Origin of the sequence: Ruminococcus sp. D54t1_190329_F1 (genome assembly GCF_015551645.1) — a bacterium.
In the GTDB taxonomy this organism is placed as follows: Bacteria; Bacillota; Clostridia; order Lachnospirales; family Lachnospiraceae; genus Blautia_A; species Blautia_A faecis.
Genome location: NZ_JADNDC010000012.1, coordinates 1 through 57671 on the forward strand (window position 1 = coordinate 1; position 57671 = coordinate 57671).

The 57671-nt window shown below is 43.9% G+C and carries 56 protein-coding genes, 5 tRNA genes and 2 pseudogenes (1 of these 63 running past the window's edge); 43 read left to right on the forward strand and 20 right to left on the reverse strand.

The genetic code is table 11. The features are described 5' to 3' along the window. Window positions 1-376 precede the first annotated feature (376 nt). Complete coding sequence (gene nadA, locus I2D69_RS07070; protein WP_195379690.1) at window positions 377-1294, reverse strand: quinolinate synthase NadA; 918 nt, start codon at window positions 1292-1294, stop codon at window positions 377-379. Window positions 1295-1651: 357 nt separating this feature from the next. On the opposite strand from nadA, the gene I2D69_RS07075 reads away from it, so the two are divergent. The 3 genes from I2D69_RS07075 (at window position 1652) to I2D69_RS07085 (ending at window position 4539) form a co-directional block, all read left to right on the forward strand. Then, window positions 1652-2989 (forward strand): L-aspartate oxidase, encoded by a 1338-nt coding sequence (locus I2D69_RS07075; protein WP_195379660.1) that lies wholly within the window; start codon window positions 1652-1654, stop codon window positions 2987-2989. Next, on the forward strand, window positions 2982-3839 hold the full coding sequence (gene nadC / locus I2D69_RS07080) for a carboxylating nicotinate-nucleotide diphosphorylase (protein WP_195379661.1): 858 nt from the start codon (window positions 2982-2984) through the stop codon (window positions 3837-3839). Before I2D69_RS07075 ends, nadC begins: the two co-directional genes overlap by 8 nt. A 151-nt stretch (window positions 3840-3990) precedes the next feature. Beyond that, the gene (locus I2D69_RS07085) at window positions 3991-4539 is read left to right on the forward strand and encodes a transcription repressor NadR (RefSeq protein WP_173717472.1); all 549 of its coding nucleotides are present in this window, start codon (window positions 3991-3993) and stop codon (window positions 4537-4539) included. Between the two features lie 125 nt (window positions 4540-4664). Here the strand turns inward: I2D69_RS07085 and I2D69_RS07090 are convergent, their stop codons facing one another. After that, the gene (locus I2D69_RS07090; RefSeq protein WP_195379662.1) at window positions 4665-6089 is read right to left on the reverse strand and encodes a GGDEF domain-containing protein; all 1425 of its coding nucleotides are present in this window, start codon (window positions 6087-6089) and stop codon (window positions 4665-4667) included. A 422-nt stretch (window positions 6090-6511) separates the two neighbouring features. Between I2D69_RS07090 and spoVT the strand changes: the two genes are divergently transcribed. Continuing rightward, window positions 6512-7060: a stage V sporulation protein T gene (gene spoVT / locus I2D69_RS07095; protein ID WP_195379663.1), complete on the forward strand. Its 549-nt coding sequence runs from the start codon at window positions 6512-6514 to the stop codon at window positions 7058-7060. Window positions 7061-7213: 153 nt separating this feature from the next. On the opposite strand, the gene I2D69_RS07100 is transcribed toward spoVT, so the two are convergent. Continuing rightward, window positions 7214-7618 (reverse strand): hypothetical protein, encoded by a 405-nt coding sequence (locus I2D69_RS07100; protein ID WP_148463438.1) that lies wholly within the window; start codon window positions 7616-7618, stop codon window positions 7214-7216. Between the two features lie 296 nt (window positions 7619-7914). On the opposite strand from I2D69_RS07100, the gene I2D69_RS07105 reads away from it, so the two are divergent. Next, window positions 7915-8772 carry a M23 family metallopeptidase gene (locus tag I2D69_RS07105; RefSeq protein ID WP_195379664.1) on the forward strand — a complete coding sequence of 286 codons (858 nt, stop codon included), beginning with the start codon at window positions 7915-7917 and terminating at the stop codon, window positions 8770-8772. A 455-nt stretch (window positions 8773-9227) separates the two neighbouring features. Then, the gene (locus I2D69_RS07110; protein WP_148463437.1) at window positions 9228-9470 is read left to right on the forward strand and encodes a GIY-YIG nuclease family protein; all 243 of its coding nucleotides are present in this window, start codon (window positions 9228-9230) and stop codon (window positions 9468-9470) included. Window positions 9471-9573: 103 nt separating this feature from the next. Here the strand turns inward: I2D69_RS07110 and I2D69_RS07115 are convergent, their stop codons facing one another. From I2D69_RS07115 to I2D69_RS20875, 3 genes are all read right to left on the reverse strand, one after another. Then, entirely contained in the window at window positions 9574-10236 is a 663-nt protein-coding gene (locus tag I2D69_RS07115) for a hemolysin III family protein (RefSeq protein WP_118583187.1), read from the reverse strand. A 207-nt stretch (window positions 10237-10443) separates the two neighbouring features. Further along, window positions 10444-11409: a SpoIID/LytB domain-containing protein gene (locus tag I2D69_RS07120; RefSeq protein WP_195379665.1), complete on the reverse strand. Its 966-nt coding sequence runs from the start codon at window positions 11407-11409 to the stop codon at window positions 10444-10446. A 380-nt stretch (window positions 11410-11789) separates the two neighbouring features. Continuing rightward, a complete protein-coding gene (locus tag I2D69_RS20875) occupies window positions 11790-12053 on the reverse strand; it encodes a hypothetical protein (protein WP_313720459.1) in 264 nt (87 codons plus the stop codon). Between I2D69_RS20875 and I2D69_RS07125 the strand changes: the two genes are divergently transcribed. Further along, a complete protein-coding gene (locus tag I2D69_RS07125; RefSeq protein WP_330604916.1) occupies window positions 12054-12839 on the forward strand; it encodes a metallophosphoesterase in 786 nt (261 codons plus the stop codon). 82 nt (window positions 12840-12921) lie between these two features. Here the strand turns inward: I2D69_RS07125 and I2D69_RS07130 are convergent, their stop codons facing one another. Next, the gene (locus I2D69_RS07130; RefSeq protein ID WP_173736484.1) at window positions 12922-13347 is read right to left on the reverse strand and encodes a hypothetical protein; all 426 of its coding nucleotides are present in this window, start codon (window positions 13345-13347) and stop codon (window positions 12922-12924) included. A gap of 45 nt (window positions 13348-13392) precedes the next feature. Beyond that, the gene (locus tag I2D69_RS20880; protein WP_308768452.1) at window positions 13393-13662 is read right to left on the reverse strand and encodes a DUF6783 domain-containing protein; all 270 of its coding nucleotides are present in this window, start codon (window positions 13660-13662) and stop codon (window positions 13393-13395) included. Between I2D69_RS20880 and I2D69_RS20885 the strand changes: the two genes are divergently transcribed. The 4 genes from I2D69_RS20885 (at window position 13594) to yedF (ending at window position 16909) form a co-directional block, all read left to right on the forward strand. Continuing rightward, a complete protein-coding gene (locus I2D69_RS20885) occupies window positions 13594-13746 on the forward strand; it encodes a DUF6783 domain-containing protein (RefSeq protein ID WP_347708386.1) in 153 nt (50 codons plus the stop codon). The genes I2D69_RS20880 and I2D69_RS20885 overlap by 69 nt on opposite strands. A gap of 113 nt (window positions 13747-13859) precedes the next feature. Beyond that, the gene (locus I2D69_RS07135; protein ID WP_148463432.1) at window positions 13860-15803 is read left to right on the forward strand and encodes a serine hydrolase; all 1944 of its coding nucleotides are present in this window, start codon (window positions 13860-13862) and stop codon (window positions 15801-15803) included. A gap of 73 nt (window positions 15804-15876) precedes the next feature. Continuing rightward, window positions 15877-16113 carry a DUF3343 domain-containing protein gene (locus I2D69_RS07140; RefSeq protein WP_118583176.1) on the forward strand — a complete coding sequence of 79 codons (237 nt, stop codon included), beginning with the start codon at window positions 15877-15879 and terminating at the stop codon, window positions 16111-16113. Window positions 16114-16282: 169 nt separating this feature from the next. Next, a complete protein-coding gene (yedF, locus tag I2D69_RS07145) occupies window positions 16283-16909 on the forward strand; it encodes a sulfurtransferase-like selenium metabolism protein YedF (RefSeq protein WP_148463431.1) in 627 nt (208 codons plus the stop codon). 342 nt (window positions 16910-17251) lie between these two features. On the opposite strand, the gene I2D69_RS07150 is transcribed toward yedF, so the two are convergent. The 6 genes and pseudogenes from I2D69_RS07150 to I2D69_RS20890 all read right to left on the reverse strand — a co-directional run. Beyond that, window positions 17252-17324 (reverse strand) — tRNA-Lys (locus I2D69_RS07150). Window positions 17325-17395: 71 nt separating this feature from the next. Then, window positions 17396-17468 (reverse strand) — tRNA-Phe (locus I2D69_RS07155). 5 nt (window positions 17469-17473) lie between these two features. After that, a tRNA-Met gene (locus I2D69_RS07160) sits at window positions 17474-17547 on the reverse strand. 21 nt (window positions 17548-17568) lie between these two features. Further along, window positions 17569-17641 (reverse strand) — tRNA-Thr (locus tag I2D69_RS07165). A 41-nt stretch (window positions 17642-17682) separates the two neighbouring features. Next, window positions 17683-17764 (reverse strand) — tRNA-Tyr (locus I2D69_RS07170). Window positions 17765-17777: 13 nt separating this feature from the next. Further along, window positions 17778-17933 (reverse strand): annotated as a pseudogene (locus I2D69_RS20890) (DUF6783 domain-containing protein); the annotation flags it as partial. Between I2D69_RS20890 and I2D69_RS20895 the strand changes: the two are divergent. From I2D69_RS20895 to I2D69_RS07210, 9 genes and pseudogenes are all read left to right on the forward strand, one after another. Continuing rightward, window positions 17910-18008, forward strand: a pseudogene (locus I2D69_RS20895) (DUF6783 domain-containing protein); the annotation flags it as partial. The pseudogenes I2D69_RS20890 and I2D69_RS20895 sit on opposite strands and share 24 nt — an antisense overlap. 120 nt (window positions 18009-18128) lie before the next feature. Next, window positions 18129-18998 (forward strand): class II fructose-1,6-bisphosphate aldolase, encoded by an 870-nt coding sequence (fba, locus tag I2D69_RS07175; RefSeq protein ID WP_118581582.1) that lies wholly within the window; start codon window positions 18129-18131, stop codon window positions 18996-18998. A gap of 312 nt (window positions 18999-19310) precedes the next feature. Next, entirely contained in the window at window positions 19311-20588 is a 1278-nt protein-coding gene (locus I2D69_RS07180; protein ID WP_118581585.1) for an ABC transporter substrate-binding protein, read from the forward strand. 194 nt (window positions 20589-20782) lie between these two features. Further along, window positions 20783-21637 (forward strand): sugar ABC transporter permease, encoded by an 855-nt coding sequence (locus I2D69_RS07185; protein WP_118581588.1) that lies wholly within the window; start codon window positions 20783-20785, stop codon window positions 21635-21637. Continuing rightward, the gene (locus tag I2D69_RS07190; RefSeq protein WP_118581591.1) at window positions 21637-22473 is read left to right on the forward strand and encodes a carbohydrate ABC transporter permease; all 837 of its coding nucleotides are present in this window, start codon (window positions 21637-21639) and stop codon (window positions 22471-22473) included. Before I2D69_RS07185 ends, I2D69_RS07190 begins: the two co-directional genes overlap by 1 nt. A gap of 271 nt (window positions 22474-22744) precedes the next feature. Beyond that, the gene (locus tag I2D69_RS07195; protein ID WP_118581742.1) at window positions 22745-24289 is read left to right on the forward strand and encodes a response regulator; all 1545 of its coding nucleotides are present in this window, start codon (window positions 22745-22747) and stop codon (window positions 24287-24289) included. After that, window positions 24180-26081: a sensor histidine kinase gene (locus tag I2D69_RS07200; RefSeq protein ID WP_243243777.1), complete on the forward strand. Its 1902-nt coding sequence runs from the start codon at window positions 24180-24182 to the stop codon at window positions 26079-26081. Before I2D69_RS07195 ends, I2D69_RS07200 begins: the two co-directional genes overlap by 110 nt. After that, entirely contained in the window at window positions 26065-27912 is a 1848-nt protein-coding gene (locus I2D69_RS07205) for a sugar ABC transporter substrate-binding protein (RefSeq protein ID WP_195379666.1), read from the forward strand. The genes I2D69_RS07200 and I2D69_RS07205 overlap by 17 nt, the downstream gene beginning before the upstream one ends. 3 nt (window positions 27913-27915) lie before the next feature. Then, complete coding sequence (locus tag I2D69_RS07210) at window positions 27916-28818, forward strand: radical SAM protein (protein WP_173770002.1); 903 nt, start codon at window positions 27916-27918, stop codon at window positions 28816-28818. Between the two features lie 222 nt (window positions 28819-29040). On the opposite strand, the gene I2D69_RS07215 is transcribed toward I2D69_RS07210, so the two are convergent. The 4 genes from I2D69_RS07215 to I2D69_RS07230 form a co-directional block, all read right to left on the reverse strand. Beyond that, complete coding sequence (locus I2D69_RS07215) at window positions 29041-29673, reverse strand: manganese catalase family protein (RefSeq protein WP_195379667.1); 633 nt, start codon at window positions 29671-29673, stop codon at window positions 29041-29043. 6 nt (window positions 29674-29679) lie between these two features. Further along, the gene (locus I2D69_RS07220) at window positions 29680-29955 is read right to left on the reverse strand and encodes a spore coat protein CotJB (protein WP_148462539.1); all 276 of its coding nucleotides are present in this window, start codon (window positions 29953-29955) and stop codon (window positions 29680-29682) included. After that, window positions 29952-30365: a spore coat associated protein CotJA gene (locus I2D69_RS20900; RefSeq protein ID WP_330604902.1), complete on the reverse strand. Its 414-nt coding sequence runs from the start codon at window positions 30363-30365 to the stop codon at window positions 29952-29954. The genes I2D69_RS07220 and I2D69_RS20900 overlap by 4 nt, the downstream gene beginning before the upstream one ends. A gap of 136 nt (window positions 30366-30501) precedes the next feature. After that, window positions 30502-31155 carry a restriction endonuclease gene (locus I2D69_RS07230; RefSeq protein ID WP_148462538.1) on the reverse strand — a complete coding sequence of 218 codons (654 nt, stop codon included), beginning with the start codon at window positions 31153-31155 and terminating at the stop codon, window positions 30502-30504. A gap of 603 nt (window positions 31156-31758) precedes the next feature. On the opposite strand from I2D69_RS07230, the gene trkA reads away from it, so the two are divergent. Further along, window positions 31759-33117 carry a Trk system potassium transporter TrkA gene (gene trkA / locus I2D69_RS07235; RefSeq protein WP_195379668.1) on the forward strand — a complete coding sequence of 453 codons (1359 nt, stop codon included), beginning with the start codon at window positions 31759-31761 and terminating at the stop codon, window positions 33115-33117. Window positions 33118-33129: 12 nt separating this feature from the next. After that, window positions 33130-34569 (forward strand): TrkH family potassium uptake protein, encoded by a 1440-nt coding sequence (locus tag I2D69_RS07240; RefSeq protein ID WP_195379669.1) that lies wholly within the window; start codon window positions 33130-33132, stop codon window positions 34567-34569. A gap of 100 nt (window positions 34570-34669) precedes the next feature. On the opposite strand, the gene I2D69_RS07245 is transcribed toward I2D69_RS07240, so the two are convergent. Then, window positions 34670-35443 carry a DUF6062 family protein gene (locus I2D69_RS07245; RefSeq protein WP_187565764.1) on the reverse strand — a complete coding sequence of 258 codons (774 nt, stop codon included), beginning with the start codon at window positions 35441-35443 and terminating at the stop codon, window positions 34670-34672. 35 nt (window positions 35444-35478) lie between these two features. Continuing rightward, entirely contained in the window at window positions 35479-36099 is a 621-nt protein-coding gene (locus I2D69_RS07250; RefSeq protein WP_195379670.1) for a TetR/AcrR family transcriptional regulator, read from the reverse strand. A gap of 348 nt (window positions 36100-36447) precedes the next feature. Between I2D69_RS07250 and I2D69_RS07255 the strand changes: the two genes are divergently transcribed. The 21 genes from I2D69_RS07255 to dxs form a co-directional block, all read left to right on the forward strand. Beyond that, on the forward strand, window positions 36448-40029 hold the full coding sequence (locus tag I2D69_RS07255; RefSeq protein WP_195379671.1) for a hypothetical protein: 3582 nt from the start codon (window positions 36448-36450) through the stop codon (window positions 40027-40029). A 389-nt stretch (window positions 40030-40418) separates the two neighbouring features. Next, complete coding sequence (locus I2D69_RS07260; protein ID WP_330589330.1) at window positions 40419-41639, forward strand: putative peptidoglycan glycosyltransferase FtsW; 1221 nt, start codon at window positions 40419-40421, stop codon at window positions 41637-41639. 102 nt (window positions 41640-41741) lie between these two features. After that, window positions 41742-41975 (forward strand): acyl carrier protein, encoded by a 234-nt coding sequence (gene acpP, locus I2D69_RS07265; RefSeq protein ID WP_021924300.1) that lies wholly within the window; start codon window positions 41742-41744, stop codon window positions 41973-41975. Window positions 41976-42306: 331 nt separating this feature from the next. Beyond that, a complete protein-coding gene (gene gltX / locus I2D69_RS07270) occupies window positions 42307-43761 on the forward strand; it encodes a glutamate--tRNA ligase (protein ID WP_148462532.1) in 1455 nt (484 codons plus the stop codon). Window positions 43762-43780: 19 nt separating this feature from the next. After that, window positions 43781-45610, forward strand: coding sequence for an ATP-dependent helicase (locus I2D69_RS07275; RefSeq protein ID WP_148462531.1), 1830 nt, complete (start codon window positions 43781-43783; stop codon window positions 45608-45610). Between the two features lie 263 nt (window positions 45611-45873). Continuing rightward, complete coding sequence (locus I2D69_RS07280; protein WP_148462530.1) at window positions 45874-47022, forward strand: hypothetical protein; 1149 nt, start codon at window positions 45874-45876, stop codon at window positions 47020-47022. Window positions 47023-47124: 102 nt separating this feature from the next. Beyond that, window positions 47125-48033 carry a stage III sporulation protein AA gene (spoIIIAA, locus tag I2D69_RS07285; RefSeq protein ID WP_330642340.1) on the forward strand — a complete coding sequence of 303 codons (909 nt, stop codon included), beginning with the start codon at window positions 47125-47127 and terminating at the stop codon, window positions 48031-48033. Further along, window positions 48030-48545, forward strand: a complete 516-nt coding sequence (locus tag I2D69_RS07290) for a stage III sporulation protein AB (RefSeq protein WP_243243778.1) — start codon at window positions 48030-48032, stop codon at window positions 48543-48545. The genes spoIIIAA and I2D69_RS07290 overlap by 4 nt, the downstream gene beginning before the upstream one ends. A 75-nt stretch (window positions 48546-48620) precedes the next feature. After that, on the forward strand, window positions 48621-48815 hold the full coding sequence (spoIIIAC, locus tag I2D69_RS07295; protein WP_021924294.1) for a stage III sporulation protein AC: 195 nt from the start codon (window positions 48621-48623) through the stop codon (window positions 48813-48815). Between the two features lie 44 nt (window positions 48816-48859). Then, window positions 48860-49246, forward strand: a complete 387-nt coding sequence (locus I2D69_RS07300) for a SpoIIIAC/SpoIIIAD family protein (RefSeq protein WP_118581049.1) — start codon at window positions 48860-48862, stop codon at window positions 49244-49246. Then, window positions 49243-50523, forward strand: coding sequence for a stage III sporulation protein AE (locus I2D69_RS07305; protein WP_195379672.1), 1281 nt, complete (start codon window positions 49243-49245; stop codon window positions 50521-50523). Before I2D69_RS07300 ends, I2D69_RS07305 begins: the two co-directional genes overlap by 4 nt. 87 nt (window positions 50524-50610) lie before the next feature. Then, window positions 50611-51177: a stage III sporulation protein AF gene (locus tag I2D69_RS07310; RefSeq protein ID WP_195379673.1), complete on the forward strand. Its 567-nt coding sequence runs from the start codon at window positions 50611-50613 to the stop codon at window positions 51175-51177. Next, complete coding sequence (locus I2D69_RS07315; protein WP_195379674.1) at window positions 51101-51505, forward strand: hypothetical protein; 405 nt, start codon at window positions 51101-51103, stop codon at window positions 51503-51505. The genes I2D69_RS07310 and I2D69_RS07315 overlap by 77 nt, the downstream gene beginning before the upstream one ends. A gap of 11 nt (window positions 51506-51516) precedes the next feature. Beyond that, window positions 51517-52212, forward strand: coding sequence for a SpoIIIAH-like family protein (locus I2D69_RS07320; protein ID WP_118581034.1), 696 nt, complete (start codon window positions 51517-51519; stop codon window positions 52210-52212). Between the two features lie 136 nt (window positions 52213-52348). Beyond that, window positions 52349-53938 (forward strand): peptide chain release factor 3, encoded by a 1590-nt coding sequence (locus I2D69_RS07325; RefSeq protein ID WP_118581031.1) that lies wholly within the window; start codon window positions 52349-52351, stop codon window positions 53936-53938. Window positions 53939-54121: 183 nt separating this feature from the next. Further along, window positions 54122-54508, forward strand: a complete 387-nt coding sequence (locus I2D69_RS07330) for an Asp23/Gls24 family envelope stress response protein (protein WP_118581028.1) — start codon at window positions 54122-54124, stop codon at window positions 54506-54508. A gap of 104 nt (window positions 54509-54612) precedes the next feature. After that, entirely contained in the window at window positions 54613-55170 is a 558-nt protein-coding gene (gene nusB / locus I2D69_RS07335) for a transcription antitermination factor NusB (protein WP_118581025.1), read from the forward strand. After that, window positions 55163-56392 (forward strand): exodeoxyribonuclease VII large subunit, encoded by a 1230-nt coding sequence (gene xseA, locus I2D69_RS07340; RefSeq protein WP_195379675.1) that lies wholly within the window; start codon window positions 55163-55165, stop codon window positions 56390-56392. Before nusB ends, xseA begins: the two co-directional genes overlap by 8 nt. Window positions 56393-56473: 81 nt before the next feature. Next, on the forward strand, window positions 56474-56698 hold the full coding sequence (gene xseB, locus I2D69_RS07345; RefSeq protein ID WP_118581019.1) for an exodeoxyribonuclease VII small subunit: 225 nt from the start codon (window positions 56474-56476) through the stop codon (window positions 56696-56698). Next, the gene (locus tag I2D69_RS07350; protein WP_195379692.1) at window positions 56682-57578 is read left to right on the forward strand and encodes a polyprenyl synthetase family protein; all 897 of its coding nucleotides are present in this window, start codon (window positions 56682-56684) and stop codon (window positions 57576-57578) included. The genes xseB and I2D69_RS07350 overlap by 17 nt, the downstream gene beginning before the upstream one ends. Window positions 57579-57591: 13 nt before the next feature. Further along, window positions 57592-57671 carry the 5' end (the start) of a 1-deoxy-D-xylulose-5-phosphate synthase gene (gene dxs, locus I2D69_RS07355; RefSeq protein ID WP_173715645.1) on the forward strand. It continues 1804 nt past the right edge of the window, so only the first 80 of its 1884 coding nucleotides appear in the window; it begins with the start codon at window positions 57592-57594; the stop codon falls past the right edge of the window.

Genomic DNA, 57671 nt, shown 5'->3' on the forward strand with positions numbered 1-57671 from the left:
TTGATTTTGGCATGAAAAATACCTCCAAAGTAACAGATTTTTATATTTAATCTGTCTACTTTAGAGGTATCATATCACGGACCGGGGCGGCTATTTTTGTGGCTTATTAGTATCCTTGCCGAATGTGTATCCGGCACAAAAGCAAGTAATGCCAAAACTCATTACTGCAATAAAGTCCAAAATACTCATTGGCTTAGCCCTCCTTTCCGTTTGATTCCCTTCCGGTTTTCTATGTAATCAGAGGGTCACAGTCCCTCTGCCGAAGGACTAACCGCCTACCGTTATGGTAGCGCCCAAATACAATTATATCAGTTGTATTCTTTTTTTACAATTAGTAATCGTCTCTAATTTCTGCTTATCTCAAAAGATAAATTTTCTATTCCCCCAGCGTCAACATAGTATCAATACAAGCCTTCGCCTTCACTCTCACATTCTCATCCAGCTTGATCTCTTCTCCGCCCTGACCGCAGACGCAATTATAGACATCCATCAAGGTTGTCAGTTTCATATTGTGGCATACGCAGTCCTTTGACAGCGGATAAAATTTCTTGTCCGGGCACTCGTACTGAAGATGCTGAACAATGCTGTTCTCTGTTCCGATAATAAATTCTTTGGCATCGCTTTCCTTGGCATATTTCATAATTCCAGTTGTACTTCCGATATAATCTGCCATTGCAGAAACCTCTGGCAGACACTCCGGATGAACCAGTAACTTCGCTTCCTGGTGAGCGCCTCTGGCTTTTTTCACATCTCTTACAGACATTCTAAGATGGGTTGGACATCCCCCGTGAACGAACTTGAACGTTTTTTGCGGAACCTGCTTCTCCACCCATGCGCCAAGGTTGCAGTCCGGGATAAACAGGATCTTGTCATTGTCGATATTGTTCACAATCTTCAACGCAGAAGAAGAAGTTACGCACACATCACAGATTGTTTTCAGTTCGGAAGTGGTATTAATATAAGCCACAACTGTGTAGTCCGGATTGGACTCTTTCAGTGCGGAAAGCATCTCCACATCCAGCTGCTCTGCCATTGGACATCCTGCACCACTGTTGGAAAGGTAAACTGTTTTCTCTGGGGAAAGAATCTTCACAGTCTCGGCCATAAAGCGCACGCCGCACATCAGCACATTTTTCTGCGGAGCCTTAGCCGCCTGCTGGCTCAATCCATAAGAATCACCTGTGTAATCTGCTACCTCCAGAATCTCATGGCTCTGGTATGCATGCGCCAGAATGCAGATATCTTTTTCCTTCTTTAAACGCAGAATTTCATCCTGCAGCTGTCTTGTTGTCATCATAATCGTTTTTCACTCCTGTGTTTTCATTTATTCCGGAACTTTAATTTTCCATGTATGCCCGAATGTGTTCTTAAATATCTTCTTACCCTCATTGGCTGCTAATAGCTCCACTCTTTTCGGACATTTTCTTAGGATTATATTACCTGCCGTCCTCACTGTCAACAAAAAAGTTTACAGCTATCTTGTCAATTGTAAAGTTTAGTGATATACTACAGGGCATGTCGTTCGGAAAATTTGAATCCGCGCGCACAAATGTAATCTTTCACAGAGAAATTTCATAAGCCTGCGCTTCAGATTACTTTTGCAAAATTTCTCTGTACACCAAATTTATCCACGAAAAAAGGACCACCAACTATGAAAACAGACATCCTCATCGCAGGAAGCGGCTGCTCCGGTCTCTACTGTGCCCTCCAGCTTCCCCGCGACAAAAAAATCACCGTCATCACCAAGTCCGACCTTACCAGTAACGATTCCTTTCTCGCCCAGGGCGGCATGTGCATGCTGAAAGAACAGTCCGACTATGACAGCTTTTTTGAAGACACCATGAAAGCCGGACACTACGAAAATGACAAAAAATCCGTAGAGATCATGATTAAAACCTCCCCGGAGGTTGTCAGGGATCTTGTCTCTTACGGTGCCCAGTTCGAGCGAAACGAAGACGGCAGCCTTGCCTACACCAAAGAAGGCGCCCATTCCACCAACCGTATTATTTTCCACGAGGATGTAACCGGAAAAGAGATCACCAGCACCCTGCTCCGCGAAGTCCAGAAGCTTTCCAATGTAGAACTTCTGGAATACACAACCCTGGTTGATATTCTGGAAAAAGACAACCACTGCTACGGCGCTGTGATCCGCCGTCCAGATGGTTCCCTTGACACCGTTACTGCAACCTATACCATTCTGGCCAGCGGAGGAGTAGGTGGACTTTACAGACATTCCACTAACTTCCGCCATCTTACCGGCGACGCACTTGCTATTGCAGGTAAGCATAATATTGAACTGCAGAACCCGGATTACGTGCAGATCCACCCTACCACCTTCTACACCAAACATCCGGAAGACCGCAGCTTTCTGATTTCCGAATCTGTCCGTGGCGAAGGTGCCAGACTTTACGACAAAAACATGAACCGTTTCGTAAACGAGCTGCTGCCCCGTGATCTTCTTTCCCAGAAAATTCACGAACAGATGGCAAAAGACGGCACCGACTTTGTCTGGGAAGACCTGCGCACCATCCCGGCAGAAACTCTTCGCCACCATTTTCCAAACATTGTTGAACACTGCAGGGAAATGGGCTATGATGTTTTCAAGGAATGTATCCCGGTTGTTCCGGCACAGCATTATTTCATGGGCGGCGTAAAAGTGGATTATCAAAGCCGTTCTTCCATGGAAAATCTCTATGTAGTAGGAGAAGCTGCCTGCAACGGTGTCCATGGCAAAAACCGCCTGGCAAGCAACTCCCTGCTGGAAAGCCTTGTTTTCGCAAGACGTGCGGCGCAGGATATGGCAGAGCATGATCTTAAGAATGCTTCACCCCAGAATGCTAGCGAAATTGCTGATTACCTTGCTTCCCACGTAGACTTCACCCCATACCAGGACATTCAGACCCTGGCCGAAACTTATCATCACCTTGCCACACAGGCCATCACCCTTGGCCAGAATCCAGAAGGCAGAAAGGAATTTTTATATGTATGATCAGGTAACTCTCGGATTAAATGTTGATCCGTTCATTTTAAGCGCATTAAAAGAAGATATCACAAGCGAAGACGTATCTACCAACAGCGTTATGCCCAATCCCACTCCAGGCGTTGTAGATCTTATCTGCAAAGAAGATGGAATCATCTGCGGGCTCCAGGTTTTTGAGCGTGTTTTCACACTTCTGGATCCATCCACCAGAGCTGAATTCTATGTAAAAGACGGAGACCACGTAGAAAATAAACAGCTTGTGGGAAAAATTTACGGAGATATCCGTGTGCTCCTTTGCGGAGAAAGAACCGCTCTTAACTATCTCCAGAGAATGAGCGGAATCGCCACCTACACAAGCCAGGTTGCAGCTCTTCTTGAGGGAACCGGGATCAAGCTTCTGGACACCAGAAAAACCACTCCGAATAACCGTATTTTCGAGAAATATTCCGTTCGCGTAGGCGGCGGCAATAACCACCGCTATAATCTTTCCGACGGCGTTCTTCTCAAGGACAATCACATCGGTGCCGCAGGCGGCGTAAAACAGGCCATCTCCATGGCAAAAGCCTACGCTCCTTTTGTCCGCAAAATTGAAATAGAGGTCGAAAACCTGGATATGATAAAAGAGGCAGTAGAAGCTGGTGCGGACATTATCATGCTGGATAATATGACCACTGAACAGCTGAAAGAATCCATCGACTACATTGCCGGACGTGCCGAAATTGAAGTTTCCGGAAATGTAACAAAAGAAAATATTGCCAGACTCACTGGTTTGGGTGTAAATTATGTATCAAGCGGAGCACTTACACATTCCGCTCCTATTATGGATTTATCAATGAAAAATTTACATCCGGTGGAGTAAGCCCTATTCGGCTGAACTCCCCCACCGACAGCAATTATCAGAATGGAAGTCATCTGTTTCCCGCCATCAACACGTCCCAAAACATGTTTGACAAAGGCTCTACACGGTAACAGATAACTTTCATCACAAACCAGCAGACAGGAGATAAAAAATGAAAGGTGAAGAAAGACGAAAACAACTTCTGAATATCCTATCTTCCAGCAATAATCCCGTTTCCGGCGGTACCTTAGCTAAGGAATTAAATGTAAGCCGCCAGATTATTGTCCAGGATATTTCTCTCCTGCGTGCCAACGGAGCCACCATTTTTTCCACCAACAAAGGCTATCTGCTCCAGGAGGACAGGAAATATTCCAGAGTTTTTAAGGTTTATCACACAGATGATCAGGTTGAAGAGGAATTAAGCACCATCGTAGACGCCGGCGGCCAGATTCGCGACGTATTCGTCTACCACAAGGTCTACGGCGTGCTGAAAGCTGACATGGGAATCAAATCCCGCCGCGACATCCGCGCCTACATGGAGGAAATCAGCACCGGCAAATCCAGCCTTCTGAAAAATGTAACCTCCGGCTACCACTACCACACCATCGACGCCGAAAGCGAAGAAATCCTGGATGCCATTCAGGAAGAACTTCAGCAGAAGGGGTTCCTTGCGAAATTACAGGACTACGAGCCCGTGGATTTCTGGGGCGGTCAGGAATAAAAAGCGAAAAAAATTTAAGAACCAGGCTGAGCACAAGTCTCATCCTGGTTCTTGTTATTCCAAAAGAATTTCAATCAACTCTGTTGTATTTAGAATATTTGAAAATATAAGGAAAACGCAATCTGTTACCTTCGTCTGACTATGTTTCTTTCCTGGTAATAGCGTTCCTTGTTCTTATACATTCTTGCATCTGCTTCTTTGGCGATATCATAGATGTTATCCCATTCTTTCTCAGAACTGAAAACATATCCCCATGAGATTGTCATAGAATCCACCAGTTTCCCATGCCATTGTGCAACACTCCGGTCAAAGCTTTCTATTATGCTTTGAAATTCCTTTGTATTTCCGGTGATGATCACAACAAACTCATCTCCTCCGATTCTGTAGACATTTCCATAATTTCCAAAACTTTCCCTCATACAGTCGGCCGCTGCACATATAAGTTCATCGCCTGCAGCATGTCCAAGAGAATCATTTATATGTTTCAGGTTATTAAGATCCATGGAAATATATATCCATTCCTCGCGGAGATCAAGGTTGTTTATCCTTTCTTCGTATGCATGTCGGTTAAAGCATCTTGTAAGTTCATCTGTGTTTGATATGTACAGCAGTTTTTCTTTTTCATATTTTTCTTTCATAACTCTTGAAAGCATGTAGAACATACAGCAGGAAGCCAATACAAGATACACGCCAACTATGAGAACCGCAAAAATATTCCCTTGCCGATAAAAGGAACTGTCTATAGTTACAGCTACAATATAGTCATCATACTGACTGAGTAAACATTTGCAGCGTTTTCCACCTATCCTTATGAGTCGGACATCTGTCTCGCCGCTTTTTTTATCAGATGATACAACAAGCCCTTCCAGTTTCACGCCTATCTGTCTGGAATCCGTAGCACCTTTTACAATTTTGGTCTGGGAGTCTGCCACGAAAATTTCGATTCCCTTATAAACAGGCATATCACTTACTACAGCGGAGATTTCATTTTGCTTTAGTTCTTTAAGCAGACGCTTTGGTTCGATGCCGATCTGGATCATTCTGGTACCGGCTTCGTTCCATGTAATGGCATACATCAGGTTCTTTCCTTCAGCGGTATTCGGAGTAACATCCTGACACATGGTAAGCTTTTTATCTGTAAGCATAGGCTTAAAATATTCCATCTGTTCTCCGGAGTCAAAACTGAAGCCATAGTATTTGGGCAAAGTACCACTGTAGATATATCCGTTTTTATCAAACAGATGAATTTCGTCTACTAATATCAAATCTGCTATTTTCTGCAATTCTTCTACATCATATTCCACCTGTGGTTTTGCATCTATAATATAGGATACAGCCTTTGCTCTTACTATATAATCGTCCTTTAGCGATTTGATGAGTTCATTTTCACTATCATCATTTTTATTGAGCACGGTGATAACACGATCCAGCAGTACTTTTGACATCCTGTATGTATTACTGTCATTGACATACTTTAAAATTCCGGCTTCAAGCAATAATGCAATCGCAATGGTCGCAAACGCTAAAAAAACAAGCTTTTTTTTCTTCATGGATATATTTTATCATAATTTCCATATGTAAACCATACTAATTTACATGAATTTGCGCCCAAAGTAACCCGTTGTTACCGCTCACTAGTGACACATAACAAAAGGCACTTATTATGTAAACCAACTTTTTCACCTAACTTCATTTCAAAAAGGTTGAATATGATAAATTCTTATTGCCACGATCAAAAAATTTGCCTCATCTCGCGCGCATAATTCCCCCATATTTTCACATACTATCCATACACTGCAAAATATGGAAACCCACAAAACAAGCTCTATAGTGTGTTTGAAAAATCATTCCCGCAATCTGCAAGCTCCACTTTGCAGGAGACTTTGCAGAAAGCCTTTTTCAGACGCGCTCTAGAAAAAAAAGGTCAATTGTTTCCCACAATTGCATCATAAAGTACAGGAGGAACAGATAAATGAAAGCCACAGGAATCGTAAGAAGAATAGATGATCTGGGCCGGGTGGTCATCCCAAAAGAAATCCGCCGGACCCTGCGAATCAAAGAAGGTACCCCGCTTGAAATTTTCACCGACCGTGAAGGCGAAATCATTCTGAAAAAATACTCTCCAATCGGAGAGCTTAGCCTTTTTGCAAAAGAATACGCCGAGTCCCTCTCCCAGGCCACCGGCATGCTTTCCTGCATCACCGACCACGACCAGGTAGTAGCTGCTGCCGGTCCGGGAAGTAAGGAATTCATTGGAAAATTGATCAGCAGCCAGCTGGAAGCTGTTATCAATGACAGAGAAGCCAAATGTCTTAGTGCCAGAGACCGTGGCAAAGTCCCTGTAGTAGATGAACAGCCAGCTCCATCCACATCTCAGGTCATCCAGCCCATCATAGCCGCCGGAGATGCTATCGGCAGTGTCATCCTCATGGGAAGAACCGACAAAGACATTCCAAGCACCAGCGAAAAGCTTCTGACTCAGACTGCTGCCGGGTTTCTTGGACGACAGATGGAACAATAATTTTGTTATCGCTGCAGTCAACGTCTCGATAGAGCCTGTTTGAAAAATCATTCCCGCAATCTGCCAGTGAACAGAAACTAAAAAACTGCTGTATCCATTTAAGCCCTCTTCAAAGTCCATTAAATGGTACAGCAGTTTTCGTATTTATATACCTCAACAATCCTGTTCTGTTTTCTCTTCAGATACAGTGCTTCCCTGCGTGCCCTGATCCCGCATCTTCTGCCTCTGCCTGGTAATATCAAAATACTCCGGCGAAATAATCCCACGGGCAACCAGTGCATCAAAAACCTCCTTCTGCGACTGCGTCATCGCCATACCCACAGTTGAATTATAATCTGTAAGCACACATCCTGTCTTCTCGATCATCCAGAACAGTGCCGAATCATTCTCCGGGATCATCTTCCAAATCTCCTTCTCCGGATATGGCAAAAGCGCCATCATGGTCTGAAGATGGCCCTTCTCCTCAATCAATCTGTAATCCCCATCCGGCATAATAACTCCATCTGAGAAATTCGGAATCTGATCAGCTTTCTGCAAAAGCTCCTCTGTAATCTTCACTATAAGTTACCCCCTGTAAATTATTTCTAAACGGACATGCCGCCTGTCGGCGACATCACCATATATGAAAGTCAGCTGTTCCGCGCCTATGGCGCTCCCACAACTGCCGACCTCATTTATTTTTCACAGCACCGCACATGTTTTCCCCTATTATACCATGCCGCTTATATAAGTGCCACCAATTTAAATTTTCTCATTTTCATGAATTAATGAATAACCTCCAATTTTCTGGACACCCTATAAATACAGACAGGTACAACAGCTGTGAACAGAATGTATGTAGAGGTGAAAAGAATATGAGGAAAAACAGAACAGCAAAATTTATTTTCAACGGCGCTCTCCTTGCAGTTATGGCAGTTCTCGGAGTGACCGCTTACCAGGTTGCAAACAAACCAGAACATATTCAGGAAGTGCTTCCATTGGAAAGCACCAAGGAAAGTGACACTGCCAAAACAGATGGAGACAGTTCCACGGATGATTCTTCCCTTGCAGAAGCAGGTACTAACATGGTAGAAGCAGATCTGGACGGAATTTCCGATACCGGAATCCTCGACAGTGAGTCTTTGATAAACGAATCAGATAATTCATCCGCAACAGACATGGCAAGCCTTGACAATACCGTGGACTTAACCAACTCTGCTGACATTAACGATACTGCTGATATTTCCAGCTCCGCTGACATTGGAGAAAGCACCAGCGTAAACGCTCAGGTCTCCCTGCACAAAGGACCGGAAATCAACTTCTCGGAAGATACATTAATGGAGTGGCCGGTAAACGGACATGTTCTCATTGATTACAGCATGGATCAGAGCGTTTACTTTCCAACTCTGGATCAGTATAAACTGAGCCCTGCGATTTCCGTACAGGCAGTGGAAGGTGCACCTGTAGTTTCCGCAGTAAACGGAACCGTATATTCTATTGAAAATAATGCCCAGACTGGCACTACCGTCACCATGGAGCTTGGAAACGGCTACCAGGCAATCTATGGTCAGCTTACTGATCTGGACGTTGCTGAAGGCGATACCGTCACTAAAGGTTCCATCATAGGCTATGTCGCAGCTCCTACCATTTATTACAGCGAAGAAGGCAGTAACCTGTACTTCGCCATGAAAAAAGACGGTGAACCAATCGACCCGATCACGTATCTGCCGTAAAAAAATTCACTCCATGAAATATCAACATTCACAAAAGTAAAAAAACAACGTATAATAAAGCAGGTGGGAAAATCCGCAGTCGGTACCTAAATCCTACCTGCTTTTTTCCAGTCCTTCCAGGCAGCTAAGAGCCCGGGACCCGCCATAGCAACCATTCTGACACGCTCTAGAGCATGTTTGAAAAAGGTTCTAGTATTCTTTAGGACTGCAAATAATATACCAGCTTACCGATTGCTTTTTATAAAAATAAGGAGCATTGTCAGCCAGTTAACAGCATGACGATACTCCTTTACATAAATATTTATTTAATTCCTAAACGGACATGTCGCCTGTCGGCGATATCACCATATATGAAAGTCAGCTGTTCCGCGCCTATAGCGCTCCCACAGCTGCCGTCCGGGACTTTCATAGTAAAACATTAAGAAATTTCACCTTACAGCCAAAAAAGGAGCCCCATGAATTACACCTACATCGTCCAGTGCGCCGACGGTACTCTTTACACCGGATGGACAAACTGTCTGGAAAAGCGCCTGAAAGCCCACAACAGCGGCAAAAACGGAGCCAAATACACAAAAACCAAACGTCCGGTAACCCTTGTCTACTACGAAGGCTACGCCACCAAAGAAGAAGCCATGAGCCGGGAATATGCAATCAAACAATTAACCCGGGCAAAAAAATTAGCTCTGATGGAATTTTAGAGGAGATCACAGTTCCTTCTAAATATTAAAAATTATTAAAAAACTTCGTCTAAAATATTTGTTACAGGTAACTTCATTACTAATATTTTACCTTACCATATCATCAAATCGGCATATTCGCCACAAAACAATACATCACAATAAAATGACACGCGCTTCCCAGCATAATAAATACGTGGAAAATCTCATGTGACCCAAAATTCTTATGTTTCGCATTAAAGATGGGAAGCTTCAATGCATAGATCACACCGCCAATCGTATAAATAATCCCCCCCGCCAGCAGCCAGCCAAATCCAGCCTTAGGCAATGCATGAATAATTGGCATGAACGCAAGCACACACAACCAGCCCATTCCAATATACAGCACAGAAGAAATCCATTTCGGACAAGTCACCCAGAATGCCTTAAATACAATTCCCAGAATTGCTGTCGCCCACACAAGTGCGCAAAGTATATATCCAATCTTGTTATGAAGAACAATCAGGCACACCGGCGTATAGCTTCCCGCGATCATTACAAAGATCATCATATGATCCAGCTTCTTCAGTCTGCGGTTCACCTTCGCCGTAGAATCAACGGAATGATAAAGAGTACTTGCCGCATAAAGCAGCATCATCGTAAGAATAAACACTCCCAGTGCCACAATATGAATATGATCGCTCCACTCTGACGAGCGAATCAATAAAGGCGCTGCTCCCACTGCTGCCAGAAGAAAAGCAATCCCATGTGTAATCGCACTTCCCGGATCTTTTAATTTAAATTTCATGATAGCACCTCCTAAAACTTTTCCAAAGTAACTTTTCCAGAAATCAGTCTGGTTCCTAGGTTTATAATGTTTCGCAAACTTTATCATGTAGTTTTAATTACTACATCATAAAGTATGTGTTATACTATAACACTTTTTTTGAAAAATGCAAGGGGTTTTACAAAACTTTTATAATAAAAGTAATTTTTTGACTTTCAGCAACATTTTTCACCTTCCCATCTCCATCACCACCTCAACCTCCATCTCCGGAAAATATGTCTCCAATATCTCCTCCCAGCTACTCCCTTTCTTCGCCATCTCATTCCCCCCATACTGGGAAAATCCAAGCCCATGTCCTTTTCCTTTACATAAAAAGCGTACCATTTTTCCTACTTTCTGCACGGAAAAATCTGCGGAAGCCAGATGCATGCCCTGGCGAAAAGTCTCACCCTCAAGCCAGTTTCCATCAGCTGTCAGCGCAGTCACATAACCGGCACTATCTCGCTTTTTGACCATCAGCTTCGCAGGAAGCTGACTGGCAGGCACATATGCACTGTTTACATAGCCTGGAGCCTCCCTGTCCTGACTGCTTTCCACTGATTTCAGATAGCCATATTCTGCACTGTGAAAAACTTCTGTCCCATCCCTGGTTTTACCGCTGCTGATCTCATGATACGGAACTAATTTCAGCTTTCCATTATATGTAAGAACCTGCCCGGCCGTTGCCTCTGCCGCTGCTCCATACTGCTGCAGCTTATCCACCGCACTCAGTAATTTCCAAACGCCTCCATATCCAACAACAAAACTCCTGCCACTATTTAATTCTGCTATTCGGAAGGATAACACCTCTTCATCTTCTGTCGCAGCTGTCATTTGCTCAACTCTTCTTTCCCTGTTTTTCCCTGCGATACTTTCACTTACTTCATCCAGAATTTCTCCTTCACTTTCCCCCTCCTCCAGCCGCCTGTACACCTCCGACCTTGCAATCACCGCCTGAGCTTTCACCGCTTCCTCCGCATAATCCCCTTTCATCTGTACCATCAACATCAGCGGAACCATATCCTCCACCCCCGGAGAATGCAGTAAAAGTGCTTTATCCGCCCCATTCAAGGCGATTGTACACATATACGGCAATAATAAAATGAATGGAATAAACAGCCCTGAAGAATAAAAGCTCCGAAACCATTTTCTCATATATTTCCTGCACTTTGCCATTGCTTAAAAATAATCGGCATACCTGATGTTCCCGGTTTCAGGAATCTTTCTCGCTTTGCCGCATAAGCAACAGCTCTCCTGACTCTCTCATTTCTCCCTATTATATGCACAATTGCAAAAACTTATTAACCGTAGTATACTGTACCCATTGTTGCGCAGACACGGTAACAAAGCGTGTAACTGCTAATTTTCAAAGTAAATATAACGGAGGTTTTTCTATGGCCGCACTCTTTCTCGCACCCCTATACATCTTGATCAATGCATACGTTGTCCGTTGGATGATACGATGGATGGGCGCCTGTCACAGACTTTTTCAGACAATGGCATTTCGCGCTTCCTTTATAGGAGTTTACATAATATTAGCAACAGCCCTGCTCACCGGCTTTCTCATCAAAAAGCCGGCCAACCTGCACCGTATTCTCAAGCATACAGGTAACTATTTTCTCGGAACTTTCATCTATATTCTGCTGGTAATCGCTGTCGTTGATTTTGGCCGTCTGATACTGAAATACATATTCCATGCCCCGTTTATCGGGCACCGCAGCACTTTCGTCATCACAGGCCTGATCTGCACCATACTGATCATCAGCCTCAGTGTTTACGGAATCCTTCATGTAACCCATGTGAAAACTACACCTTATGAGATAAACGTTGAAAAAACAGTTGACGGCATGGATTCCCTGAAAATAGTCCTTCTCGCTGATACCCATTTCGGCTACAGCATGGGAACCGCCCAGGCAAAACGAATTGTGAAAAAGATCAATACTGAAAATCCAGATGTAGTCTGTATCGCAGGTGATATTTTCGATAATGAATATGACGCCATTTCCAAACCAGATAAATTAAAAGAAATTTTAAAAGGAATTAAGTCCAAATATGGAGTTTACGCCTGCTGGGGCAATCACGACCTGAACGAACCAATCCTGGCAGGTTTCACCTTCAACGGAACAGAAGATAACTACAACGATCCCAGAATGGAAGAATTTCTTACAGACGCAGGAATTCACCTGCTAGACGATGAATCTGTTCTGATCGACAACAAATTTTATATTGTCGGCCGCCGGGATGCCTCCCGCTGTGAAAAAGTAGAAGGCTCCAGAGCCACTCCGGCCCAGCTTACCGAATCGCTGGACCAGGGAAAACCAATTATTTTCATTGACCATCAGCCAAAAGAATTGGACGAGACAGCAGCTGCCGGTGTTGACCTTGACCTTTGTGGTCACACCCATGACGGCCAGATTTTCCCCGGAAACCTGATTATCCATCTATTCTGGGAAAATTCCTGTGGCTACCTTCGAAAAGGAAATATGCACAACATTGTCACTTCCGGAGCCGGAATCTGGGGGCCGAACATGAGAGTCGGCACCAACAGCGAAATCTGTCCGATTACAGTTCATTTTAACAATTAATGTAACTTTTCCGCAGATACTATACCGCGAGATGTTTTCGTGAACATAGTTCACAGTTACATTAAATCAACCGATTATGCCCCTACGGACTGCCTCTGCACACCCATCGTTCCATGCAAGGCAGTCCCTTCTCATGTGAAACATCCCGTATCCGATTTCCCCTTCTTCCTCGCAGCCCAGCCCTTTCCACTAAAGCCTGTCCACGCTTCACCACATCTATTCCTTCCAGCATCTTTCCCTGGAAAAATCTTCCCACTATACCTTTTTCATATATTCCATGTGCTTCATGCGCGCCCAACTCCCAGCCAGTCACCACACTCAGCCATCCATTCATCCTTACAGCCAGTCCGCCGATTCCACCAATCAGTCCCTTTATTCCCTGCATACCCCGTCCATTTTCACCCATCACTCCCATGAAAAAGCAAGTCACCACAGTCATCACCATATTGAAACGTTCTTTCAAACTGAATTTATTTTCCCGGTTGAAATATTTTTTCAATAATCTCATAAAGGTCCTCCTTCTTGTCATGCCTGTCCAAAATCCAAAAGCTCATCACCGCCGCTGTCTCCTAATGCAATTAACTTTGTACCATTTCAGGCACTTTTTCTGCCTCCGGCAGACTGCACGAACAGCTAACAGCAAACAGCCGCCAGAATATGCCTGAAAAAACTCATCTGCGAACTGCGCACTTTTCATGATTGTGCAGGGTCTAGAGCATGTTTGAAAAGGGCTTTCTGCAAGATGTGCGTCACAATTTGTGGGAGATTTTGCCCGGATGAGGGCACCGTAGCGGGCTACGGCAACCGAATTCGGGTGAAATATACCGCAAAGTGGGGCGTGCAGATTGCGGGAATGATTTTTCAAACAGACTCTAGTTATATTTATGTCTGCCAATACAACCTATAGAACCATTTTTTATAAATTTTCCCTATTTCACACCTTATTGACACACTTGTCCCCCACTGCTACAATAACCCTAACAACAACTTTTACCGCTTTCCCAAAGAAAGGAGCACCTTATGGCAAAAGAACAGATTGCAGTTGCAGAACTGATTACAAACATTATCCTGGGAAAAACGGACGGAGCCAGCCGGGTAGATTTCTTCCCGCAAAAGCCTAAATTTCCATTTGACAAACCATACGAGCAGCCATTTCCCCGCGCCACGCCGGAGAGTCAGGGTATTTCCTCTGACATGCTGGCCGACCTGCTGCGGGATCTGGACACTTCACACTATACAGATATGCACCATTTCATGGTTCTCCGAAATGGAAAGGTCATCTGCGAGGCCAATTTCGCCCCCTACCGCAGCCGAATCTGGCATGTGACCCATTCCATGTGCAAAAGCATCACCGGCATGGCAATTGGTCTTCTGGTAGAGGAAGGCAAGCTTTCCCTGGACGAGAACATTTACGACATTTTCCAGAAAAAGCTGAACACCTTTAACAAGATTTTCCGCCCTAAAGTCACTGTAGAAAATCTTCTCACAATGACCAGCGGCGTCACTTTCAACGAATCCGGGATCGTCTCTGGAAACGACTGGCTCACCAGCTACCTGAATTCTTCCATCACCGGCACCCCCGGGGAAAATTTCCAGTACAACAGCCTGAATACCTACGTTCTGTCCGCCATCGTCACGGAACGCACCGGCCAGTCACTTACCGAGTACCTGGAACCACGGCTTTTTGCTCCCCTTGGAATCACCCGCTATTTCTGGGAAACCTGCCCTAAAGGCATTACCAAGGGCGGCTGGGGACTTTTCCTCTGCACTGAGGACATGGCTAAATTAGGTCAGCTTTATCTTCAGAAGGGTAAATGGAACGATCAGCAGATTATCCCGGAATTCTGGGTTGAAGTCTCCACTGCTAAGCATAAGGAAAGCATCGAAGGTACTTTCGGCTATGGCTACCAGCTGTGGATGGAGGCTCGCCCGGGCAGCTTTGAATTCAATGGAATGCTTGGTCAGAATGTGATCGTTTACCCTGACATGAACATGGTTGTAGTCACAAATGCCGGAAATAACGAACTTTTCCAGAACTGCGTCATGCTGAACATTATCCGCAAGCACTTTCCGCGCAACTTTCATCCTGCAGATATTCTGCCTGAAAACCCATGCGCCCAGACACTCCTGAACCGCCTGACTGCAGAGCTTGAAAACGGCATTCAAGCACCTCAGACACTTCCTTCTCTCCGAAAGGGCGGCTGGAAAAAGAATCCGCCCGGACTCCGCCGCAGCACCAATACACGACCTAATACCTGGAATTACGTGAAAGGACTTCCTGCGCCGAATCCTTACCAGTTCACCCAACAGCTTAATGGCAAAGTTTTTGAACTTTCTCCACAGAGCATTGGTCTTTTCCCGCTGTTTATCCAGATTTTCCACAATAATATGACGGAAGGTGTGCAAAAGATTTCATTCTCCTGTGAAAAAGGCAATTTCTCCGTAAACTTTCTGGAATCCGGCGAATGGCATAACATCCCGACAGGACTTGGAAAATTCAAAGAATCCTGGCTTACCCTCCACGAGGAAAGCTATCTGATTGCAGCCTCCGGAGAATTCACTACAGATGAAAACGGAACCGCCGTCCTGAAGCTGGACTTCACCTTCCTTGAAGAATGTGTTCGAAGAAAAATCAACATTTTCTTCCTTCCCGAAGATGAAATTCTCATCCGCTGGTACGAAACACCAGGCAAAGGCATGATCATGGAAGGCCTGGAATCCATCACCGAAGAAATCTCCAACAACTTTCTCTATGGAGCCTTCAAGGGCACAGGCGGCCTGGAGCTCCTTCACAGGGTAATGGAACAGACTATTGAACCGGTTTCGCATGGGTATCTGGTGACACCTGCTGAAGTGGCTCCGGAACAGAGATCAGTTTCATTCTTAAATGAATCAGATTGCGGAGAACTTTCAGCAGAACCCAGTGAAACAACGACCACTTCCTATTCTGCAGAAAGTTTGTAATGCACCATATATCGCACTTTAATAGAAAGAAAATTTTTTACGACCAAATATGCGGTCAATCAGGAGGTACCCCATGATTTCCCAGGAAAAACGCTTAATCATCACCTTTCGCTGCACCACTGACGCCATCGCCATGGAGAAATCCTGCAAAGCCACTGGTGCTCCAGGAAGACTGATTCCGGTTCCAAGAAGTATCTCTGCCAGCTGCGGACTTTCCTGGTGTGCGCCCCCCACAAGCCGCACTGCCCTTGAGAAACTACTTCAGGAGCAAGACCTGGATCCTGAGGGCATATATGAGTGTATAATTTAATTATTAAACAGGCTCTAATGCAGTACAAATTAATTTTCAGCATTACTTACGCAATATATTAAAAATTTACTGTGTCAGAGTATCCATTACTTAATATATGCTGTATTATAGAGTCTGTTAAAAAATGTCAATTAAAAAAATACAATATAGATAGTAGGAGAAATTACACATGGAAAACAAAACATTTGATGCGAGAGGAATGGCCTGCCCACTCCCAGTTGTAAACGCAAAGAAAGAATCCGAAGAAATGACAAATGGCGGTACCCTTATCATTCTCGTTGACAATGAAATTGCCGTCCAGAACCTTACCAAATTTGGCAACAGCAAAGGCTTTACAGTCTCTTCTGAGAAAAAAACAGAGAAAGATTTCACCGTAACCTTCCAGATTCCGGAAAACAGCACAACCTCAACACCAGCAGCTGAATCCGCCGCTCCCGCCTGCACCCCGGATTCCAAGAAACATGGTCTTGTAGCCGTCCTTTCCGCCAATACCATGGGAAATGGTGAAGAACAGCTTGGAAAGATTCTTATGAAATCCTTCATTTTCGCTCTCACCAAACAGGATCAGCTCCCAGAGATCATTCTGTGCTACAACTCCGGAGCATCCCTTACCTGCGAAGACTCCGATTCCCTGGAAGATCTGAAATCTTTAGAAGCAGAAGGAGTAAAAATCCTCACCTGCGGTACCTGCCTTGACTTCTACGGCCTGAAAGAAAGCCTGGCAGTCGGCAGCGTTACCAACATGTACGAAATCGTAGAAATTATGGAAAACGCAGGCACTATCATACGTCCATAATGCTTTGACACATTAAAAAAGTACTCAAAAATTCCGTCCGATATCCATGAATGAACCATGCTTGCATAAGCGAATTCATGGATAACGGATGGGACTTTCATAGCAAATAACTTCTAAATAAATAAAATCCACGCTTTAAAATCAACTCAATTTTCTTTGTAATCAAATTTTGATTTAAAGAAAATAAAAAGATAAAAGCGTGGATTTCATTTTTATCTGAGACACATTTGAGACATCTTGTTTTCAATGGGACATTTACTCACGATTACTTGGTGTTATTTAGGAGTTATAAAAAAAGACCGGAAACCCTTACAAATAAAGGATTTCCGGCATTCTGTGAAGTGAAGCATCGGGGATTCGAACCCCGGACAACTTGATTAAAAGTCAAGTGCTCTACCAACTGAGCTAATGCTCCATGTTAAATTTGTCATATATTTCACATCTTAAACGCCAAGTTTTTTCCTAAACAACCTTCGGCATTTAAAATGCCCAGAGCCGGAATCGAACCAGCGACACGAGGATTTTCAGTCCTCTGCTCTACCAACTGAGCTATCTGGGCATAAGTAGCGGGAATAGGATTTGAACCTATGACCTTCGGGTTATGAGCCCGACGAGCTTCCAGACTGCTCCATCCCGCGATATATTCTTTTAAAACCAAAAGCCGATGATCGGACTCGAACCGATAACCTGCTGATTACAAATCAGCTGCTCTGCCAATTGAGCCACATCGGCACGTAACCACTGGCTACAACAGATGAATTATATTCATCAAATGGATGGAGAAGGATTCGAACCTTCGAAGGCATCGCCAGCAGATTTACAGTCTGTCCCCTTTGGCCACTCGGGAATCCATCCGTGAACGAATTTATTATATACAAAGAAGAAAGTTTTTGCAAGATATTTTTTCGGTTTTTTGGATATTTTGTGTGCCAGAGCGTGTTTGAAAAAGCATTCCCGCAATCTGCACGCCCCACTTTGCAGTATATTTTGCTCGAATTCAGTTGCCATAGCCCGCTACGGTGCCCTCATCCGGGCAAAATCTTCCACAAATTGTGACGCACATCTTGCAGAAAGCCTTTTTCAAACACGCTCCAGGTGAATGAAAAAAGAATCAATAACTCATTTTTTTTGCAAAGAGGTAGACGAATGGGGAAAAATCTGCTAAACTACAGACAATGGAAATAGTTAAGGTGTTTCCAAAGATAGGAGGAATTTTATCATGTATGAGTTAGTTAATGCAACAGAAATGCTGAAAAAAGCAAAAGCTGGACATTATGCAGTAGGTCAGTTCAATATCAACAACCTTGAGTGGACAAAGGCTATTCTGCTTACAGCACAGGAACTGAATTCCCCGGTTATTCTGGGCGTTTCCGAAGGCGCTGGTAAGTACATGGCTGGTTATAAGACCGTTGTTGGAATGGTTAAAGGTATGATGGAAGAGCAGAAGATCACTGTTCCGGTTGCACTTCACCTGGATCACGGTTCATATGAAGGATGCCTGAAATGTGTTGAGGCTGGATTCTCATCCATCATGTTCGACGGTTCTCATTACCCGATCGAAGAGAACGTTGCTAAGACTAAAGAACTGGTTAAGATCACAAGAGAGCATGGAATGTCCTTAGAGGCAGAGGTTGGCTCCATCGGTGGTGAGGAAGATGGCGTTATCGGTATGGGCGAGTGCGCAGATCCTAAGGAATGCAAGATGATCGCTGATCTTGGTATCGATTTCCTGGCAGCAGGTATTGGTAACATTCATGGTAAATATCCAGCTAACTGGAAGGGCTTAAGCTTTGAGACTCTGGATGCAATCCAGCAGCTTACAGGTGATATGCCGTTAGTACTTCACGGTGGTACAGGTATTCCTACAGACATGATCAAGAAAGCTATCGACCTTGGAGTTTCCAAGATCAATGTTAACACAGAGTGCCAGCTTTCTTTTGCAGAAGCTACACGTAAATACATCGAGGAAGGCAAAGATCAGCAGGGTAAAGGATATGACCCACGTAAGCTTCTTGCACCTGGCTTCGATGCAATCAAGGCTACTGTTAAAGAGAAAATGGAAATCTTCGGATCCGTTGGAAAAGCCTGAATATGATTTTTCTCCGCACATGCGGAAAGAGAAAGGGGACTGCGCAAGCAGTCCTCTTTTGCATATATGAGATGTTTCACAGACTGCTTTTTCCAATAGGTTCTGGCTTGTGACCCGAATTATTATTCAAAGTCTGGATCTGATAAAAATTGTAATGTTTTGTACAAGTTGCGACAAAATGTCCATATTCAAATATCACTCTCTAAAAAAATGAACATGTTTCTTGATTTTTTATCATGGTTTTTTAACAGAAAAATCAGTATTATATAAACATCTTAAGAAACGGTTCTCAAAGAAAAGGAGAGTAAAATTATGAAGATGAGAAAAATCGCAGCAATGGGACTTAGCGCAGTTATGGCAGCTTCTATGGTACCGGCATTACCGGTTATGGCTGATGATGCAGCTGGAAAGGTTTACTACTTAAACTTCAAACCAGAGCAGGATGAAGCATGGCAGAACCTGGCAGCAAAATATACAGAAGAGACAGGCGTTCCGGTAACAGTTGTTACAGCAGCTTCCGGACAGTATGAGACCACACTTCAGTCTGAGATGGCTAAGAGCGATGCTCCTACACTTTTCCAGGTAAATGGACCAGTAGGACTTAAGAACTGGAAGGATTATTGCTATGATCTGTCCGGATCTGATATCTACTCACAGCTTACATCTGATGCTTACACTGTAAAAGACGGTGATGCAGTTGATGGTATTGCATACGTAATCGAGTCCTATGGACTGATCGTAAACAAAACCTTACTGGAAAAAGCAGGCTACACAGTAGATGACATCAAGAGCTTTGATGATCTGAAGAAGGTTGCGGATGACATCCAGGCAAGAAAAGATGAGCTTGGAGTGAAAGGTGCTTTCACAAGCGCTGGTATGGACGGATCCTCTGACTGGAGATTCAAAACACACCTTGCAAACCTTCCAATCTACTATGAGTATCAGGCAGATGGCATCGATGATACAGATGCAATCAAGGGAACATACCTTGATAACTATAAGAACGTATTTGATCTTTATATTACAGATTCTACCTGCGATGGAGCAGAGCTTTCTGCTAAGACAGCAGATGACTCCCGTAACGAGTTCATCAACGGAGATGCAGTATTCTATCAGAATGGTTCCTGGGAATATGGCGAACTGTCCAAGACATACAGTGATGACGAGTTGGCTATGATCCCGATTTACTTCGGTGTTGATGATGAGAATGAAGGCCTTGCAACCGGTACAGAGAACTTCTGGTGTGTAAACAAAGAAGCTTCCGAGGAAGATATTCAGGCAACACTTGATTTCATGAACTGGTGTGTAACTTCTGAGGATGGAACAAAGGCTATGTCAGAAGATATGGGCTTCACAATTCCTTTCAAAACAGCACAGGAATCCACAAACGTATTTGTAAAACAGGATGCAGAGTATACAGCAGCTGGTCTTACACCTGTATCATGGAACTTCACAACAATGCCATCTGAAGAGTGGAAGAACGGTCTTGGTACAGCACTTACATTATATGCAGCAGGAAGCGGTTCCTGGGATGATGTAGTTTCCGCATTCGTTGACAATTGGGCAACTGAGAAAGCTCTTTCCGAATAATCGTAACAGGTAATAAATTTCTTTCCAACAGCATATAATATGTCCGGAAGAAATTCAGGACATAATATAGAATGGTGAACAGGGTGGGGAGGCGAAATACAGCCTCCCCATTTTAATGGGAAAATGATGTAATGTTTTGGGGTGGCGGATAACCTTCCGCAAAGGTGTCATAACAGGAAAAGGAGGAGTGAAAAATGGTAGGAAAATCTCTGAAAAAATGGTGGCCGGTATTTGTTCTGCCAACATTGGCTGCATTTATTATCGGTTTCTTATGGCCGTTTATCTGGGGTATTTATCTTTCATTTTGTAAATTTTCAACTGTAAAAGATGTAGTCTGGGTTGGACTTTCCAACTACCAGAAAATTTTTATCGGCGGTGACTTCAGTCATGCATTCTGGCTGACCGTTGTATTCGCATTTGTTTCCAGTATTCTGATCAATGTGCTGGCATTTTCCATTGCACTGGCTTTGACAAAAGGATTCAAAGGAACAAACGTGTTCCGTACTGTATTCTTCATGCCGAACCTGATCGGTGGTATTGTACTTGGTTATATCTGGCAGACACTGTTAAACGGTCTGCTTTCCATGTGGGGACAGCCTCTTCTGAAGTTGTCTGCAACAAATGGTTTTATTGGAATGATCATTCTGTTGTTATGGCAGCAGATTGGATATATGATGATCATTTATGTGGCTGGTCTTAATAACGTATCTCCGGATCTGATTGAGGCCGCACAGATTGATGGCGCAACCGCAACACAGATCCTGTTTAAAATCAAGATTCCGATGATCATGCCATCTGTTACAATTTGTACATTCCTTACTCTTACAAACGGATTCAAGATGTTCGACCAGAACCTTTCCCTTACAGGCGGAGATCCTGGAAAACAGTCACAGTTACTGGCACTGAACATTTACGATACATTCTACGGACGAAGTGGTCCTGCATGGAAGGGGATCGGTCAGGCAAAAGCAGTTGTATTCTTTGTACTGGTTGTTGCGATCGCATTGATCCAGCTTCGTGCAACATCATCTAAGGAGGTGCAGGCATAATGGCAGATAAGAAAAAAAGTATTATCCCAACTATAATTCTTTCTATAATTTCAATTATCTGGATCTACCCGATTGTTATGATCCTGTTTAACTCCTTAAAAGTGGAGTCCGCAATTACTACATCTGGTGTTTTCCAGTTTCCTACATCTGAGACCTGGAACGGAATCCAGAACTTTATAGCCAGCGTCACACAGATGGATTTCCTGAAATCCTTCTGGTACAGCCTTGTGATCTCAGTTATGTCTGTTGTTTTGATTCTGCTTTGTTGCTCTATGTGCGCATGGTACATTGTACGTGTAAACGGCTTGCTTTCCAAGGTTCTGTATTACCTTTGCGTATTCAGTATGGTTGTTCCTTTCCAGATGGTTATGTTTACCCTGGCAAAAACAGCAGATACTTTGAAACTGAATAATCCATACACCATTTGCATTGTTTACCTTGGATTTGGTGCCGGACTTGCAGTATTTATGTTTACCGGTTTTGTAAAAGGAAGCCCGCTGGAAATTGAGGAAGCTGCCATGATTGATGGATGCAGTCCTCTGCAGGTTTTCTTTAAGATCTTGATTCCGATTTTGAAACCAACCATTATCTCTACTGCAATTCTGGAGCTGATGTGGGTATGGAACGATTATCTTCTTCCAACACTGGTTCTGGATATTAAGAAGTATAAAACAATTCCAATGGCAATCCAGTATTTCCGTGGAAGCTATGGTCATGTGCAGATGGGACCGATGATGGCAAGTATTATGATCGACATTATCCCGATTATTGTTGTATATCTGGTTTGCCAGAAATATATTATCGAGGGAGTTGTTGCAGGTGCAGTTAAGGGTTGATTTCTTTGGGTAAAAGAACGGTTTTTACCTGAGAAATTTGGAGATTATTCCCTTTTCAATATGATACCAGAATGTTAAAATAAAGATAGTTCTTTGCAGAGATGCGAGGGGCTATCTTTATCTTTATATAAGATTTCATGTGCGCCAGACAGAAAAAATGGGGCGAAGCAACAGGCGATATGAAATTTCTGGCTTTTCTGACAGACGGACATAAATGACAGTTGGAAGAGTTGTCCCGGTGTTAAATATAATAAAAGATCGGAGTACCAATATGTACAGAGTTTTGATAACAGACGATGAGAAAATTGAGCGGGAGGGAATTAAATTCCTTCTGGCACAGGAAGAGGGAGAATACGAGATCCATGAGGCTGCCAATGGCAGGCAGGCACTGAATGTATTGCGAAGTGAAGAGATTGATTTTCTTTTAACAGACATAAAAATGCCTCATATGGACGGTCTGGAGCTGGCTAGCAAGGTCAGAGAAGAGTATCCCAATCTTCCAATTGTAATTTTTAGTGGATACAGTGATTTCGCTTTTGCCCAGGAAGCTATGCGTTACGGAGTGAAGGATTACGTGCTGAAGCCGGTTGATCCGGATACATTTCATACAACTATCGGGAAAGTAAAAGCAGAGCTTCAAAGTATCCGGTCCAAGAAGCAGAAGGAAGAGAAAGGGAAGAATTTTCTTCTTCAGTATTTTCTTCAGACTTACCTGTATTCCGGAAATGAAGAAGTGTTGAAAAAAGCTGGGGAGATTTTAGATGAATCTAACTGGGAGCAGTGGCACTGTGCGATTCTTATCGAATCAGATAAGGCATTTTTTGACAATGTTCCAGATAATATTGATGAGGAACTGATGCAGGGATTGCACCGGAATTTCTTTTACCTGAATCTGAATACCAGACAGTCTGTGCTGTTTTTTTCTGATGTGTACTGCGATTATCAGCTGGTTGCCAAGCATTTATATGACATTTTGAAGCAGAATTACTCTGCAAGTTTTCACCTTGCAGTGAGCAGCCGGTTTGAAGGGCATGAGGCGCTGCCTGAAATTATGTCCCAGTTGGAGCAGACCATGGAGGAGAAATTTTATCATCCAGATGTGCATGTGTTTAATAATGAGGCCTCTGACAGCCAGCCGGTGAATGCGGAGACACAGGATTCCCGTCTGATGGAGAAGATTTCCGAAGACATTTCCCGCAAAGATGTGGAGCAGCTGAAGAAGCATTTTGAGTGTCTGGTGAAGAAATATGAGAATGATACCCGTTTCTCTGCCATGTATGTGAAATTTGTTTTTTCCAATGTGATCCAGGAGCTTTTTCAGGAAAATCAGTTCTCTGAGGAGCGGAAGCTGGATCATGAGGTAGAGCGGCTGTACAGTTGTACCAATCTGAAGCAGATCCTTGCAATCACCCAGGAGAATATTAAGGAGTACGAGGAGTTTCTGGAGCGTTCCATGAGTGATTCCAGAGATGAAGTTGCTTCTGTGAAGAATTATATTTACCAGCACTATGCGGAGGATTTAAGTCTTGAGACATTGGCGGAGAAGGTGTATTTGTCTTCTGGCTATCTCAGCTTTATTTTTAAAAAAGAGACTGGTATGAACCTGAACCGCTTTATACGTGTGGTTCGGATGGAAAAGGCGAAGGAGCTTTTGTGTAATTCTAATATGAAGGTGGCACAGGTCAGTGAACAGGTAGGAATCCCCAATGTTTCTTATTTCTGCAGAAGTTTCAGGGAATATTATGGAAGCAGCCCGGAGTCCTATCGGAAAGGAACCGGTGAAGAGGATGAAAATACCGGCAGTCATAAAGAATAAATTTGAGAATATGAAATATCGTCATAAGCTGACTATTCTTCTTGTGACAGCCAGCCTGGTTCCCATGATCCTGCTTGTATTGTATAGCCATGGCCGCATGAGCAGTCTGCTCCGGGAAAAAGAAATGGAGGATATGTCTTCCATTCTGGAACAGACCGGAGAGGGAATCGACAGCCAGATAGAAGTTTTTTCCAGTCTTCTGAATTATCTCACTTATTCCCCGGATATTGAGGATCTGATCACGGAGAAAAATATGGATAATTATCAAGCGTATATAAAATATACAGAAGTAGCAGATCCTCTTTTGTCTGTACCAAAGTCTTATCATGATGCCATTATACAGATCCAGTTGTTTGCAGAAAGCATTAAAGTGCGCCATGAGTATACACTTGTGCCTTTGTCAGAGGTGGATAAGGAGTGGTGGTATGACAAACTGGAAGAGGATGTGTCTGTGCAGTGGGTGGTGGACAGCCAGATACCGGAGATTGCAGCTGTAAGGCGGATTTATACTGGCAGAGAGCAGACAGCAGTTCTTTGCGTTACACTGGATTATAATAAGATTTTTCAGCCCTTTGAAAAGATTATTTCTGCAGAATCCGGGGGCATGATCCTGGATAAAGGGGGAAATGTTCTGTTTCAGAAGGAAATGCTGGGTGAAAAGGAAGAAAAGGATTCGGGAGAGGCTGTCTCCAGGGAGTTTCTGGAGTCCGGGCAGGGAGATTATGCTTTTGTAAACCGGAAGAACGCGGCTTGCGGATGGATTTTTTATCTGTATAAGCTGCAATCAGCAGTGGACAGCTCTGTGTCAGGAATCCTGGTCAGCGAGATTCCCCTGATTGCGGCCTGTGTAGCCATAATTCTGGTGTTGGGACTTTCTTTTTCCAGACTTTTTACCAGAAAGATTGAGGAGCTTACCGATAACATGAACCGGGTAAACCAGGGGAGCCGTGAGGTTACGGTGGACAGCAATGCTGGAGATGAAATTGGCCTTCTGGTGCGCAGCTTCCGAAGCATGATGGACGAGATCAATCGTCTGATCCATGAGGTTTATGAGAATAAGATTGCGTTGAAAGAGTTTGAACTGAAGGCACTGACTGCCCAGATCAACCCTCATTTTTTGTATAACTCCCTGTCTGTTATCAACTGGATGGCTATTCGAAGCAATCAGAGGGAAATCAGTAAGGTTACTTTGTCCTTATCTATGTTCTACCGGACTGCTTTGAGTAAGGGGCAGGATATGGTAACTGTGGATAACTGTATTCAGAATATTAAGGCGTATCTGGATATCCAGCTGGTGATGCATGACAATGATTTTCAGGTGATCTGGGACATTGACCCGGAGGTGAAAGGAGATATTGTGCCTAAATTGCTGCTGCAGCCTGTTGTGGAGAATGCATTGGAGCATGGGCTGGACATGAAAGAAGAAGGAGAGAAGATTCTGAAACTGTTTTTTGTAAAGGACGGTGAGGATGTGCTTCTTGCTGTGGAGGATAATGGACCAGGAATGGAACAGGAAGAGGCAGATAAGCTGGTAACTTACAAGGCTTCCGGATATGGTCTTAAAAATGTCAATGACAGAATGCAGCTTCTTTATGGGATGGAGTATGGAATCAAGGTGTTTAGCCAGATCAATCAAGGCACCAGGGTGGAAATGAGAATTCCAAGAGAAAAAGCGGATGAGGAGGCTGTGGCAGCCGGAGAGTTTTCTGCGAAAAAGTTTTTGCAGGAGCCGGAAGAAGACACAGAGGACACAACAGGAAAGAAAGGTGGAAAAAGTGAAGAAAAAAAATAGAATTCTGGTATTGGGACTGACTTTTTCCATGTTGATTTCGTCTGGTTCATTGACAGGCTGTGATAGCGCAGCTGGAAATATGGGAAAAGAGACAACGGGTGTGGAATACGAAGAAGCAGATTATGAGCTTTCTGAGGAATCATGCAGTGATTCCGGAATTGATGCAGCTGACCCAGGCACTGTAGACAACGAGACGGAAAAGACAGCAGAAAACAGAACGGATGCAGAGAAAAGTACAGAAACAGAAGAATCCCAGACAGATAATTCTACAGATAGCGGATTGTGGAAAAAAGCTTCCACAACTCCGTATGGAAAGTACCCGGAGCTTGTGACTTATACTTTAGGACAGATGAGCGGTGCCAATAATTCCAATCTTCCAGCAGGAAATACCTACGAAGACAGCGCTTATACCAGATATCTGAAAGAGATTCTGAACGTGCAGAATGAAAATGCCTATATGGAGCGGGAGGATCGCTACGACGAGTATGTGAATGTGCTGGTAAATGATCACACTTTGCCGGATGTACTGGTGGTTTCAGACAGGGAGACTTTAAATGTTCTTGTGGAAAATGACATGGTGGAGGATCTGACTGAGGTTTATGCAAACTGTACCTCCCCGAGAATCAAGGCCATGTATAACAGCTATGGTCCCCAGCTTCTCGGTGCAGGAACCTTTGATGGTAAGCTGATGGCGCTTCCGGAAGCAGTAATCGACCACGGTCCCTGTCTTTTGTGGATGAGAAAGGACTGGATGGATCAGCTGGGGCTTGCAGAGCCAGAGACTCTGGAAGAGGCTATGGATATTATCCAGGTTTTTCAGGAAAACAGGATGGGAGCAGAGGAAGGGGAAGATCCTGTGGGACTTGTGTGTGATACCAATTTTGTGTCTACTACCAGTCAGAATTATTCGGTGGAACCTGTTTTTGAAAAATTTTATTCTTATCCAAGAAGATGGATCAAGGACAAAGATGGGGAAATTGTCTATGGTTCTTTGACAGAGGAGACCAGATCTGCCGTTGCTTATTTGCGTGAGCTATATGAAAGAGGAATACTGGATCAGAACTTTGCCCTGCGTGCTCAGAATAATCTCCGTGATCTGGTAGTGGAAGGTAAATGCGGTGCGTTTTTTGGACTTTGGTGGGCACCGAATAATCCGCTTATGGATGTGGCTGAGAATGATCCGGAAGCAGACTGGGAGCCTTATTACCTTACTGCTGAATACCAGGAAAAAGATAACGTTTATGCTTCTTTTCGGGACAACAAATATGTGGTTGTGAGAAAGGGTTACGAACATCCGGAAATTGTAATGAAAATTATCAGTGTTCTGTTTGATTACAGCCGGTTTGAAGATGAGGAAAATGCGGATGAGATCAACAGCTATTTTGCTTTGAATGTGGACCCTACAGCCAGACCGCTGGTTATTAATGTGGATTATAATGAGGCAATTTATAATGTTACGAAGGATATCAGGAGAGTAATGTCCGGCAAGCAGAAGGCAAGTAATTTAAGCGCACTGGAGAAGTCTTACTATGATGCCTGTATGAAGTATTTGAGCGGGAAAAATGTAACTGTAGAGGACTGGGCTGCGTACAAGTCCAGAATTTCAGCAGTGGGCGTGCTGGTTGACGGCCATTATAGTTCGGTGCGCAGAACATATCTGGTTGATTCGGATGGAGAGATTCCCAACATGCTTGCTTCCCTGGAGAAAAATGCCTTTATTCAGATGATCATGGGAGAGCAGCCCATGGATTACTTTGATACCTTTGTGGAAGAGTGGTATAACCAGGGGGGAAGGGAACTGACCGAGAAGATCAGAGAGGAGAATTCGTAATTTATGCGAGAAGAATTATTTAAGAATTGTACCTTATGCCCCCGGAAGTGTAATGTGAATCGTCTGGAGGGCAAAAGAGGATATTGTGGCATGGACAGTACTATAAGGGCTGCCCGTGCCGCTCTTCATATGTGGGAGGAACCTTGTATTTCAGGAAAAAAAGGATCAGGGGCTGTTTTTTTCTCTGGCTGCGGCTTGCGGTGCTGTTTCTGCCAGAACCGGGATATTGCCATTGGGGATTCCGGAAAAGAAATTTCAGTGGAGCGGCTTGCTGAAATTTTTCTGGAATTGCAGGAAAAAGGGGCGGCAAATCTGAATCTGGTCACTGGGGCGCATTATGTGCCGCATATTATTTTGGCGTTGGAGCTGGCCAGAGGAAAGGGAATGAATCTTCCAGTCGTGTACAATTCCAGTGGGTATGAGAGCGTGGAAACTATCCGGAGACTGGATGGCTATGTGGATGTATATCTGCCAGATATGAAATATATGGAGCCTGAATTGGCTGCTGCTTTTTCCAACGCAAGGGATTATCCGCAGGCGGCGCAGAGTGCAATTGCCGAAATGATGCGTCAGACCGGTCCCTGTCAGTTTGCGGAGGATGGATATATAAAACGCGGGACAATTGTTCGTCATCTGATTTTGCCAGGGCATACCAAAAATTCTATTGCAGTATTGAAATATCTGTACCGGACTTATGGGGAGGATATTTTTATCAGCGTAATGAACCAATATACGCCTGTCTGGAAGAATGAGAAATTTCCGGAACTGAATCGGAAAGTGACCAGACGAGAGTATGAAAAGGTGTTGGACGCTGCCATTGAGCTTGGAATCGAAAATGGCTATTTTCAGGAAGGGGAGACCGCGGAGGAAAGTTTTATACCGGCGTTTGATTATGAAGGGGTATGAAAGAAAAAGTATTATGCACGAATCCGATGATATAGTTCCAGAGGATATTTGTGGTGACTTTGAAGTTGAGTAAACGAACAATTGGTATGGGGAGAAAAAGCCTGCTGACTACTGTTTTGAAGCTGCCCAGCAATTGCCGGGCAGTATTAGAGCGTGTTTAAAAAAGGTTTTCTGTGAGATGTGTATTGCTGTTACGGTTATCTTTATGACCAGCAGCATATGCTATTTTGCTTCAGGTGCACAGCTTGCAGTGCAGGGATTGTCAAAGCCTGGATTGAAAGCGTAGAAGTTTTTAGCATCCAATTGTTCCTGGATGGAGCGAAGTGCTTCACCAAATCGCTGGAAATGTACCACTTCCCTTGCACGCAGGAAACGGATAGGATCAGCAACTTCCGGGATATTTCGTACTACACGGAGAATATTGTCATAAGTGGAGCGTGCTTTCTGTTCTGCTGCAAGGTCTTCAAATAAATCCGTGATCGGATCACCTTTACTCTGGAATTCGCAGGCATTAAAGGGAACACCCCCTGCTGCCTGTGGCCACACGCCAACTGTGTGGTCAATATAATATGGTCCCAGCCCGGAATTCTCAATTTCTTCCATAGTGAGGTCACGGGTAAGCTGGTGAACCATGGTGGAAACCATCTCCAGATGCGCCAGTTCTTCAGTACCGATATCATTAAGCACAGCTGCAGAGGTTCGGTTCGGCATGGTAAAGCGCTGGGAGAGATAGCGCATAGAAGCACCGATTTCTCCATCCGGGCCACCATACTGGCTCATAATGAACTGAGCCAGCTTCGCATTTGGCGTTTTGATATTGATTGGATACTGTAATCTTTTTTCATAATTCCACATAAACTGTCACGCTCCTTCCTTTTCCCATGGAAATGGCTGCTGAGACCATTTCCATGCATTTTCACTGCTTACAGCTGCATTGTCGATGGTCAGAGGACCGTATTTCTCAGCATATTCGGCCATCAGCTGGTTGCGACGGTCAGAAATATCGGAAAAATAGCGCAATGCTTTTTGATCCTCAGGGTGAGTATCCAGATAAAGAAGCATGTCATTGACAGCGAAACTAACCTCATTGATCTGCTGTAAAAAAGAGCATCTTGGGGAAGGCTGCTTTCTCATCATCTTCGAATACCTCTCTTTCCACAGAATGGTTTACAAAGCTGTGGGAAAATAGTGCCCACAGACAAGGCATAATCAAGATCATAGGCTGAAGTGAAATTCTGATATGGTACATAGGCCATTGCTGGTGCTAGGTGTTTCAGGTGCTCATACATATTATCTGTTTTTGATGAAACTGGTTTAGCGCAAGGGCAGTTTGGTGTTTGGGAAATTGACGGATTGTATGAAGACTTCACAGGTATGAAATCACCGGAATTTTTATATGGTCTGGTACAGTCTGAGGACTCACAATTCATTTCGCTGCAAGAAGTCTGTCGCCGCATTTGCGACAGTGGAGCGGGAGAGAAATTCATCATCCCGCAGGTTCTATTATAAGGGCGGCAGCCCGAACGGTTCATCTGATAATTTTCCATAAACAGATCCTTTCCTTATTCCGTAAGGTCTTTCCCTTTATTCTATGTAAAAATATATAAATGTGTTTATATAAGAGAATGTAATAGTTACGTATACTGTTGGTGGTGCAGTGAAAAGAACTGATGGTATTTTTTATTATGGCTTTGGTTTTAAGAGATACACATGCACAAAATAAATCAGTGATGGAATCAGAAATACAAGATTTACACCGCCTGCCAGGAATTCAGGAACATTGCCTGTTCCTTGAAATGTAAATCCAAGGAAAAGGTACAGTGCTCCAGCTAAAGTACTTAACATCCAGTTCTCCCAGCCCAGCCAGCCAAGAAGCCCAGCCAGAATCAGGGAAAATTCCCGATAATACTGCATATAAGTATCCGAAGAAAATGGAAAAACATTTCTTAGAAGATAACATCCAAATAGGATTCCAAGAATATTCATTGCTCTCATTATTTCAAAAATCAGACTTGTACTCTTTAACATAGAGCAGTTGTCCCATAGCTTTACATCTAATTTATTGGCTGCGCTGATAGCTGCCTTGGTGAAAGTGCCATTTGTCATAACGATGCAGCGGTCGCAGTCATAGTATTTGCCCCCGGCATAGACCTCTTGCACTGCTTTATTCCCAACTGGATAAGAATAATATTTGCATTGAACTGCATATTTTGAAAAATGTTTGTAGGCAATGATGTCAACACCCTGGTCACCACTTTTTTTGGTAACTTCTACATGGTGAAATCCCTTTCGGCGCAGCATCCGGGCGCATTTATATTCAAATTTGTGTCCATTCATCTGGTAAAATCCCTTATTTTGAGTTATTGTTTCGTTTTTTTATACAAAAACAGCAGAAATCGTTTCATGATTTTTTCAAAAGTCTTTCACACTTTTATCACATTTGTTTCGTATATTATTAACTGTAGAAAGCACCAAGTCTTTCTTAATTTAATATTTTTCTTTTTCATACGCGCCGGTGCGAAAGCACCGGCCTCCTTCCATTTCTGGGGAAAATATCCTGTTTATAAAGTTAATGGCGAAAGCCAAATTCGGGAAAATGAAATAAAAGTATATTTATAGAGATAAAGTCATTGTACTACATATGAAATAAAAAGTAAACACCTGTTCGAACAACACGTTGCTGTTCACTCCGTTCACAGTAACGCGCTTCGCGATGCACAGAAATCACGCATTCGCATGATTTCGCGCCGCACTTCCCGGGCTTTTTGTGAACAAAGTTCACAGTTAACTTCAAACACACTCTAAGATTTACTGTAAGAAAATGACTATTTCCAAAAACATACAGTAGTGCTATAATAGCAGTGTTTAGAATGTTAGGAGCAGACTCACTTTTTGTCTGTGACCTGACATTTTCCTATTATTTATATATTTGGAGGAGTTATGCAAATTATAATTGTCGGGTGTGGAAAAGTTGGACGTACACTTGCAGAGCAGCTTCAGGAAGAGGATACTGATATAACTCTGATCGATATCAATCCGGACAGGATTAATGAGATTATAGATGAAGTAGATGCTATGGGCGTTGTTGGAAATGGAGCAAGTATCAATACTCTTATGGAAGCGGGAATTGAGAACGCAGACATTCTTATCGCAGTTACTGTATCAGATGAGATGAACCTTCTATGCTGTCTGATCGCCCAGAAGACTGGTCACTGCCACACAATTGCCCGTGTGCGTAATCCGATTTACAGTAAGGAGATCGGTTTTATCAAGGAGCGTCTGGGTGTAACCATGATCATCAACCCGGAACTGGCAGCAGCACAGGAAATTTCAAAACTTCTGCGTTTTCCATCCGCCATAAAGATTGATACTTTTGCCAGAGGCAAGGTAGAACTTCTGAAATTTAAAGTAATGCCTGAATTTGAACTGGATGGAAAGAGCATTCAGCAGATTACGGAGCACTTTCGCTGCGATATTCTTTTCTGCGCTATTGAGGGAAAAGATTATACTACCATTCCAGGCGGTACCAATGTGATCCGGAATGGAGATGTGATTTCTATTCTTGCTACCCCGCAAAATGCAGCAGCTTTCTTTAAAAAGATTGGCTTGAAGACCCATCAGGTAAAGAACACCGTGATCGTAGGAGGCGGAACTATTTCTTATTATCTTGCCAAGGCCCTGCTTGCCATGAAGATCAAAGTCAAGGTAATTGAGAAAGATAAGAACCGCTGTGAGTTCCTAAGCGAAGAACTTACAGATGCTACGATTATTAACGGTGACGGCACAGACCGTTCCCTTCTTCTGGAAGAGGGGCTGGAAAGTGCTGAGTCCTTTGTAACTTTGACTAATATGGACGAGGAGAATATTTTCCTTTCCCTTTTCGCAAAGACTATTTCGAATGCCAAGCTGGTTGCCAAGGTAAACAGACTTGCCTATGACGATATTATTGACAGTCTGGACATCGGAAGTGTTATTTACCCGAAATACATTACTGCAGATTATATTTTGCAGTATGTAAGAGCAACTCAGAATTCCATTGGAAGTAATGTGGAGACCTTGTATCACATTCTGGATGGAAAGGCAGAAGCCCTGGAATTTAAGATCTGTGATAATTCACCTATTGTAGGAAGGACATTGTCCGAACTGAATCTGAAGAAGAATCTTCTGGTTGGATGTCTTTACCGGGATGGCAGTGTGCGCATTCCCCGTGGACATGATGCACTGGAAATTGGAGACAGAGTTGTAATTGTTACCACGAACAGAGGTCTTCGTGATATCAACGATATACTTGCAAAGTAAAGGAGTCCGGACATGAATTATTCCATGATATCTTATATTCTTGGCTGGATCTTCAATTTTGAAGCGGCATTTATGATTTTGCCAGGAATAACAGCAATCATTTACCGGGAAAAAAATGGTCTGGCATTTCTGATCACGATGCTGATCTGCCTGACAATCGGAATTCCGCTTACCAGGAGAAAAAGAAAAAGCAAAGTATTCCATGCCAAAGAGGGTGCTGTTACAGTTGCTCTCAGCTGGCTGGTACTCAGTATTGCAGGAGCCCTTCCTTTTATTATTTCAGGAAGTATTCCCCATCCTATAGATGCAATATTTGAGACTGTTTCCGGTTTTACCACGACTGGAGCCAGTATTTTGAGTGATGTGGAGGCTCTGTCTCACTGTATGCTGATCTGGAGAAGCTTTACCCACTGGATTGGCGGAATGGGAGTACTGGTATTTATTCTCTGCCTGCTGCCTCTTACCGGTGGATACCACATGAATCTGATGAAAGCAGAGAGCCCGGGACCGTCTGTCAGCAAATTGGTGCCGAAGGTACAGTCCACAGCCAAGATTTTGTATACCATATACATTATTCTGACTATTGTGGAGATCATTTTCCTTCTCATTGGAAAAATGCCTCTGTTTGATACATTGTGCCTTAGTTTTGGTACCGCAGGTACCGGTGGTTTTGGTATCAAAAATGACAGTATTGCAAGCTACAGCACGTATAATCAGGTGGTGATTACGGTCTTTATGATTCTTTTTGGAATCAACTTTAATGCCTATTATCTGCTTCTGACGAAGAAAGTAATGCAGGCAGCCAAGAATGAAGAGGTACGTTACTATCTGGGGATTATTGGCTTGGCCATTGTAGCTATCGCTATTAATACAAGAGAAATGTTCACAAGCTTTGGAAGAGCTTTCCAGCAGGCTGCTTTCCAGGTGGGATCCATCATTACGACTACTGGATATGCTACCACAGATTTCAATGTGTGGCCGGTATTTTCTAAGACTATTCTGGTTATCCTTATGTTTGTGGGAGCCTGTGCAGGAAGTACAGGCGGCGGTATCAAGGTATCCCGTCTTCTGATCCTGTGTAAATCTGCACGCAAGGAACTGCAGCTGTATCTGCACCCAAATGCAGTGAAGAAGATCAAGATGGATGATAAGGCGATTCCCCATGAGGTGGTGCGAGCTACAAACATGTTCCTGTTTGTGTACATTATGATTTTTGTTACTTCACTGTTGATTATAAGTCTGGACAATCTGGATATGGTTTCCAATTTCACCGCGATCGCAGCCACTTTGAATAATATAGGACCTGGGCTTGGAGCTGTGGGACCTACCGGGAACTTTAATACGTATTCTTATATTTCCAAGGGTGTTATGATCTTTGATATGCTGGCAGGAAGGCTTGAAGTATTCCCGCTGTTACTTTTGTTTAAGAGAGATACCTGGAGAAAGTTCTGAAAACTGACAAATAAAAAACTCCTCAAATTAACACGCTCTAAAGAATGTTAATTTGAGGAGTCTTTATTTGCGTAAGCAACGAGCAGGAGCCTGTCTGGTCTTACTTGTCCATAGTATATGGCTCATCTGCCGGATATCCTCCTGCCGCTTTCTGCATTCCACGCGGCAGTGCATCCTTGGAAGTACGCCAGTCCGCATCTTTATTGCGGTAATCAAACTTATCGCAGAACCAGTCCAGATCATCAGAAAGCCTTTGCATATTCTGCTCCATCATTGGGAAAAGGATAGCGTAAAAGGCTTTTTTCTCTTTATCAGATAAAGCACTTTCAGCTGTTTCAACAAGATCTCCGAAATGGGGAATGCAAAATCCCTTACAGGTTTCAAAAAGCGGGAGAAATTCCTGATTTTTTTTTAACAGTTCGAAAAAAGTATCCAGATATCTTGCATAGGTATCTTTATAAAAATTGCAGATATAGCAGGTATCTTCCTGTTCTTTTACCCATACGCCAAGAGAAGTCTTCGGTGCATCTGTATCTGTGTTTCCTTTCTTAAATCTGGAAAAAACGGAAGCCCTGGAAGGGGCGAAAATCCTGATTTGTTCATGAAGCTCTTTTGTTTTGTACTGAAAATGGGTTTTCAGGATCAGCCCTGCACCCAGACGGTTTCCGTAGTCATACATTTTCTTATAGTGGGTACGGCAAAAGCCCATTTTATCAGTTTCTGCCCGTACATCGTCTTCCATATAAGATGCGCCGGCACCTAAAACGAAATCCATGGCATGCTGTTCCAGCTGGCGCTCCACAAAACAGAAAGGGCATTCGTCCTCTGCTTTAAAAGCATCCATCAGGGGAATGGTATATAATTTTTCTTTCATCTGTAAGGTCTCCTTCAGGATTTTAATGTATAAGTCTATAATTTTTCAATATCTGCTCCATGGATAAATGCCTGCAAAATACAGTCTATCGTCCGATGAAGATAAGGACGGTATTCAGCAAGACAGACTGGCTGGGAGTGAAGAATACAGCTGTAACTTGTGGAACTTACCAGTTCAATAATGGTAAAAAGAAGCAGCTCTGGGGAATCATACTGTACATCAGATTGATCCAGAAGATTGAGATATTCCTGGAAAAATGGAAAATCATCGTCATCTGCCTGTTCCTGAAACGCATCCTTAAAAACTCCCCAGGACAGATTCTTGGAAATAAAGCCAAGCAGATTACTCTCAGTTTCCAGCCTGTCCAGAATATTATCTACAATAAAATGAAGCTGTGCAGTGAAACCGGTAATGTGGGAGGCTTCCAGAGCATCATGCGCCTCGGAAAAAAGTTCGCCGGCTTTGTGAGAGATCAGCTTATTTCGAATATCATATTTATCTTTAAAATAGAGGTAAAAAGTTCCTTTGGCAACTCCTGCATTTTCCACAATATCGGAAATGGTTGTCTTGGCAAGCCCTTTAGTGGTAAAGAGTTCAAAGGCAGTGTTGTACAGAGCACTTTTCTTCCTTTTTTTATTTAACTCCAGTTTTCCCATGCCAGTTCCTCCTAAGCTTATGTCCGTCAGACATTCTATAAATAAAAGTTTACTGTCTCTTCCAGCAGCAATAAAAGCCGATTGTTACAATTACAGCTTCACTATCTGAACTTTTCTTGATAATTATAGTGGTTTATTTCTATTTTAAACAAAAATGACCAAAAGTCAATATCAAAACAGGAAAAGATTTGGGTAAAAAGCAGATATTGACTACTGGTCAGTTTTGTTGTATAACTTTCATAGGCTAAGAGATGACTAACTGATGTCGGGAAAACAGATACGCTGCAGGACAGCGGGAGGAGTTTGCAGACGTCAGATATTTAACTAAGAATTAAGGAGTTGGCTAACATGAACCGAAATAAAAAGATTCTGAATGTTACAATGGCTGCCGGAATGGCTGCCGTCCTTGGAACTACACCGGTAATTGCTGCAGCCCAGGAAGCAGACAATGGAGTATCCAAGGAAGAAACCGTATATGTAAACGCCACTGCAGAAGGTGAAGTAAAAGATATCACCGTATCTGACTGGCTGAAGAATTCCGGATCAGCAGAGGGCGATGTATCCGATGTATCTGACCTGGAAGGAATCAAGAATGTAAAAGGTGATGAAACCTTTACCCAGGATGGCGACAAGGTTACATGGAATACAGACAGCAGTGATATTTACTATCAGGGAACTTCCAATAAAGAACTTCCGGTAGATATGAAAATCAAATATTATCTGGATGACCAGGAAATTACTCCAGAGGAGCTTGCAGGCAAGAGTGGACATCTTCGTATGGAAGTTTCATATACAAACAAATCAAAAAAAACAGTAAAAGTTGATAAAAAAGACGTAGAAGTTTATTCTCCGTTTGTTATGGTAACCGGAATGATCCTTTCTTCCGATAATTTTTCCAATGTTACCATTGATAATGGAAAGGTGATTTCCGATGGCGACAAGGAAATGGTTGTAGGAGTTGCAGTTCCAGGTTTAAAGGATAGCTTGGATTTAAGCGATGACCTTTCCGATAAGATTGATATTCCGGAAGGGTTCACAATGGAGGCTGATGTTACAGACTGTACTATGGGTAATACTTTCACTATGGCGGTTACAGACTTGCTCAGCAGTCTGAATCTTGAGGATTCCGATGATTTGGATGAACTTCAGGATTCTCTGGATGAACTGGATGATGCAGCAGTGAAGCTGGTAGATGGATCTAAGGATCTTTTTGATGGAACTAAGAAGCTTTATGATGGAACGAAAGATCTCTATGATGGAACCGAAGATCTGAAAGACGGAACCAGCCAGCTTTATGATGGAGCCAAGGAACTGGATGACGGAGCCAAGACTCTGAAAGATGGAACCAGCCAGCTTTATGATGGAAGTAAAGACCTGGATGACGGAGCCAGCCAGCTTTACGACGGAGCCAAGACTCTTAATACAGGAGCCGGTCAGCTTTATGATGGAACTACTTCCTTATACAGTGGAACAAAGACTCTGTACGATGGAACCAGAACTCTTTATGGAGGAGCCAATACACTGGCTTCCAGTTACAATGAATTTGATGCTGGTGTGGCAAGTGCCAAGACTGGTGCTTCCCAGTTAAACAGCGGTGCAAAAACACTGCAGAGCGGTATTTCCCAGTATACTGCAGGGGTAGATTCACTGGCTTCTGGTGTGAACAGCTACACAGAAGGTGTTGATACTGTAAACAGCAACATGGCAGAGTACAATAAAGGAATGAAATCCCTGACAGATGGTGTGAACAAATATGTGGCTGGTGGAAATCAGCTGGCAGACGGTGTAACCGCTTATGTAAATGGTGCAACTCAGCTGACTGACGGAGTAAGCACTTATGTAAGCGGTGCAAGTGCCCTGGCACAGGGAACCAAGGACTATGTAAATGGAACATCTGCACTGGTTGAAGGGGTAGGACAGCTGGCACCTGGAATCCAACAGGCTTCAGAAGGAATCAGCGCTGCTTCTGCAAAACTTACAGAAATTGCCAAGAATGTAGCAACTGCAAAGCCGGAAACAATGGTGAAGAGCCTGAATCAGTATGCAGATGGAGCTGATTCCCTGGCTGATGGTGTAACAGAATACGTTGGAAAAGTAGGTGAGGCTGCTTCTGGAGCAGCAAGTGTTGCAGAGGGGGCAAAGAGCCTGGCTGATGGCACAGCAGCTCTTGTTTCCGGTGCAACTCAGGTAAAAGACGGAATTGGAAAATTAAAAGAAGGAACAAGCTATTCAATCAGTCAGATCGGCGACAGTGCCTCTAAGACAATGAATGATTCCGCAGAAAGCATCCGTAAGGCAGCTGACCAGATTGAGACTACGGTTACTGCACAGTCCGCAGGGGTATCTACAGATGCTGCCGCTGGTGCAATCAGTGCAACCCAGAGCTCTATGAGCAGTGCAATCGCAACTTTGCAGGGAGCACTTGGAACAGAGGGACTTGACGAAGGAACTGCAGCAGCTATTAATTCTGCAATCGAGCAGTTAAATGCAGGTCTTGGAAATGCTTCTGCTGCTCAGGGTGAGCTGGGTAACATTCAGGCTCAGTCACAGGTAGCTGTCCAGGCTGAGACAAACGGAAGCAGTGTTCAGGAATCCTTAAATGCGATTGCGTCCACCCTGAAAGGTGCAGCTGGCAGTATTTCAGAAGCAGCATCAGCGAGCTCCTCAACTTTAGCTGGTGAAGCAGATAAACTGATCGCAGGTGCAGCTTCTGTTGAATTAGGAGCCCAGACCGCAAATGCAGGAGCCGCACAGCTGAGTACAGGTGCTGATTCCCTGAACAGTGGAATGGCACAGCTGAAGGAAGCTGGTGAAGGTCAGTTATCTACAGGAGCATCAAATCTGAAAGCAGCCGGAACACAGGTAAGAGAGAGTCTGACAGCAGTAAGCAGTCTGGTTGCAGGACTTGGAGATCTTTCTTCCATGACAGATTCTGTGAATCAGTTAGCAGAAGGTGCAAAACAGATTTCTGAAGGAAATGAGAAGCTTCAGGCTGGTTATAAACAGTTACAGGATACCAAGGCTGCTGAGACACTTACAAGCGGAGCAGATCAGCTCCTTAATAGTGAGAAGACTATTACAGATGGAATCAATACCCTTCAGGGCAAGGATAATGCCAACGCAACAGCACTTCTCAATGGCGCAAGTACATTAAAGAGTGCAAAGGAGAGCCTTGATGCAGGTATCAGTTCAATCAGCAAAGCAACCGGCAAGCTGGTAACTGGTGTTGGTCAGATTGCCGCAAATAGTGTGGCACTGAGAAGCGGAGCATCTCAGCTGACAGCAAGCAGTGATACCCTGAACAGTGGAGCATCCCAGCTGACAGCAGGAACCAAGAGCCTTGTAAGCGGAGCAGGTACATTAGTAGCAGCCAGTGGACAGGTAAAATCCGGTATTGCACAGTTAAAGAACGGTGCTGCAGATCTGAGAAGCGGAGCTTCCCAGTTAAGAAGCGGTGCAAACAGTGTTAATAATGGAACTCGTGAATTGAAGAGTGGTACATCTTCTTTAGTAAGCGGAACAAAAGATCTGAAAGACGGAACCAAGACTTTGAAAGATGGAGCTAAGGATTTGAATGACGGAGCTAAGACTCTGAAAGACGGAACAAGCAGTCTGAAAGATGGAGCTAAGACCCTGGATGATGGAGCAAAAGACCTGAAGGATGGGGCAAAAGATCTGAAAGACGGAGCTAAGACTCTGAAGGACGGAGCAAAAGATCTGAAAGACGGTGAGAAAGAGTTCTATGATGATGGTATCAAGAAACTGAAAGATACTATGGAAGAGGATTTCCAGAGTGTTCTGGATCGTCTGGAAGCACTCCAGTCTGATGATGCAGCTTATACATCTTTCACAGGAAAAGATGATTCCATGAGCGGCAACGTGAAGTTCATTATTGAGACAGAAGGCTTTGATGATGGCAGCGAAGACTGATCTTAAGCAGGTCAGATATAAATTTCTATAAGGAACAAGAGAAGGGCAGGAGAGTATCCTGCTCTTTTCTATTACGGGATAAATTCTGCAGCCGGTTACTGTTCGCTCAGTGACCAGTAACGCGCTTCGCGATGCACAGAAAGACGAACCTTCTTGTGACAAGCACAAGAAGTAGCGTTTGCTGCGCAAACTTAATTCTCGGGTTTTCTGTGAACTTTGTTCACAAAAAACACCTCGCGGAATGTTACCAGTGAACAGTAACTGCAGCCGTTACCGGTCACAGAGTAACAGCACCTTTGGGTTGCACCTGCAAAAAGAGTCTGCTATAATGAAAAACAATTAAGGAAATAAAAGAGTTTATATAAAAATGAACAGAAAAAGGTGATAAAGTGGATATTGCGAAAAAGAAAAAAGCAAGTATCCGGTCAGGAAAGAAAAAGGCAGGTCCTGGCTATAAGACCAAGATCAAAATGAAAAAAGCGAAATCAGATTACTATGATTTTAATCTGGTCGCAGTAATCATATTGATCATGTGCTTTGGCCTGATCATGCTTTACAGTACAAGCTCTTATATGGCGCAGATTAATGAAGGCGACGACATGTTCTACTTCAAGAAGCAGGCAATGTACAGTATTGGCTGTCTTGTGCTGGCAATTATAGTGTCCTATTTTGATTATCATATTCTGGCGAAATTTCCGTTTGTGATCTATGTAGCAGCCGCTTTTCTCATGGTGCTGGTAAAGACTCCCCTGGGAGTCACCTCTCATGGAGCGAGAAGATGGCTGAAGCTTGGGGTACAGTTTCAGCCGGCAGAGATTGCAAAGATTGCAGTGATCATCACATTGTCCTATCTGATCGTCAAAATGGGAAAGAGAGTGGAAACCTTGAAAGCTACTATGGTACTTCTGGGAATGGGCGGCATTCAGGCCCTGTTTGCATATGTGTTTACGGATAACCTGAGTACTGCTATGATTATTTTTGGGATTACCGTAGGTCTGGTGTTTATTGCACATCCAAAAACAAAACCATTTGTTATTCTTGCAGTTGTTGCAGTTATTCTGGTGGCAATCCTGGTATACAGTCTTTCTCATATGGATCAGAGCTCTAACTTCCGTTTACGTCGTATTCAGGTATGGCTTCATCCGGAGGATTATGCAAGCGGAGATGGCTATCAGACCCTGCAGGCTTTGTATGCAATTGGTTCAGGAGGTTTCTTTGGCAGAGGTCTTGGAAACAGTATCCAGAAGCTTGGAAGTGTGCCTGAGGCACAGAATGACATGATATTTTCTATTATTTGTGAAGAACTTGGGATTTTTGGCGCGATCATGGTTTTGGCGTTGTTTGGTTATCTGCTGTACAGATTATTTTTTATTGCACAGAATGCACCGGATATGTTTGGCTCCCTGCTTGTGAGCGGTGTTTTTGTACATATCGCTTTGCAGGTTATTATGAACGTGGCTGTAGTGCTGAACATCATGCCAAACACAGGTGTCACATTGCCATTTATCAGCTATGGAGGTACCTCCATTTTGTTCTTGATGGCAGAGATGGGACTGGCCTTAAGTGTGGCCAGACAGATTAAATTCCAGGAGCCGGAATTTATCCTATAATTCTCTTGACAAATGAGCCAGCAGATTATATACTTTCCGCAGTGTATGACATACGGCTGATGGAAGCCGGTTTTCGAGATATTTATTAAAGGAGAATGAGCAATGTTAGAAAAGATGAGTGAAATGATCGCAGAGCAGCTTAACTGCGACGCAGAGACAATTACAGCAGATACTTCTTTCAAGGATGACCTGGGAGCAGATTCCCTTGACCTCTTCGAGCTTGTTATGGCTCTGGAAGATGAGTACAACATCGAGATTCCGGCAGAAGAGCTTACAGAGCTGAACACAGTTGGTGATGTAATCGACTATCTGAGAGATAAAGGAATCGATGCTTAATTTTTTTCGCAGATGATGATCTCCCGCTACTGTTCACTGGTAACATTCCGCGAGGTGTTTCTGTGAACAAAGTTCACAGAAAACCCGAGAATTAAGTTTGCGCAGCAAACGCTACTTCTTGTGCTTGTCACAAGAAGGTTCGTCTTTCTGTGCATCGCGAAGCGCGTTACGGTGAACGGAGTGAACGTAACGATCTCCCTGAGGCTGGGCTTCAGGGGGATTTTTTCTATAGACATTTTGAATGGATTAGGTATATAATGTGAAAAGGCAGTTGCCATCACGGAATGGCAGCAGAAGATAAGAAAGAATAAACAGGGAGAATAGAGAAGACATGACTAAGATCAGAACCAGATTTGCACCAAGCCCTACAGGCAGAATGCATGTTGGAAATTTACGTACTGCGTTATACGCATATCTTATTACAAAGCATGAAGGCGGAGATTTTATTCTCCGTATTGAGGATACAGACCAGGAGCGCTATGTAGAGGGCGCTGTAGATATTATTTATCGTACTATGGAGAAGACTGGTCTTATTCATGACGAAGGTCCGGATAAGGACGGTGGATATGGCCCATATGTACAGAGCGAGCGCCAGGCACAGGGGATTTACATGAAATATGCCAAACAGCTTGTAGACCAGGGCGATGCATACTACTGCTTCTGCCAGAAGGAAGAATTAGAGAGCATGAAGCGTGTGGTAGCAGGCAAGGAGATTTCCATTTATGACAAACGCTGTCTGAAGCTTTCCAAGGAAGAAGTTCAGCGCCGTCTGGATGCCGGAGAGCCACATGTAATCCGTTTTAACATGCCTACAGAGGGAACTACCACTTTCCATGATGTAATTTACGGAGATATTACAGTAAACAATGAGGAACTTGAGGATTTGATCCTGATCAAATCTGACGGATATCCGACTTATAATTTTGCTAACGTTGTAGACGATCATCTTATGGGAATCACACATGTGGTACGAGGCAATGAATATCTTTCCTCTTCCCCTAAATACAACCGTATCTATGAGGCATTTGGATGGGATATTCCGGTTTATGTACATTGTCCACTGATCACGGATGAAACTCACGCCAAATTGTCCAAACGTTCCGGACATTCCTCCTATGAGGACCTTCTGGATCAGGGATTTGTTTCCGAGGCAATTGTAAATTATGTTGCACTTCTGGGATGGAGTCCGGCAGATAATAACGAGATCTTCAGCCTCAGGGAACTGGTTGAAAAATTTGATTATCATCACATTAATAAATCTCCGGCTGTATTTGATATCAACAAGCTTCGCTGGATGAATGGCGAGTATATTAAGAAAATGGATCCGGAAGTATTTTATGAGAGAGCACTTCCATACATGAAGGAAGTTCTGAAGGGAGACTTTAACTTTAAGAAAATTGCAGGAATGGTTCAGACCAGAATCGAAACTTTCCCTGACATTCCGGCATTGATCGATTTCTTCCAGGAAGTTCCGGAGTATGATGCATCTATGTACTGCCATAAGAAAATGAAAACAAACGAAGAGACTTCTCTTACAGTTCTGAAGGAAGTTCTTCCGTTTCTGGAGGCTCAGGAGGATTACACCAATGATCCGCTGTTCGCTTCCTTAAGTGAATTTGTCAAGGAGAAAGGTTACAAGAACGGCTATGTAATGTGGCCTCTTCGTACAGCTGTTTCAGGCAAGCAGATGACACCGGCAGGCGCTACCGAGATCATGGAGATCATTGGCAAGGATGAGACAATCCGCCGTGTGAAAGCTGCAATCGAGAAGCTTGAGAATCTGTAATGAAGAATCTGTCTCAATTATGAAGAAAAATCCATCTCAATTAAGGGCAATCGCCCACCTGTCAGGACCTATGATGGTTCTGGCAGGCCCCGGTTCGGGGAAAACTTCAGTGATCGTTGAAAGAACTGCATATATGACTGGTGAGGGGGAAATACCGGCGTCCTCTGTTCTTGTTGTAACCTTTTCCCGGGCTGCAGCAAAAGAGATGAGAGAGCGTTTTCTGAAGTTTACCGGACAGACCTCCACGGCTGTTACCTTCGGAACCTTTCACGGTGTTTTTTACGGAATCCTGAAGCAGGCTTATGGACTTGGTGCCGGCAATATTTTGTCAGAAGAAGAAAAATATGCCATTTTAAAAGAAATGACTCTGGAATTTGGTCAGGAACTGGCTCAGGAGGGAGATTTCCAGGAGGATGTGGCAAAGGAAATCAGCGTGGTAAAAGGGGGGAGGATTTCCCTGGATCACTATTATTCTTCCTGCTGCCCGGATGAGGTATTCCGCCAGATTTATAATGGGTATCAGAAGGCTTTGCGCCAGAGAAGAAAACTGGATTTCGATGACATGCTTCTTTGCTGCTATGAACTTTTTGTCAAGAGAAAAGATATTCTGGCGGCATGGCAAAACAAATTCCAATACATTATGGTAGATGAATTTCAGGATATCAACCATCTCCAGTATGATATTGTTAGGATGCTGGCAAAGCCCAGGGATAACCTGTTCATAGTGGGAGACGATGATCAGTCTATCTATCATTTTCGTGGCGCCAAGCCAGAGATCATGCTGAACTTTACCAAAGATTATCCTAAGGCAGAAACGGTTCTTTTGGACATTAATTATCGCTGTACGAAAAATGTACTTCAGGCAGCCATGAATGTGGTGGGCTGCAACCAGATCCGCTTTAAGAAGAGGCTGTCTACGCCAAATGAGCAGGGAAAACCTGTGAAGGTGATGGAATTTGACAATCCAAGAGAAGAGTATGTGAAGATTGCCGCTTTTTTGAAGAAGCGGCTGGAGACAGGAGAGAATCTGGAGGATACTGCAGTGCTTTTTCGTACCAATCAGGAGGCAGAGGGGCTTGTTGGAGCCTTGATGGAGTACCAGATTCCTTTTACCATGAAAGAACAGCTGCCCAATCTGTTCCGGCATTGGATCAGCAGAAACCTGATGGCATATCTGAAAATGGCAGCAGGAGACAGGACGAGAAAGCTTTTCCTGGAAATCATGAACCGCCCCAACCGGTATATAGCAAGGGATGCCCTGACACAGACCACAATCTCATTTTCTGCATTGAGAGATTTCTATAAAGATAAAGACTGGATGTGCGACAGGATTACCACACTGGAAACACATCTTCGGATTCTTTCCACTTTGGCACCCTATGCTGCAGTGAATTTTATCCGAAAAGGAATGGGCTATGAGCAATATCTGATTGAATATGCCCAGTACCGTAAAATTCGTCCGGAGGAGCTTCTTGAGGTCCTTGACCGCATACAGGAAAGTGCCAAAGGTATGAAAAACCTGGAAGAGTGGGAAAACTACATAGAGGATTACACAAAGAAGCTGGCTGAACAGGCGAAAAAACAGGAGACGAAAAGGGAAGGGATTGTAATTTCCACCCTTCATGCGGTAAAAGGGCTGGAATACGACAAAGTTTATATTATGAATGTAAACGAAGGGAGCATTCCCTATAAAAAGGCTGTTCTGGCAGAGTCTTTGGAAGAAGAACGCCGGCTTTTTTATGTAGGCATGACTCGGGCGAAGAAAGAACTTATGCTCTGTTATGTGCGACGTCAGTACGATAAAGAGCGTGCCCCTTCACGGTTTCTGGAAGAAACCGGGCTGTTCTAATTTCCTCTTGTAAACGTAAACCTGATAAAGTATAATGATGTCTGTTGTGAAATTATAACAAAAAAAGAGGTAACTATTTAGGAGACAGTATTTCGCGAGGTTGTTTTTGTGAACACAGTTCACAGAAAGCCCGGGAATTTCGGCGTGAAATCATGGAAAGCATGATTTTTTGTGTATCGCGAAGCATGCAATTGTAAAGCATGTAGTTGTGAAGGTACAGAACAGTTACCAAAAGAGTACTATTGCGGAAGCAGTGCAGATAAATGACGAAAAAGATGAAATGGAAAAACCGCATTTTCTGGCTCAGGATCCTGATCATGGTTCTGGTCATCGTGGGATCTTATCTGGCATATGCCTTTATATACAGAGGCAGAAATGAGCCGCCCACCAAGAGGAAAACCACTAATCAGGAAGCGGCTTACTATACTCTTCGTGGACAGATCCAGATGCTTTCCCAGAAAGAAGAGCTGATGGCATTTGCCTTTGAAGACAGGAAAAAGGAGCGGGAATACGGAACCTATATTATTCCCGGCCTGAAAGCAACACGAACCCTTCTTACCAGTGAGGGTGATATGCCGGCCATGTGTACCACTATGACACCGCAGGGTCTGGCAGTAACAGAGGATTATGTTTTTGTAAGTGCCTATTGCCATGCGAAAAAGCATAACTCTGTGATCTATATGATCAACAAAGAATCGCATCGTTTTATAAAAGAAATTATTTTGCCCGGACAGCCACATGTTGGCGGTCTGGCATATGACAGTGAACACCGGATTCTGTGGTATTCTTCAAATACGCAGGAACTTGCCCAGGCAGTGAGCCTTACCATGGAATCTATCGAAAATTATGACTATGATGCAGGCAGGCATCCTATCGCGACCAACCAGGTAGCCAGCCTTTACGGAATCGTCCGTGATTCCTTTATGACCTTTTATGATGGGTGTCTGTACGTTGGCTGTTTTACAAAATATACAGACAGTGCCATTGCAAGATATGCAGTAGATGATCAGGGAAACCTGATAAATACTATGGATGAAGGTCTGGGAATGAACTTCGGGATGGCGGTTCCCCTTGATTATTCCACCATTTCCGAACAGGCCCAGGGAATGACTTTTTATAACGACAAGCTTCTTTTGTCTCATTCCTTTGGAATTCTGCCTTCCAGAGTGGTATTTTATGAGAAATCCGATAAAAGGCTTTATGTAGATGAGAATTCTGCTGTCAGCTATCGGTTTCCGGAACGAATCGAACAGATTTTTGTGGATGGGGATGACTTGTACGTGCTGTTTGAATCCGCTGCTTATGCATATAGTTCAGCGTCTGTGAATATTGTGGACAGGGTTTTAAAACTGAGCCTTCCCAGAACGGAAGAATACCAGCAGAGCATACAGAGTAATGTGAGCCAGTATTAGAATGTGTCCAGAACTGAAATCTGGGGGATTTATTTAAGAATGAATCCGGGATTGTCCACATATATTAAAATTGAGAGGTGATACAACATAGAAGCAGAGCAGATTCAGAACCTGTTTGCAGGCAATATCCGCAGACTGTTGATGAATGCAAACCTTGATTATGACAAAATATATGAGATACGGTTAAGAGTAGGACGGCCGCTGTTCTACACCTATGACGGAGGTGAGGGTTTCCTTACCGACCATGATGGCAAATACGTGGTGACAAGGGAAGATCTGAAGGAAACCATGGAATATATAAGTGGTTATTCCCTTTATTCCTATGAAGATGAAATGCGCCAGGGATTTCTCACTGTTCAGGGAGGTCATCGGGTAGGTGTTACCGGAAAGGTGATTCTTGACGGCAATGAGATCCAGGGAATGAAATATATTTCCTGTATCAATGTACGTCTGGCTCACGAAGTGGTAGGCTGCGCAGACCAGGTGATGCCCTATATCCGCAAAAAAGACTGGGTAGCCCATACTTTGATCGTTTCTCCGCCAAGAGGGGGGAAAACAACCCTGCTCCGGGATATTATCCGTCAGCTGAGCAATGGTGAGGAAAAGAAAAAAATGCCGGGGGTAACGGTTGGCGTTGTAGATGAGAGAAGTGAGCTTGCCGGTTCCTATCAGGGAGTTCCCCAGAATGACCTTGGCATGCGTACAGATGTTCTGGACGGCTGTCCGAAGGCAGAAGGGATGGAAATGCTGATCCGTTCTATGTCCCCGGCAGTTGTGGCTGTAGACGAACTGGGACGGAAAGAAGACTTTAAAGCTGTGGAATCTGTGATCCACAGTGGATGTAAAGTGATCGCCACTGCTCATGGGAATTCCATTGAGGACGTGATCCATCAGCCTTATTTTGAAAAGCTGGTGAGAAGAAGAGTGTTTGAACGGTATATTTTCCTGGACAAGGGAGAACATGCAGGAACCATACTTGGAATTTATGACAGAAATGGGAGGCCTTGTTGAAAACAGCAGGAATCATTCTGATCCTTTTTTCCGGAACAGGTCTTGGGCTGTGTAAAAGCATGGAACTGACAGCCAGACTGAAAATTCTGGAAAAACTGGCGCAGCTTCTTCTGTTACTGAAAGGGGAAATCCGCTGCACAGGGGCGACGTTGGAAGATGCCTTTCTTGATGCTGCAGCAAAAATGCCAGGAGAGTACAGGCTTTTTCTCAAAGAAACTGCAGGATGGCTTCAGCAGCGGCCTGGAATTACCTTTGATGAGATTTTCAGGGAATGCGCGGTAAGACTGCTTCCCCTTCACAGGCTTTCAGAGGAAGAGCGGGAAAGCTTTCTTTCTCTGGGAGAAAAACTGGGATATCTGGACAGGGAAATGCAGGTGGCACAGCTCACACTTCTGGAGGAAGAGTTAGACTACAGGATAAAGATTCTGAAAAGTGCTATGCCAAAGCAGCAGAAAACATATCAGAGCATGGGAATTCTGGGAGGAATTCTGCTGGCAGTTTTGTTGTGGTAATTTCATATAATATCTGGGAAAATTGCCTGGAAAACGGTTATGTAAAGGCAGATAACGGTAAGAAAGGAGGCCCCCTTGGAAGTCAGTATTATTTTCAAAATAGCTGCTGTGGGGATTCTGGTCTCCGTACTTTCTCAGGTCCTGAAACACAGCGGCAGAGAGGAACAGGCTTTTTTAGTCAGCCTGGCAGGGCTTCTTGTGGTACTCTTCTGGATCGTACCATATATTTATGAGTTGTTTGACAGCATAAAAAAATTATTTGAATTGTGATCTGATTCACCAATATCCTGTCACCTGTGTTCAGGAGGTGGAAAATGGACATTATAAAGATTTCGTTACTAGGCGTATGCGGTGTTATTCTTGGATTTCTTATGAAAGGAACCAAACCGGAATACGCCTGTTTTATTACAGTTGGAATTGGTCTTGTGATCATGGGACTTGCTGTGGGGAAAATTTATTATCTGTTTGAATCTCTGGGAAAAATCCAGGAGACACTTCCGGTGGATACGGAATATATTTCCACACTGGTAAAAATGATCGGAATTACTTACATTGGCCAGTTTGCCTCCGGAATCTGTAAAGATGCAGGCTACAGCACCACAGCGGCTCAGATCGAGCTGTTCTGTAAATTGTCGGTGATGGTGCTGAGCATGCCGGTGCTTATGGCACTTCTGAAGACGATTCAGGAGTTCATGGTATGAGGTTTTGGAGAAAAAAACAAACATGGAAGGTAATTGCTGCATTGCTATTTGCAGTATGGATTCTGATGGGAGACAGGAAAATAAATGTAAAAGCAGAGAGCATGGAAACAGAGAATTTTACAGGTGAAACAGCAGTCGAAACCGAGGAAGAGATAACAAAGAAAACAACGGAGAAAACAGTAACTGCAGGTATTGGTTACCGTGCAGCTTCCGCTGATTCTGACGGCATTACGGAGCAGCTGGTTTCTGACATGTCTTTCGAACAGGTACAAACTTTAATGGATGAAATGCTGGAAGAGGACAGCTTTTCCATAGGAACAGCATTAAAAAACATGATAAACGGCGAAACAGTATTTTCAAAAGAGGCGGTGCAGCAATTTCTGCGCAGCCTCTTTTTTGACCGGCTGGAAAAAGAACGGGCTAATTTTTTTCGCATTCTTCTTCTGGTGCTGGCAGCTGCTGTTTTTTCAAATTTTGCAGAGGTATTTGAAAACAGCCAGATTGGAGAGGTAAGTTTTTACATGGTATATCTTTTATTATTTACCATTCTGATGAACAGCTATCAGCAGCTTGGAGTTTCCCTTGGAAAACAGCTGGAGTGGATGACTCAGTTTATGAAAGGCCTGGCACCTGCTTATTTCGTGGCAGTTTCAGCAGCATCGGGAGCTGTCACGGCATCTGTATTTTATCAGGGGGTTCTTCTTCTGGTGTGGCTGGTGGAATGGCTTCTTCTCACTTTGATTCTGCCAGGGGCTAATCTGTATGTTCTTCTTTGTATGGTGAACCATCTTTCCAAAGAGGATATGTTAAGCAAGATGGCAGAGCTTCTGGAAACTATGATCAGCTGGAGCCTGAAAACCATGCTTGGGGCTGTCCTTGGGCTTCAGGCGGTACGAGGGTTGGTTGCGCCTGCCATGGATGCTATCAAACGAACTGCCCTGGGCAGAACTGCCGGAGCGATTCCGGCTGTGGGAAATGCCGTAAATGCGGTAACAGAATTGATTCTGGCAGGGGCACTGCTTGTGAAAAACTGTCTTGGAGCAATGGCAGTGGTGGTTCTGCTTCTTGCAGGAGCCGGACCTGTGATTCATTATGGTCTTCTATCCCTTAGCTATCGCTTCCTTGGTGCAGTGGCACAGCCTGTATCAGACAAACGAATCGTAGGCTGTCTTGGCACAATGGGAGAAGGCTGTGCCCTGCTTCTGCGGATCATGCTGACTGCGGAAATTCTGTGTGTGCTTACCTTTATAGTTCTCATGGCGTCTGTAGGCGGATAAAAGTAACAGTAAGCGGAAATGAACCATAATAACCTGAGCATATGACTGAGATATGGGACCAAAATGGGATGCGGGAAGTGATATATTATGAAAGAAGCCATCTACAGCTGGATCAAATGCCTTGCCATATTTTATATTCTGTTGACTATGCTCATCCATCTGGTGCCTACCGGGAAATATCAGCGTTATGTGCGTTTTTTTATGGGACTTTTGCTGATGGTTATGCTGATCACTCCCATGCTTTCCATTCTGGAAAAAGCTAAGACACTGCCGGAAAGCTTTTCCAGCCTTTACCAGCAGGAAGAAAAAAAGCGGCTCACTCTTGATATGGAAAATCTTCAGAAAAGCCTTCTGGAAAAAGGTGTGGAGGAGCAGCTTGAGAAAAATATTCCGGAATCTTTGAAAAAGAAAGGCATAGAAGTGACGGCATGCAAAGTACATATAGAAGGGGAGCTGTTAAAAGCCTGCCTGTGGACGAAGGAGGTGCCAGATGGAGAGCTTGAGAGGGGGATAAAAGATGAACTTGCAGCAAACTGGGGAATCAGGGAAGAAAACTGTGAAGTCCTTGCTTGGAAAAATGGGAAGCAGACAATGGGTGATTCTTCTCCTTCTGGGACTTCTGCTTACGGTAATTGCACTTCCGGTATCCGATAAAAAGGATAGCTCCCCGGAAGTAAAAAGCAGTTCCTTTTTTTCAGCTTCTTCTGAGGAAAATACAGATGCAGAACGGACAGTTCTGGAGAAAAAACTGGAAGATCTTTTATCCCAGACAGAAGGAGTGGGAAAAGTGCGGGTGCTCCTTATGATGGGGGAAGAAAAAGACAGCAGCAGTTTCTACGATTCCGGAAATCAGGCGGTGACCGGAGTGCTGATCGCGGCGGAAGGAGCAGATAATTCTGTGGTTTCCAGGAATATTGTAGAAGGAGTTATGGCATTATTTCAGCTGGATGCCCATAAAATTAAAGTAATGAAAATGAAATGAGGAGAGGTAAAGTGAAAAAGATTCTGAAAAAGAACCAGGTAATCATTACTTCACTGGCGGTTCTGATCGCAGTTGCAGGATACCTGAATTTTGCAGATGTAGATCTTGGCCTGAAAAATAAGGAGGCAAGCGCGGACAGCAGCAGTATTCTGGAGGATGTAGACTATGATCTGACCGATGAAACAGCCCTTCTGGATGAGAACGGGGCGGATAGCAGCCTTACGGATGTGCAGGATCAGACCACCAGCACGCCGGGGGAAGCTGTACTTACTGCGGCTTCTGATTTTGCGGCCCAGGCCAAACTTTCCAGAGAACAGATCCGTTCCCAGAATAAAGCAGACCTGCAGGCTATTATTAACAACCAGGATCTGGGAGATGACCAGAAGCAGGAGGCTGTGAGCACCATGGTTTCCATGGCGGATCTGACGGAAAAAGAGTCGGCAGCAGAACTTCTTCTGGAAGCCAAAGGCTTCGAAAATGTGATCGTAAACCTTACCGGAGAAACGGCAGATGTGGTGGTTCCGGAAGCAGATCTGACAGATGCAAAACGGGCTCAGATTGAAGACATTGTGAAAAGAAAAACGGGAATTGCGCCGGAAAATATTGTGATCACGCCGTTAAATGAAAGCGAGGAAGAACTGGTAAATAAAGATGAATCACTGGAGACTTCCGTGGATATTGATGATGATACTACAGTAAATCCGTGATAATACTACAGTAAATCCATGATATACCCCCTTGACAGTGCAGCAGTCCTTATACTAGAATAGGAATGCTGCAAAAATATAAGAATACACGCTCTAGAGCGTGTCTGAAATAGAGAATTCAAATAGGAGGCTAAACGTGTCGAAGTATACGAAAGAAATAGAAAAAAGAAGAACCTTTGCCATCATTTCCCACCCGGATGCAGGTAAGACTACTCTGACTGAGAAATTCCTGCTGTATGGCGGAGCCATTAATCTGGCCGGTAGTGTTAAAGGAAAGGCAACGGCCCGCCATGCAGTATCAGACTGGATGGAAATTGAAAAGGAGAGAGGTATTTCCGTTACTTCTTCCGTATTGCAGTTCCATTATGACGGTTACTGCATCAACATTCTGGATACTCCTGGACATCAGGATTTCTCAGAGGATACTTATCGTACCCTGATGGCTGCAGATTCTGCAGTTATGGTAATCGATGGGTCCAAGGGTGTTGAGGCACAGACCAGAAAGCTGTTCAAGGTCTGCGTTATGAGACACATTCCTATTTTTACTTTTATCAATAAAATGGACCGTGATGCCAACGATACCTTTGATCTTCTTGACGAGATCGAAAAAGAGCTTGGAATCGCAACCTGCCCTATTAACTGGCCAATCGGTTCCGGTAAGAAATTCCGCGGTGTTTACGACCGCAACACGAATAAGATCCTTACTTTCACAGATACCCAGAAAGGTACCAAGGAGGGAACTATTGAGGAAATCGATCTGGATTCTCCTCATGCACTTGAGGTTATGGATCCGGAGCAGAAAGAACAGCTTCTGGAGGAAATCGAGCTTCTGGATGGCGCAAGTGCCGAGTTCGATCAGGAGATGGTAAGTAAGGGAGAACTGACTCCTGTGTTCTTTGGATCCGCTCTTACCAATTTTGGTGTTGAGACTTTCCTGGAGCATTTCCTGAAGATGACTACGTCACCTCTTCCAAGAATGGCAGACTCAGGTCTTGTTGATCCTATGAGCGATGATTTTTCTGCTTTTGTATTTAAGATTCAGGCAAATATGAATAAGGCTCACCGTGACAGAATTGCATTTATGCGTATCTGCTCCGGCAAATTCGATGCCTCCCAGGAGGTTTATCATGTACAGGGGGATAAGAAGATGAGACTTCTTCAGCCCCAGCAGATGATGGCTGAGTCACGCCATGTAGTTGAGGAGGCTTATGCAGGAGATATTATCGGTGTATTTGATCCCGGTATTTTCTCTATTGGAGATACGATCTGTACGCCTGGAAAAAAATTTGCATTTGAGGGCATTCCTACATTTGCACCGGAGCACTTTGCAAGGGTAAGACTTCTGGATACCATGAAGAGAAAGCAGTTTGTAAAGGGAATTAACCAGATCGCACAGGAAGGTGCCATCCAGATTTTCCAGGAGCTTTACGGAAATATGGAAGAGATCATTGTGGGCGTTGTTGGTGTGCTCCAGTTTGATGTTTTGAAATATCGTCTGGAGAACGAGTATAATGTGGAAATTCGTCTGGAAAATCTGCCATATGAGCACATCAGATGGATTGCGAACAAGGATGAGATTCAGGTGGACAAGATCGTCGGAACTTCTGACATGAAGAAGGTTACAGATCTGAAAGGCAATCCGTTGCTTCTGTTTATCAATGCATGGAGTGTGGGCATGACAGAAGACAGAAATCCGGATTTAATATTAACAGAATTCAGTAAATAACTCTTTTCATTTTTGACGCATTTTGCTATAATTAAAGAAAGTCTCGGATAGAAATAGAACTGCGCAGATGCGTGGGATGATCCGTTTCGTGTAAATACGCCGTAAGGCAGATTTGACGCTGGCCTCGTGGAAAGATGCGAATTTTCCGGCAGCCGGCAGATTAAACCTAGGAGGTTTGTAAGCATGGCAGAGAAGAGAACAACATATAAAATACAGGATATTGAGGGAATCGGTGAGGTTCAGATCGCAGATGAGGTCGTTACTATTATCGCCGGACTTGCCGCTACAGAAGTAGACGGAGTTGCCTCCATGGCAGGTAATATTACCAATGAGCTGGTAAGCAAGCTTGGAATGAAGAATCTCTCCAAGGGAGTTAAGGTTGAAATTGTTGACAGTGTGGTAAGCGTTGACCTTACCCTGAATATTGAATATGGCATGAATATCCTTGAGACCAGCAAGAAGGTTCAGGAGAAAGTAAAAGCAGCCATTGAGAACATGACAGGACTTGAGGTTGCAGATGTCAATATTCATATTGCAAGCGTAGATATGGAGAATGAAAAAAGCAAGTAAACGAAAAAAGGAAAGTAAACCTTTCCTTTTTTTTCTATGAATGTCTGCGTGAGCTGGCATTTCTTTGCAGGGATTTTCGGGAGTTACAGATAGTAGGAGGAAACATGAGAAGAAGGGAACAGAGAGAACATATTTTTAAGCTGCTTTTTATCAGCGAGTTTAATACACAGAAAGAAATGGAAGAGCAGCTGGCTTTATATTTAGCTGATATTGAGAATCTGGAAGAGAGCGACCGGGACTATATCAGTCGCAAATATATGAACATTATGAACCACACAGATGAGCTTGATGAGAAGCTGAACAGCATCAGTATGGGATGGAAGACAAGCCGTATGAACCGTGTTGATCTGACAGTTCTTCGTCTGGCTGTGTATGAGCTTGAATATGAGAAAGAGGAAGTGCCGGTAGGAGTTGCCATCAATGAGGCTGTAGAACTGGCGAAATGCTTCGGTTCTGAAGAGTCCGGTGCATTCGTAAACGGAATCCTTGGAAAAATTGCCAACCCGGATAAGAAGGTTGCTGCAAGAAAGGCATCTTCTAAGAAAGAAGAACAGACCTCTGCAAGACCGAAGTCCGGTTTCAAGGTAAAGGATCCTTCCAAAAAGGTGGTAGTTGTCAACCGCAATGTAAGCTCCAGGGCACCGGAAAATAAAAATGAATAATGTCTATTCTGTTGGTCAGGTAAACCGCTATGTGAAGAACATGTTTACCCAGGACTATTTTTTACAGAATATTTATGTAAAGGGAGAGGTATCCAACTGTAAATACCACTCCACAGGACACATCTATTTTACCTTGAAGGACGAAGGCGGCACACTGAAATGCGTTATGTTCGCAGGTTCCAGAAAAGGTCTTGCTTTCCGCATGAAAGACGGAGACAAGGTGATAGCCGGGGGCAGAGTAGATGTTTATGAAAGAGATGGCGCATATCAGTTCTATGCGAAGGAGATTACTTTAGAGGGAGCTGGTGCGCTTTATGAAAGATACCTGGCGTTGAAGCAGGAGCTGGAGGATATGGGAATGTTTGCACAGGAGTATAAGCAGCCCATACCGGAATTTGCCCACAGAGTGGGGATTGTCACATCTCCTACAGGTGCTGCGATTCGGGATATTATCAACGTTTCCACCCGAAGAAATCCTTTTATCCAGAGTATTCTTTACCCGGCACTTGTGCAGGGCGAGGGAGCAGCGGCCAGTATTGTACGTGGTATCCGCATGCTGGACGAGGCAGGCGTGGATGTGATCATTGTAGGCCGGGGCGGTGGTTCTATTGAGGAACTATGGGCTTTTAACGAAGAAGAGGTGGCAAGGGCGATTTTTGAGTGCCATACACCTGTAATTTCTGCAGTGGGACATGAGACTGACTTTACCATCGCGGATTTTGTGGCGGATCTTCGTGCCCCTACACCTTCAGCAGCGGCAGAACTCGCCTATTTTGACTGCCGGACTCTTTTGAACTCCATGCAAGGGCATCAGGAACGGCTGGAACGGGCAGTGTGGAATAAAATTGACGTAAACAGGGCAAAACTGGAAAGATATGGAACACGTCTTCAGTATCTGAATCCGGAGAGCCGTCTGCGTGACCGTCAGCAGTATGCGGCAGATGTGCAGGAACGAATCCAGTCTGCCATGGAACAAAAGATAAAAGATAAAAGACACAGACTGTCCCTCTATCTGGAAAGATTTCATGGTCTTTCTCCTCTTCGGAAGCTGAATCAGGGTTACTCCTACGTTTCTGATAAGGAAGGAAAGACATTGACAAGCGTTTCACAGGTAAAACAAGGGGATGGTCTGCTGATTTATGTTACAGATGGTACAATAGAGGCGTCTGTACAGAATACAAAAGCCAGCAGTTATGGAGCGGATACAGACAGTGAAAAATGAAGTCAGCATGCAGATCGTGCATAGCTAATAGAAGGCTTCTGTGCACAATGTGTGCAGCAATAAAGACGGAGGTGCGGAAGGATGGCTGATGAGAAAAAAGAAGAGAAAACTCTGGAGGAGGCTTTTTCAGAGCTGGATGTTCTGGCGGGAAGACTGGAAGACCGTGAGACCTCCCTGGAAGATTCATTTCGCCTTTATAAACAGGGAATGGAGCTTCTGAAATATTGCAATGATAAGCTTGATACCGTAGAGAAAAAAATGCTGCAGATGAATGAGGATGGTAGCCTTGGTGAATTTTCAAGATGAATTAAAGAAAAGAACAGAAGAAATTAATAAAGTGATCCAGTCTTATCTTCCTGCAGAGGAAGGTTTTGCGAAGACTATGGCACAGGCAATGAATTACAGTATTCTGGCAGGAGGAAAGCGCCTTCGCCCTATGCTGATCCTGGAAACCTTAAGGCTGTTTGGAGGAGAAGAGAAGCTGGTATATCCTTTTATGGCAGCAATGGAGATGATTCATACCCATTCACTGGTCCATGATGATCTTCCGGCTCTTGATAATGACGATTACCGGAGAGGACGTCTTACTACCCATAAAGTTTATGGGGAAGCTATGGGGGTTCTTAGCGGTGTGGCACTTCTCAATTATGCTTATGAAGTGATGCTTACAGCTTTTGACAAGGCAGATACACCAGATTGTCAGGCACATGTGATTCAGGCACTGAAGGTAATGTCCCATAAGACCGGGCTTTACGGAATGCTTGGCGGACAGAGTGTGGATGTGGAAAATGACGGCAAGCCTATGAGCCGTGAGATGATTGATTATATTTATGAGAATAAGACTTCTGCACTTATTGAAGCCTCTGTGATGACAGGCGCAATTCTTGGAGGTGCCACGGAAGAAGAGATTGTTATAGTAGAAAAGGCAGCAAAAAATATCGGCCTTGCGTTCCAGATCCAGGATGATATCCTGGATGTGACCAGCACCGAGGAAGAGCTGGGTAAGCCAATTCACAGTGATGAGAAGAACCATAAGACTACTTATGTGACACTTATGGGAATTGAGAAAGCATCACAGCAGGTGAAGAAGCTGTCAGATGAGGCAGTTACTTTGCTTGAAGGACTGAATAAGAAAAATGAATTCCTGTTTACTCTGGTGAACGAGCTGGTGGGACGCAGGAAGTGAAAGAAGGATACAAATGATTCTGGATAAAATAAAAAAGCCCAACGATATTCACAAAATTCCTCTGGCTGAATTTCCGCAGCTGGCAGAAGAAAT

Coding starts and splice junctions, on each gene's coding strand:
- nadA (WP_195379690.1), bottom strand. CDS start 1,294: ATGACAACAAGACAGCTGCAGGATGAAATTCTGCGTTTAAAGAAGGAA.
- I2D69_RS07075 (WP_195379660.1), top strand. CDS start 1,652: ATGAAAACAGACATCCTCATCGCAGGAAGCGGCTGCTCCGGTCTCTAC.
- nadC (WP_195379661.1), top strand. CDS start 2,982: ATGTATGATCAGGTAACTCTCGGATTAAATGTTGATCCGTTCATTTTA.
- I2D69_RS07085 (WP_173717472.1), top strand. CDS start 3,991: ATGAAAGGTGAAGAAAGACGAAAACAACTTCTGAATATCCTATCTTCC.
- I2D69_RS07090 (WP_195379662.1), bottom strand. CDS start 6,089: ATGAAGAAAAAAAAGCTTGTTTTTTTAGCGTTTGCGACCATTGCGATT.
- spoVT (WP_195379663.1), top strand. CDS start 6,512: ATGAAAGCCACAGGAATCGTAAGAAGAATAGATGATCTGGGCCGGGTG.
- I2D69_RS07105 (WP_195379664.1), top strand. CDS start 7,915: ATGAGGAAAAACAGAACAGCAAAATTTATTTTCAACGGCGCTCTCCTT.
- I2D69_RS07110 (WP_148463437.1), top strand. CDS start 9,228: ATGAATTACACCTACATCGTCCAGTGCGCCGACGGTACTCTTTACACC.
- I2D69_RS07115 (WP_118583187.1), bottom strand. CDS start 10,236: ATGAAATTTAAATTAAAAGATCCGGGAAGTGCGATTACACATGGGATT.
- I2D69_RS07120 (WP_195379665.1), bottom strand. CDS start 11,409: ATGAGAAAATGGTTTCGGAGCTTTTATTCTTCAGGGCTGTTTATTCCA.
- I2D69_RS20875 (WP_313720459.1), bottom strand. CDS start 12,053: ATGGGTTACATGAAGGATTCCGTAAACACTGAGGCTGATGATCAGTAT.
- I2D69_RS07130 (WP_173736484.1), bottom strand. CDS start 13,347: ATGAGATTATTGAAAAAATATTTCAACCGGGAAAATAAATTCAGTTTG.
- I2D69_RS07135 (WP_148463432.1), top strand. CDS start 13,860: ATGGCAAAAGAACAGATTGCAGTTGCAGAACTGATTACAAACATTATC.
- I2D69_RS07140 (WP_118583176.1), top strand. CDS start 15,877: ATGATTTCCCAGGAAAAACGCTTAATCATCACCTTTCGCTGCACCACT.
- yedF (WP_148463431.1), top strand. CDS start 16,283: ATGGAAAACAAAACATTTGATGCGAGAGGAATGGCCTGCCCACTCCCA.
- fba (WP_118581582.1), top strand. CDS start 18,129: ATGTATGAGTTAGTTAATGCAACAGAAATGCTGAAAAAAGCAAAAGCT.
- I2D69_RS07180 (WP_118581585.1), top strand. CDS start 19,311: ATGAAGATGAGAAAAATCGCAGCAATGGGACTTAGCGCAGTTATGGCA.
- I2D69_RS07185 (WP_118581588.1), top strand. CDS start 20,783: ATGGTAGGAAAATCTCTGAAAAAATGGTGGCCGGTATTTGTTCTGCCA.
- I2D69_RS07190 (WP_118581591.1), top strand. CDS start 21,637: ATGGCAGATAAGAAAAAAAGTATTATCCCAACTATAATTCTTTCTATA.
- I2D69_RS07195 (WP_118581742.1), top strand. CDS start 22,745: ATGTACAGAGTTTTGATAACAGACGATGAGAAAATTGAGCGGGAGGGA.
- I2D69_RS07200 (WP_243243777.1), top strand. CDS start 24,180: ATGTTTCTTATTTCTGCAGAAGTTTCAGGGAATATTATGGAAGCAGCC.
- I2D69_RS07210 (WP_173770002.1), top strand. CDS start 27,916: ATGCGAGAAGAATTATTTAAGAATTGTACCTTATGCCCCCGGAAGTGT.
- I2D69_RS07215 (WP_195379667.1), bottom strand. CDS start 29,673: ATGTGGAATTATGAAAAAAGATTACAGTATCCAATCAATATCAAAACG.
- I2D69_RS07220 (WP_148462539.1), bottom strand. CDS start 29,955: ATGATGAGAAAGCAGCCTTCCCCAAGATGCTCTTTTTTACAGCAGATC.
- I2D69_RS20900 (WP_330604902.1), bottom strand. CDS start 30,365: ATGGAAAATTATCAGATGAACCGTTCGGGCTGCCGCCCTTATAATAGA.
- I2D69_RS07230 (WP_148462538.1), bottom strand. CDS start 31,155: ATGAATGGACACAAATTTGAATATAAATGCGCCCGGATGCTGCGCCGA.
- trkA (WP_195379668.1), top strand. CDS start 31,759: ATGCAAATTATAATTGTCGGGTGTGGAAAAGTTGGACGTACACTTGCA.
- I2D69_RS07240 (WP_195379669.1), top strand. CDS start 33,130: ATGAATTATTCCATGATATCTTATATTCTTGGCTGGATCTTCAATTTT.
- I2D69_RS07245 (WP_187565764.1), bottom strand. CDS start 35,443: ATGAAAGAAAAATTATATACCATTCCCCTGATGGATGCTTTTAAAGCA.
- I2D69_RS07250 (WP_195379670.1), bottom strand. CDS start 36,099: ATGGGAAAACTGGAGTTAAATAAAAAAAGGAAGAAAAGTGCTCTGTAC.
- I2D69_RS07255 (WP_195379671.1), top strand. CDS start 36,448: ATGAACCGAAATAAAAAGATTCTGAATGTTACAATGGCTGCCGGAATG.
- acpP (WP_021924300.1), top strand. CDS start 41,742: ATGTTAGAAAAGATGAGTGAAATGATCGCAGAGCAGCTTAACTGCGAC.
- gltX (WP_148462532.1), top strand. CDS start 42,307: ATGACTAAGATCAGAACCAGATTTGCACCAAGCCCTACAGGCAGAATG.
- I2D69_RS07275 (WP_148462531.1), top strand. CDS start 43,781: ATGAAGAAAAATCCATCTCAATTAAGGGCAATCGCCCACCTGTCAGGA.
- I2D69_RS07280 (WP_148462530.1), top strand. CDS start 45,874: ATGACGAAAAAGATGAAATGGAAAAACCGCATTTTCTGGCTCAGGATC.
- I2D69_RS07300 (WP_118581049.1), top strand. CDS start 48,860: ATGGACATTATAAAGATTTCGTTACTAGGCGTATGCGGTGTTATTCTT.
- I2D69_RS07305 (WP_195379672.1), top strand. CDS start 49,243: ATGAGGTTTTGGAGAAAAAAACAAACATGGAAGGTAATTGCTGCATTG.
- I2D69_RS07310 (WP_195379673.1), top strand. CDS start 50,611: ATGAAAGAAGCCATCTACAGCTGGATCAAATGCCTTGCCATATTTTAT.
- I2D69_RS07315 (WP_195379674.1), top strand. CDS start 51,101: ATGGGAAGCAGACAATGGGTGATTCTTCTCCTTCTGGGACTTCTGCTT.
- I2D69_RS07330 (WP_118581028.1), top strand. CDS start 54,122: ATGGCAGAGAAGAGAACAACATATAAAATACAGGATATTGAGGGAATC.
- nusB (WP_118581025.1), top strand. CDS start 54,613: ATGAGAAGAAGGGAACAGAGAGAACATATTTTTAAGCTGCTTTTTATC.
- xseA (WP_195379675.1), top strand. CDS start 55,163: ATGAATAATGTCTATTCTGTTGGTCAGGTAAACCGCTATGTGAAGAAC.
- xseB (WP_118581019.1), top strand. CDS start 56,474: ATGGCTGATGAGAAAAAAGAAGAGAAAACTCTGGAGGAGGCTTTTTCA.